Raw genomic sequence first — 54,960 nt, forward strand, 5'->3', positions numbered from 1 at the left:
TCCGAGATGCGGATGTCTTCGTCGATATAGGCCAGATCCTGCTGTCCGGCGCCGACAAAGGCCTCGCGCGGGACGCTCAGCATCGCTTCGATGAGGGGCGCGCTGGTTACATCCGTGGTGCGGACCTGGCCATCGACCATCTTCACGCGGCGTTCGGAGAAATCAGCGCTCATGTCCCAACAATCCGCTCCCCGCGCCAGACGCGCGGCTAAAACTTCAACCGGAACCCCGCTCCGGCGCGGTTGCGCTGGAGCCCGCAAGCATCTGGAGGCCTCGCCCGGAATCGAACCGGGGTGCAAGGATTTGCAGTCCTCTGCGTAACCACTCCGCCACGAGGCCTCGCAATGCTCCCGGCGTTCCGAGCGAACTCATTATGTTGGCGCTCAAAGGCCGTCAAGCGCTCGCGCGTCATTCCCGACGCTTTCGCCTATGGCGGCGAAAGTGGTGATTACCAATCGGTTGTCACGGGTCCAGGCATCTGTTGTGGCGGCGCCGCCGGTCCGCGCGGGCTCATCGGTCGGGACGCCGCCGGCGTTCCCACCAGACGACGAATCGCCGTCGGTGACGACGGATCATCGCGAATTCATAGGACAGCACCAGGAGCCCGAGCGGAATCATCCAGAAACCGAGTATCGGCAGAAAGCCCAGAATTCCGCCAAGGGTGAGCAGCATGCCAATCACGATTCGCAAGCCGCGTGACCGTGGCATGGCGAATTCGCGGCCGAAGATCGAAATCTTGCGCACCGGGGCGCTGTCGTCGTCAGCTGCTGTCATTCAAAACCAAATCCCATCTGCTGGCGAAGCCATACCGCGATAACCGACCGCTTTGTTCCGGCCGGTGTGAAGCCCTTCATATGTGGGCATGCCGAAACGATGCCACAAATAGCCGCATTAAAAACCGGAGAAAAATTGCGAATTGCTTCTTTGCAAAGACGAAAGGTGTTTGCTATAGGCTGCGCCAACTCACGTCAGAGCCTCCGTTCCCCGGTAGCTCAGTGGTAGAGCAACCGGCTGTTAACCGGTTGGTCGCTGGTTCGAATCCGGCCCGGGGAGCCACCGCCTCTTCTACGCCATGGCGCGATGCTGCGCGCCAGCGTGCAATTTCTCCCATACTCTTCGATCTCGATAGTCCTGCTTCCAGAGTGTCAGAACATCGAGGATCCTCGTCTAGGCTATCCACCCGCGTGGTCGTTGCCACCGTGCGCGGCGATGAACATGGCGACGGCCGACCGGCAATAGGATTCGATTTCGCTGTCGTCCACTGCTCTCGCTTCATCGAAGCGTGCGATAATCAGGAGATCGCATCCTTTGAAAAGCGCGGCAAACAAGCGGGCGGACTGAAGAGGATCGGGCACGTCCAGAACCGCCTTCGCGTGCAACTGGCGCAACAGGGCCTCGACTTGAGCGATGATGTGGGCGGGTCCGGCTTCGTAATGGAGCTTGCTCAACGCCTGTTGATTCGTCCTGTCGTTCACGACCATGGCTTCGACACTGCGGACACCCGGGCGCAACAGCGTGCGAAGCAGGGATGATCCCACCGCCATGAGCTGATCTTCGGCCGAACCGTCGACGTCTTCAAAAAGGGCCTGTGGTATTAGCTGATGGCAGCGGGCCGCAAAGGCCGCGCTGAACAGGGCCTCCTTGTTCTCGAAGTGCCGGTAGATGCTGAGCTTGGATATCTTCGCTCGCTGAGCGACCATGTCCAATGTCGTCCCATGAAAACCCAGTTCGTCAAAAAGCTCGCACGCGGCGTCGACGATCGTTTGGCCAAGCGCCTCGTTGGCGGGCCGGCCGCGCCGGCCCTGGCTGGTTTCAGTCACAACAATTCAAGTCCTTGACAGTATCGTAATTCAGCATTACGATACCATGTAGTATCTGAAATGCAAGTCGTTGTGCCGTGGGCCCAGCGCTTCATCCACAACACGGAGCCCATTTCCATGGATGACGTCATCATCATCGGCGGAAGCTTTGCCGGTCTCGCCGCGGCCCTGCAGCTCGGCCGTGCCCGCCGCGAGGTCACCGTTCTCGACACCGGCCAGCCGCGCAACCGCTTCGCCAGCCATTCGCATGGCCTGCTCGGCCACGATCACAAGCCACCGTTGGCAATCCTGGCCGAGGCGCGGCAGCAGCTGGAGCGTTATCCCACGATCAGGCTGATCAAGGCCCGGGCCGAAAGCGTCTCCGGCGCGATCGACGATTTCGCCGTCGCTACTGAGGATGGCGAAACCCTCCGGGCGCGCCGCCTGATCCTGAGCTATGGCGTCATCGACCAGATGCCTGATGTTGCGGGCTTTGCCGAAGGCTGGGGCAAGTCCATCGTGCCCTGCCCCTATTGCGACGGCTTTGAAGTCGCCGGCCAGCATTGGGGCCTCGTCTGGTCCGGCCGGCAGTCGCACAATCAGGTCAGGCTGTTCCACGATTGGACCGACAGGTTGACGGTCTTCGCCGATGGTCATGACATTCCGCCCGATATCCGGGCCGATCTGACGCGCCGCAACACACCTGTCGTCGATGGCCGGATCATCGAGATCGCTCATCACGGGGGCCATAACGCCACCGTCAAGCTCGATACCGGCCCAAATGTCGCGGTCGACATCCTGTTCGCGCATCCGCGCAACAAGCCGTCCGCAAACCTCCATGAATCGCTGGGCCTCGCCACGATCGATACGCCACTCGGCATCATCCTCAAGGTCGACGAGCGCCGCGAAACCAGCACGCCCGGCATCTACGCCGCCGGCGACCTCGCCAACCCCGTTACGCCGCCATCGGTCACCCTGGCATCATCGCACGGCGCGATGGCGGGTATCTTCGCCCAGCAGTCGATGCTGGTTTGAGAGCAGAGATTGGAGAGGAGCATGGCCGTCGAACCGGACAGCGCGGGTGTGCGCTTCCCTCCGCCCTTCGTCTATCTGGGAGCGCTGCTGTTAGGGCTGGCGGTGGAGCGGTTCGTCACCCTGCGCTCTTTCGGCATCGACTGGCGGTTGCTGGCGGCGACGGGCGCTCTGCTGTTCGCTGCCGGCGCGGCGATAATGCTTGCAGCGGCGGGGCTGTTCCGGCGGCTGGGCACCAACGTTCCCCCGTCGCAGCCAACGACCCTCATCGCGACGACCGGTCCCTTTCGGTGGACCCGAAATCCTATGTATCTAGGCATGGCGCTTGTCTATGCCGGCCTTGCGATCGGCTTCGACGGGCCGATCGCCTTCGCCTTGCTCCCGTTGGTGCTGATCGCGATCCAGACGCAGTTGATCGCCCGCGAGGAGCGCTATCTCGAAGCGAAGTTCGGCGACGACTACCGCCGCTACAAGGCCGAGGTTCGCCGCTGGCTCTGACCGTCGCGAGATCAGCGCACAAGACGGCGACGGGATACGCATCAAGCAGCATCACGTTTGCGCATCTTCGTCACCGGGGGCGCATTCTGGCGTAGGGGAGTCGCGAATTCGAATTTCTCAGCTTCGTCGATCCCGGGGAGCCAAACAATCTCAGGCACTTAAGCCAGACGATGCCGCTTGCGGTGGGCTAGCAGTTATCGTTCCGGGCTACACACCCCGGCATCACGTTGCGCTTGCGAGTCGCTCGACAGGCAGTCCGTTGGCTACGCGCTCTCTAGTCAACCGGTGAATTTCACGTGCGTTTGCCGTACATTATGGACATCTGTTCCGGCGATCATACGCGAATATGTCAACAATGCTTGCTGTGTAATCGAAAGCGGCGTCTCGCCTCGAGCGCCCTCTGGCGAGGCTTCCCCCTGGGCAGCGCCATGCATTCCAGCGTGTCAATGATACGCCTCCGGTGAGAACGCGCGAATCTTGCATAAGCCGTGGCTTATCGGCAAGCTCGAGCCAAGCTGCTGCTTGTCGGCTCGGCTTTCCTTTTAATGAATAAAATCCAGGAGCGTCCCTTTACCATATCTAAATTAGCAACCAGCAATACTTGCATGATCAGCAATCGGGGTTTGTGAAAAATGCGGTTGATAGCGAGTTTTCTGCGTGACGATTCCGGGGCAACGGCCATCGAGTATGGTTTGATTGCAGCGCTTATCGCCTTGGGAATCATGGTTGGAGCGACCTCACTGGGCGGCGCGCTAAATGCCCAGTTTGTGTCGATTGCCACCACTCTTAACGGCGCCATCGCACCGTAAGATACGCTGACGTGCGGAAAGAGGCGTCCAGCCCTTGCGCCGCTCTGGCGTCAAGGCGCGGTCGTGAATTGCGGGGGCCTAGCTTGCGCCCAATCACGACCAGGATGATAGTTTCTGCGATCATGGGTCGATCGAGATGGGGACTTACAAACCGGTCACGGTTGTTGCGATCCCGGTCTGCACGCCGAGGGACTACCACACATTCGGCAGCTACCTACCGCTGACGATATGCCCACAACCTGGGAAGAGTGGTCCAAGCATTTTGAGGCTTATCAAAAGGCGCTTCTGTTAGGGCAAGGGCGTGGATACGTTCGGGTGCGCATTCGACCCGATCCGCTCAAAGCGTGACTTGATGCCAACTCTCAGGTGGGAATAGCGGCCATAGCAAATTTGTGCACTGTCACAGTAATCCGCAGAAACACATTCGACGGGAGCAACCCAGTCGGATCAGATCACCACCTGGGTGCCGATCTCAACGACTCGCCCGGTCGGTATCTGGAAATACTCCGTCGCATCGGCCGCCGTCCGCGCCAGCCCGATGAACAGCTTGTCCTGCCACACCGGCATGCCAGAATTGGGCGAGGCCTTGAGCGAGCGCCGCGACAGGAAGAAGGATGTCGACATGATGTCGAACTTCCAGCCCTGCTTGCGGCAGATCGCGAGCGCACGCGGGATATTCGGTTGCTCCATATAGCCGAAGGTCAGCGTCACTCGCATGAACAGCTCGTTGACCGTTTCCATCTTCACCCGCTCGCTGTCGGGCACTACCGGCTGTGGCGCCGTCACCACCGAAAGGATGACGTTCTGCTCGTGCAACACCTTGTAGTGTTTGAGACTGTGCATGAGCGCGGTCGGCGCACTCAGCGGATCGCTGGTCAGGAACACTGCCGTGCCCGAAACCAGATAGGGCTTCTTCTTCAACAGATTGCCGGCAAGGAAATCGAGCGGGATCTCATTGCGGCGCGTCTTGTCGAACAGGTAGCGGCCGCCGCGCACCCAAGTCCAGATAATGAGGCACATCACCAACGCAATGGTCAGCGTAACCCAGCCTCCTTCGATCACCTTAATGATGTTCGAGCCGAGGAATACCAAGTCCACGATCAGAAAGAGTGCCGATGCTGCAAGGGCGCCAGTAACTGACCAGTTCCAGATTCGGCGCATGACGATGAAGAGAAGCAGGTCCGTGACCACCATCTGACCGGTGACGGAGATGCCGTAGGCCGATGCTAGGTTGCCCGACTTCTGGAACCCGAGCACCAGCATCATGACGCCGATGCCGAGCAACAAATTGACCCTCGGAAGATAGATTTGGCCAACTTGCGTCTCGGATGTGTGTAGGATGCTGAATCGCGGCAGAAGATTCAGCTGAACGGCTTGACGCAACAGCGAAAACGCCCCGGAAATCACAGCCTGACTGGCGATGATCGTCGCGGCGGTGGCCAAGACGACCATCGGCACCAGCGCCCAGCGAGGCTGCATGTCGAAGAAAACATTCTCCGGCAATTCGGTGCGGTTCAAAACAAAGGCGCCCTGCCCAATGTAGTTGAGCAGAAGGCACGGGAACACGATCCACAGCCAAGCCATCACAATCGGTCTGCGACCAAAGTGGCCAAGATCGACGTAAAGCGCCTCAGCGCCGGTCACAGCTAGAAAAACAGCGCCGACCGTCCCGAGCGCAAGTGCTGGATTGGCCACGAGATAGTGGACGGCGTAGTAGGGATTGACGGCCCACAACACTCCGGGATTGGTGACGATGTGGCTTACTCCGGAAACCCCTAGCGCGAGAAACCATGCGAATGTAATCGGCCCGAAAACGCCTCCAATGGCGCCGGTCCCGAATCGTTGGACCGCGAAGAGCCCAGCAAGAATGACAAGCGTGACTGGCAAGACGTATGGCTCAAGGGCTGGCGTGACGGTCTCAAGACCTTCCACTGCAGCGAGCACCGAGATCGCTGGCGTGATCATAGAGTCGCCGGTGAACAACGCCGCGCCAAGCACGCCCAGGACCAAAATGGCAGCTGAGCGAGCCGGAAGACTACTGCCGGCCAGGGACATCAGGGAGAGCGTGCCGCCTTCACCCTTGTTGTCCGCTCGGAGAACAAATGTGACGTATTTAACCGTTACGATGAGGGTCAGCGCCCAAATGATCAGCGAAAGAATGCCAAGCACATCCTCACGTGTCGCCGATCCGTCCGATGCCGCTACAAACAGGGCTTCCCGAAACGCGTAGAGAGGACTTGTTCCGATATCGCCATAAACGACGCCGAGAGCGCCCAGAACCAGTATTCGCACGCTCTGCTGGGAGTGGACATCATGCGCAGCGGACTGTGCTGCTGCAGCCCCGCCGTCGCCTGTATCGGCATTGCTCATGAACCTGCTCCTCCGGCTAGCGCAAACGTTTCGTTGTCGTTGTCGTCGCGCCGTTTGCTGACTTGCGCCTTCCCGGGTGTTTACGGTCGAGCATGCCGGAAATGTTGACGATCAAGCGCCAGGGCCAGGAAGCGACCCACGATATCGACCGACGTCGAAGGCGTCACAGGACGTTCATCGGGGTCGAATGCGAGCCCAATGGCCGCGCGCGGGCCCCCTGCCGTTGTTTTTACGGGCCAGAAGTCAAAGCGCGAGGTCAACGCCGGATAGACTCCGGCGCTCACGACAAGTCCTGTTGCCAATGACGATTGCGCCGCCTCAATCTCGGCTTCCTGGGGCTCTACATTGCCGACTTTCTCGACGGAAACCCTTTTGCCGTCCAAAACGAGAATGACGACAGGAACTTGGAAGAGCGCTGCAAGCATGTGGCAAGTGATCGAGACGATCGCCTTCGCATTGTCGATCCCCGCGACGTCGCGACTATAGTTTTGCAGCATCGTTGCCTGCCTCCTCAGGAGCGCGGCTTCAATTGCGCGGCGCCGGGAGGTAAAGGCCACGCCACTGACGATAAGTCCGACGACGAAAAGCAGTCCAATCGCCCAGACGTTTGCCGGGTCGTCGACGATCAGCGTGTAGCGAGGCTCGGTGAGGAAGAAATTGTAGGCGAGTGCACCAAGTATCGCCGAAAAGAGCGAGGGACCCAAACCTAGGCCGACGGCCCCTATGATCACCGGCACCACAAATATGAGCGAGATGTTCGGGATCGCCACCTGACTGTCGACCCCGGCAGCCACGACCGTCGCGAAGGCGGTCATTGCAAACGAAGCAAGATAGCGTACCGCGGCGGGAGCATCGGCCAAGCCGAAAAGCGTATCGGCACCCGGCGACGATGTAATGTCCTGGTGCAGCCTCGGATTGACACCGGCCATCGCTTCACTCCCCGCCCGGGTTGCCGCATGCCCAAACCTAGGCCGATACGCATAAAGATTCCATTCGTGCGGCACGCCAAAGATATAAAGATTCCATAGTCGAAAGGCGGCGGATCCGGGAACTCTGTGCACGCTTGCCGCCTTCGGCCCTGATCATGTCGGCTCCTGATCTGCAGCGCGATACGCGCCATAGCCCACCTTGATGAGCAGGCCCTCGTTGCACATCCGGGTCAGATAGCAACGCGGAACACCGATGTTCGTGAGGTCGCGCGTTCGCACTACCCCCTGTTGTTGGGCGAGCGCAACTGCCCGTTGCCTCAGAGATGGCTTTGGGCCGCCTGCCCAATGGATTCGCTCCGCGCGCTCGCGATCCCGCTTGCGAATCTTGAGGAAAGGCTCTGGCGTGGTTTTGAGGGAGATCGGCAGCTCATAGTTCGCAGTTTCGTGCGGCCCGAGGAGCCAAATTTTTCAAGCATGCAGAGTTTCGTGATTGGCCGAAAATCGGCTGATGCACGCTATATGTACACAAGGGATCTTTGCTTGGCCGTCAATTCGACATTCCGATCATCTCGGTCGGAGTTGCCCCCTCGCAGGAAGGCCAACAGTGAGTCATCATCGTTTCCCCCGAATCGAAAGGAACCGATCGATGCGTGCAGAGAAAGAGCCCCACTTCAGTTTCAACGGTACCTCGCTAAAACGCTGCGAAGCGCCTGATTGGTATACCGGCATCATGCGAATTACGCGAATTACGGTGACAGTGCACCTTTTCCTTTGCAGCCGGCTTTGGGGTTTCTGAATCCAGGAGCGATGGGCTTTGATCAATAGCCGTTATGGCAAATCTGTGCACTGTCACCGTAATTCCTGCGAGCACGAACGTTGCGCTAAGGACGCCGGCTGGGGCTTTGCCAAGCCGAAGCAGGCACCGCACTGGTTCTGCTTTTGAATATAGGTCCGACGGCGAGCGCTATTTATGATCCCGCCGCCGAGACGCGCCTACTCCGATCGCGAAATCGGCGGCGCTAGCTGCCAATTCTTGTGCGCGATCCCTCACTTCTTCTTCGGAGCATCAGCCGGGTTGACGAACGTGATGCCGCCGGGGGCACTGACCTGAACGTCAATGATCCCTCCTTCTTCTCCAGTCCATACGTAGTGCGTGCCGCCAGGCTGTAACGCGAAAAAGGCTCCCGGCTTGAGCCACGGGCCGGTCTTGTCGAGCTTATCCCCAAAGCCGAACCCGACCTGACCGCTGATCACCCACACGGCCTCGGCATTAGGATGGCTGTGCGGAGGAACGACGTAGTGAGGCGGGAATTTCACGCGGGCAACGCTCCAGTCACCGGATTGCGCCAGGACAGCGACTTTGGCGCCGGGCGGCAGGTCGCCAATGTCCTGCCACTTCAGGTCAGCACTGTCGGTCGTCAGGATGGGGGTCGTCTTTACGCCCTGCTGACCCTCGGCGGAGAATGCCAAGCCTCCAGACACAAAGGCTGCCGCACTGGTGAGGCCGAGCACAATGAGCATTAATCGGCCAGTAGATCGTGATGAAATCTTCATGATTGCATCCTCCCGGGTTGGTCACGCGAGTGAATGTACGAGACGCCTCATATTAGCAGAAATGCATTTGCCTGGCGCCGGACATTTGCACGCCTGCCAAGTCGTTAATGGCGGCAGCATCGTGGGTCATAGCGTCCGACAAATGACCCCATCGATTTGCCGAGGAAGTTGATGCCGCGTGTACTCATGAAATCCATAAGCCGGCTTCCTGGCGTTACGTTCCCTTGTCTCGGAAGTCTTTCAGCGAAGCATGACGCAGCTTCTCCTCGCCCTTCAAGAATTTGACTTGGCCGACCAGCCCCGGCTTCAGCCATTCGGCCTTCTCCATTGCCAAGCCCTTTGGTGGCGGAGCCCCGGCCTTGCCCTGAACGTGGTCCCATAGGGCCTGCCGCTTGTGCCGCGTTGCTGAAAGCGGCGAAAGGGTTGGGCCGCTGACAATCGAATAACGACCGTCTTGCCAAAGGCGGACCGCCTTATTCGGTGTCTGAGGGAGGGGTTCGCGGCCCGTTCGCCTTAAGGATTTCATTCAGCAGCATATCGAGCGCACCCGTTGCTGCCTCGTGGTCAAGGCCCGAAAGTAGCACGCCGCCGAGCTTCGCGATTTCTCCGCTGACAACGTCGACGACCTCCCACAGACCGTCCGCGTCCTGACGCTTTTGGTATCGGTCGGGCATAAGCAGCACCTCGCCGCTATGTGTATGCCAGCGCGGGTGGGGTGGTATGGTTGCACCTACCGGACGTCCGCCCAGCGGGCGTTCCGCCGAAGCCTCTCCCGCGTTCTGGCGCCTCTCTGACCTTACGAATCCGTAAGGTCGCGATCCTTCGTTCGCATGACGGAGCGCATTGGCGAGCATTGATATGATTCCGGCGTTGCCTGTGCGGGCTCAGCCCAGAGCCCCACCGGTCGGCCCGGCGGCCTTCCTGAGCTGGCCTGCCGGGCCGCTCGCTTCACGGGCACGGCCGCCATGTTTTGCGCTGCTCAGGCGTCATCGCATGGTTGGTGAATTGCAGCTTCCGATCGTCTCGGCCGGCGACGCGGCACTCATGGCAAAAGATCACCTTCACCAGATCCCAATGAAAGCAGCCATGATCCGGCCCGAGTCGCTTAACTAGCTCGCCAACGTCGAGCACCGCCGTTCTTTTGCAGGTGAGGCAATAGACCGACAGGCCGGTGCCGGCTTCCAATTTCTTGCCGAGGGTGTCTTCGACGAATGGGTATTTGTTCGACATTGGGCGATCCTTGTGGTGGGTCGCCGCACCGGCAAGGATATTCCTCATCGTAGATCGCCTCCAAGGGCTTAAAGCTTGTTTGTCGGCCTCCATAGGGACAAAGTGGGATTCCTTGCCGGAGAAGCCAACTATGCGAACCATGAAAGCATTCGGCTGCACCCTTCTCGCGGTTCTGTTGCTTATAGCCGGTTACACCTTCGCAGCGGATGCGCCTATCATCGCCCCTGGCGCAAAGCTGGAAAAATTGGCTGAAGGCTATTCATTCACCGAAGGCCCCGCCGCGGATGGTGATGGCAATGTGTTTTTTACCGACGACCCGAATAACCGGATCGTCGAATGGCATGCGGCAGACGGAAAATTTTCCGACTGGCTCAAGCCAGCGGGACGCGCGAACGGAACTTATTTCGACAAGGTCGGCAACCTGATCGTCGTCGCCCCCGAGAAGGGCGAGCTATGGTCCATCGCGCCCGACAGGACGGTGACAGTGCTCGTGACCAACTTCGAAGGCCAGTCGTTCAACGGCCCGAATGACTTGTGGGTTCGTCCAGACGGCGGCATCTATTTCACCGACCCTGATTTCTATTCACCTCGCGACCAAAGCACACGGGTGGATGGTCAGCACGTCTACTTCGTGACGCCCGACCGCAAGACTGTCTCGCGTGTCACGACCGACCTCAAGAAGCCTAACGGAATCATCGGTACACCCGACGGCAAGATGCTTTACGTGGCGGATTACGGCGCGAGCAAAACCTTCGTCTACGACATACGTCCCGACGGCGGGCTCACGAACAAGCGCCTTTTCTGCAATCTCGGTTCAGACGGAATGACCATCGACGCTGAAGGTAACGTCTATCTCACTATGATCGGTGTGACGGTATTCGACAGGACCGGCAAAAGGGTTGAACACATCGACGTGCCCATTGAGGACACGACGACGAATGTGACCTTTGGTGGCAAAGACAATGACCTGCTCTTCATCACCGCAACAGGGAGTGTCTACGGCCTCAAGATGAGAGTAAAGGGGGCGCGTTAGAGCCGCATCCGGTGCTCGCCCTGAAGCGCAGGCGACCTCATCCCTGCAAAGAGCGATTTGGGAACCTTCCTTAAACTCCGGCACATTGAAAGAGCCCGCCTCGATGGGGACGGGCGGGCTCTTTATCGGGCCTCCCTGCGGATGCGCATTTCCAGTGTGGGCCTGGGTTGCGCTACCCCTACCCGACGCGGCGCGCCTCGCAGCCCCCGACGCGCGCCGCCTGATTTAACCAACTTGGTTGTGTGGTCGATGTTCCATTAGCGATTGCTTGACGAAGCCGGCCTCCGCCCCAGACTCACCTTATGGCGAAGGGCAGCATCAACGTCGGCGACGAGGTCGCGATCACCGCCAAGGTGCGCAGGCGGGTGACAGAGCACCGGGTGAGCGTGTCGATCCCGTCCTATGACCAACCACACTCCATCGTCGATCGAACATTGAAGGTTACGCACGGCCAGGAGATCGAGCTTCGAGGGGACGTCACACGAGTTGATGAGGGCAAGGTCACCGTCAACTTGGGGATTCCTGTCACCGTGAATGCAGATAAGGTCAGGCCAGTGGCACGCTACGTTCCGCCGAAGCGGAAAGCGCCGCTGGTGGACAAGGCGACATGACGAAGCTTTCGGAGCTCGGCCCATTCGAACCTCACCTCAACGGAAAGATTTGCGAGCACGAAAGCGAGTATTTCTACCGCTGCCCCCGTTGCGGTCAGATGGTGGACGAGCGGGACGCGCGGCAGGTGGTCTGGCATTCTTTCTTGGAGCATAAGCGGCTGACGATCGATGGTGAGGCGCCTCACTTGCCATAAGTAGCGGCGGATCGTCGCCAGGCAGCCGAACGCGCGCGGGCGGTTGGCCTTGGCGCTTCCCGCGTGTCTCATATCAGGACCAAAATGCTGGCACCCGTCTTGCACCGAAGAGATCGCCGGTACCTTCGGGGCCGGCAGCTCGTCGGGCTGGAGGCAGTTGGGGGCCTCGCCCGGCGGGTTCTCCAATCCCTCAGCTTCTCGGGAAAGCCGATGTCGGCACGGCGATCGATCCATCGGTATCGTAGCGACAGACACCCATGGTGATGCGGATTTCGTCCAGCCAGCCGAATTACGGTGACAGTGCACCTTTTCCTTTTACAGCCAGCCTCGGGCTGCTGAATCCAGGAGCGCTGGCTTGATCATTAGCCACCATAATTCCACCAATCTGACGGCTGGCATTTCGATTGCTCATGAGTTGAAGGCAAACACGGGAGAGAACGACGTTAGTCCCGACCATCCGCATGGGCCAAATTCCCATAGCCATTGTGCCGGCGAATTTTGCTTTGCCGCTCGGCCACCCTGCCTTAGCCTCCCCTTCGGAAAACCTCGCCGACAAAGTTGATAGCCGGACCCTCATACCGTGCCCCTGAAAGCCACTGCCCATATCGAGGCCATGTCCGCTTTCGCGCTGGCGAATTTCGGTGGCTATGACCGGCCGACATTGGCCCGGAACGAGAGCGCTTTCCCGCCTAGCCGACGGGTTTCGACATACTCTTCAGCATCACCGCCTCGGCCTACTTCGCCCGGACCGTCGCAGCGATGGCCAGGCGCATAGACCAGCATCATACATAGAGGATTTTCATGACCCGCCCGCAAGGAACCGTCGCCCCGATCCTGACGCCGTTCGAAGACGACGGCCGCATCGCGCGCGATCTCTGGATATCTCACGCCAAATGGGTGCTCGGCCAGGGCGCGCATTTCCTCTCTCCCTTCGGCACGACGGGCGAAGCGCTGTCGGTGTCCTTGCGCGAACGCATGCAGGCGCTGGAATGGCTGGCCGAGGCCGGCATCGCGCCGAACCGGCTGATGCCCGGGACCGGCGTCACCGCGCTGCCCGAAACGGTGGAGCTGTCGGCGCATGCCGTCGGTCTCGGCTGCGCCGCGGTCATGGTGCTGCCGTCCTTCTTCTACACCGGCGCAGGCGATAACGGTCAGGCGCGCTATTACAGCGAGCTTATCGAGAAGGTGGCAAAGCCTTCGATGCGCGTGATCCTCTACCACATCCCGCAGAATTCGGGCGTGCCGGTCAGTCCTGCCCTGACGGCGAGGCTGAGCAAGGCATTTCCGGACACCGTCGTCGCCTACAAGGACAGCGCCGGCGACTGGAACAACACGGCCGCCGTCATCGCCGCCGCGCCCGATATTTCGGTCTTTCCGAGCTCCGAGGCACAGCTCACCAGAGGTCTTGCAAACGGCGCGGCCGGCTGCATTTCGGCGACGGTCAATTTGAATGCTGCCGCCATCCGCCGCCTCTATGACGCGGCGCGGAAGGGCGAGGACGTCGCTGAGGCGGATGCCGCCATCAAGGCGTTCAGGAAGGTGATCCAGGATGCCGGGCTGATCCCGGCGATGAAGGCGGTGCTTGCGGTCCGCTCCGGCGACCGGCGCTGGCTGAATCTGCGCGCTCCGCATGAGAACGTGACGCTGGAAGGCGGGCAGGCTCTGCTTGCCGCCCTCGGCAGCGCCGCCGATCATATCGGCCACGATTGAGGTCGCGATATCGGCGCGCCCTGCGGGCGGGCTGAACAGGCGACAAGGCGCCAGAAACGCCTCCTAGGACAACAGGGGCCACCGACTGACGCCGGGGCGGATGCACCGCTCTCGGCATGCCATGATCCGGAACCAGGACTGATACTGGCTTCAGGCAACAGGAACTTTTGCGGAAACCGCCCGTTGACCCTGTTGCGAGGGGGTCGACGATATCCGGGATCCGTTACCTTGGACGCAAAAACTGAAAGAAAAGAGCGCGAAACCGCTCCCGCCGGGGAAGCGCGGGCTCAGCCGCGGTCCGATCAGCAGCAACGCCCGCCAAAGGACGACAAACCCGTCGAAGACAAGCGCGGCGACGACACGCAGGCACCAGCCACACAGAATGACAGCACGTCCGACGGCAACAAGCCGGGCCTCGTCAGACGCCATCCTTATATAGCGGCGATCGTCGCGATCCTCATCCTGTTGGTGATCGCAGGGGTGGCGATCTGGTGGATCAACGCACGTCAATATGAGTGGACCGACGACGCCTTCATCGACGCGCGCACGGTGACGGTCGGCGCCGAGATTTCCGGACGCATCACCGATGTGGCCGTCACCGACAACCAGCCGGTCGAGGCTGGCGCCGTGCTGCTGCGTATCGATGACAGCGACTATCAGGCCTCGCTTAAGCAGGCGCAAGCCGGCGTCGTGGCGGCGCGGGCCGACATTGCCAATGTGCAGGCGCAGACCGAAGCGCAGAACGCCAAGATCGATGCCGCTCGCAAGCAGGTGGCGCAGGCGCAGGCCGCGCTCGAATTCGCCAGGTCCGAGGACCAGCGAAACCGCGAGCTCCTGGCCAAGGGCACGGCGACCCAACAACAGGCGCAGCAGGCCGCCTCGACCTTGCGCCAGGACCAGGCGACGCTGGACGCGGCCAACGCGAATGCCGAGGCCGCCAAAAGTCAGGTTGCGGTTCTGCAGGCTCAAGGCAAGAGCGCCGAGGCCAAGCTTCGGCAGGCGCAGGCGACCGAGGATCAGGCCAAGACCACCCTCACCCGTACAATGATCACGGCGCCCGTCGCCGGCCATGCCACCAACATCACGGCGGCGAAAGGCACCTATGCGCAGCCCGGCCAGGTGCTGATGATGTTCGTGCCGAAGGACGTTTGGGTGAATGCGAACTTCAAGGAGACGCAGCTCGACCTGATGCGGCCGGGCCAGCCCGTCGACATCGCCATCGACGCCTATCCGGAAAAGACCTTCCACGGCCATGTCGACAGCATCCAGGCCGGCAGCGGCACGGCATTCAGCCTGCTGCCTGCCGAAAACGCCACCGGCAATTTCGTCAAGGTGGTGCAGCGCGTGCCGGTCAAGATCGTCTTCGACCAGCCGCCGGGCGTCTATCTCGGCCCCGGTATGTCGGTGGTGCCGACGGTCAAGGTGCGATGACGGACGCCATGACAGTCCCGGGCGGCGAGAGCCGGTCGGCGGCCGGCGGCCGCAACCCGTGGCTCATCGCGATCGTCGTCTCGATCGCGACTTTCATGCTGGTGCTCGACACCTCGATCGCCAATGTAGCGCTGAGAAACATCGCGGGCAGCCTCGCCGCCGGTATGGACGAGAGCACATGGGTGATCACCACCTATCTCGTCGCCAACTCCGTCATCATTCCGGTCAGCGGGTGGCTGACCAGCATCATCGGCCGCAAGCGCTATTACATGATTTGCGTGGCGACCTTCACGCTCTCCTCTCTGCTCTGCGGACTGGCCCCCAATCTCCCGACGCTGATTGCCTTCCGCATTCTGCAGGGACTAGGCGGAGGCGGCATGGCGCCGAGCGAGCAATCGATCCTCGCCGACACTTTTCCGCCGGAGAAGCGTTCGCAGGCCTTTGCGCTCTATGGCATCGCGGTGATCGTCGCGCCGACGGTCGGGCCAACCATCGGCGGCTGGCTCACGGACAATTTCTCGTGGCATTGGATCTTCTTCATCAATGTCCCGTTCGGCATAATGTCGCTGGCGCTCGTGCAATGGCTTGTGATTGAACCCGACATCCTCGAGCGCGAGCGCCGAGAACGATTGAGCAAAGGGCTGAAGGTCGACTGGATCGGCTTCATCCTGGTGGCGATGGCGCTCGGCTGCCTCGAAGTCTTTCTCGACGAAGGCCAGCGCAACGATTGGTTCGCATCGACCTTCATCACCACCTTCGCGGCGATCTCGGCGGTGTCCTTCCTGCTGCTTGTCCCCTGGGAATGGACCCGGCGCGATCCCATCGTCGACATCCGCCTGCTTTTCAGCCGGCAGTTCGGCATGTCGTTCCTGGTCATGATGGCTGTGGGCGCGGTGCTCTTCAGCACCACGCAGCTGATGCCGCAGCTGCAGCAGACGACCTTCGACTACACCGCCACCCTTTCCGGCCTGTCGATGATGCCGGGCGGTATCGCCATGCTCATGCTGATGCCGATCTCGGGCTTTGCGGCTGGTTTCGTTCAGCCGCGCTATCTCATCATGATGGGCATGTCGGTCGTCGCGGTTGCGCTCTGGCACATGACCTCGCTGACGCCCGATGCCAGCTTTAGCTACTTCGCCTATGCGCGCGTCTTCATGATGATAGGACTGCCGTTCCTGTTCATCCCGATCTCTACCGCCGCCTATGTCGGCCTGCCGCCGCAGAAGACCGACCAGGCATCCTCGCTGATCAACGTCGCCCGCAACATCGGAGGCAGCATCGGCGTATCGCTCACCAACACAGTCATTGCCCAGAACGCCCAGTTCCATCAGTCGGTACTGGTCGGCCACACCGCGCAATCGAGCGAGGCCTATCAGCAGACGCTTCGCCAGGTGACGGACCATTTCGTCGCCGAGGGCTCGCCGCTGGTCGAAGCCAGGCAGCAGGCCGTCGGCTGGATCGGACAGGAGATCGGCCGCCAGGCTTCGCTGCTCGCCTATGTCGACGTCTTTTTCTATTGCGCGGTTGCAACGGCAGTGCTTGTGCCGTTCGCCTTGCTGCTCCGGCCACCCAAGCAGGCGCCTGCGAAACGCTGAGCAATTCCAGGAAAAGTGTGAAACGGTTAGGCTTGGCGTCTTCGCCGTAGCCTTCCGTCCGGAATTTGCGTCAAAACAGAAGCTGTTCCAGCATCCGAAGCTTGCACCTCGGCGCCCGCCGCGCCAAGCTGCCGGCTTCAGGAGGACTCAATGCGCAACATGCCGGCTTCGGCGCTGCTTCTGGCGGCCGCATTTTTCACGACCAACGCAAATGCCCTGGACAGCTCGAGCACGCCTGTTGTCGTGATACCGCTGGCGTCGAAGACGACGACCGCGTCCGGCCAGCCGATCACGCTGCCGCGGAAGAACGTCGAGGTTCAGGTCTCATCCTACCAGATCGTGCCGGGGGCGACGTTGCCCGTCCACAAGCACCCCTTCCCGCGCTACGCTTATGTCGAGCAGGGAACGCTCAAGGTCACCAATGTCGAGACCGGCGCCAGCAACACCTACAAAACCGGCGACTTCATCGTCGAGATGATCGGCCAGTGGCACCAGGCCACCAACATCGGCACCGATCCGGTGAAGCTTTTGGTGATCGACCAGGTCGAACAAGGCGCCAAGAACACGATCCTGAAGCAGTAGAGGACAAGGCGTCCGCGTGGAAGCGGACGCCCGACTGTTGCTCTATCCCCAGGCGCCCACGGGTTGCCGTGTGGTGGCGTTCAGGCGGTTGAACGCATTGATCAGCGCGATCTGGATCACCAGTGTCGCAAGCGCCTTGTCTTCATAGTGGCGGGCGGCCTCGTCCCAGACGTCGTCGGGCACCGCGTCGGAACGGTCGGCCAATCGCGTCGCGGCCTCAGTGAGCGCAAGAGCCGCGCGTTCGGCGTCGGTGAAGTAAGGCGTTTCGCGCCATGCCGACACGGCAAAGATCCGCTCGTCCTTTTCGCCGGCTTTCTTCAACTCACGCGCGTGCATGTCGACGCAGACGGCACAGGCATTGATCTGGCTGGCGCGAAGATGAATGAGCTTGCGCGTGACATAAGGCACATCGCCGGCGTCGGTCGACTTGTCCAGCGCCATCAGCGCCTGCAACGCGCCGGGAATGAGCATCACCGGGTTCTTCAATCTGGCTTCCATTATCTGTCTCCTTTGGACGTGTTTTCACGAACCCTGAATGCACCGCGTCAGGATCAGGTCTGGTTTGCTGTTGTCGGGTTGCGCGCTTCGGCTAGAAGTGCGCCATGCCCGGGAATGTCAGCCTTGCCCAGCCGCGACTTGTTCGAGCCGCTCCAGGATGCGTGGCCAGCCGCTTCCCATGCCTTTGTAGCCAGGCTCGTCTTGCGGCCTGAAACCGGATTGCTCCATGCGCACCCGCGTGGACGGCCCCTCAGGCGTCAGTGACCAGGTCACAATTGTCTTCAAGCCGCTCTCGGACTCGCTTCCGTCACCCCAGCTGTAGGTGAGCAGACGCGGCGGATCGACCTTCAGCACCTCGCAGTTGACCACGCCTGACCAGCCGGGCATTGGCTTCGCGCGGAAAGTGAAGCGGTGGCCTTCAACAGGTTCAAAATCGTTCTCCATCAGCCACTCGGCGACCAGATGCGGAGAGGTCAGTGCGCGCCACACCTTGTCGGCCGCGTGCGGAAGGATCCGCTCGACAAGGATCGATTTGGTCGCGGTGGTCATCGGTCTTTCTGTGATGATATTTGTGACGTTATTCATGTCATCCTCGTTGTCCGGTTTCCCCAACAATGTCTCCAGAGCTGAGACATGGCGCTGCCAGGCTGCTGCAGGAGTCTCTGACCGGGCTCGACGACCAGGAAGCTTGCCATCATTTGCCGGGACACTCCCATCCAGATCAATAACCTTTCAGCTATGGGTTTATCTATAACCATAGAGTTATTGATGTCAACGAGCTTTTTGCACTGCCTGGACGTGGCAATGCTCGGTGGCTGGATCGATCGTTGCGGCTTTCGCCAGGACCCGCCCGATGCTAGGGCTGGCCGTCTTCTCGAAAGCATGGATGGAAACCGGTGGCGGACACGCAAAAACCCCTGATCGAAATCTGCGTCGAAGGCATTGACGGGTTGCTCGCCGCGCAAGCCGCCGGCGCCGACCGGGTCGAGCTTTGCGCTGGCCTCGTCGAAGGCGGCATCACGCCGAGCCTCGGCACGGTGCGCGCCGCGCTTCAACGCGCGACCATCCCCTTCCATGTCATCGTGCGTCCGCGCGGCGGCGATTTTCTTTACAGCGAGGCCGAATACCGCTCGATGCTGGCCGATGTCGAAGCGCTTCGCGAGCTCGGCGTGGCGGGCGTCGTCGTCGGTTGCCTGACCGCCGACGGCGCCATCGACGAGACGCGCATGGGCGCGCTGGTTGAGGCCGCCGGCCCGCTCAACGTCACCTGCCACCGTGCCTTCGACATGACGCGCGATCCGGCTGAGGCGCTCGAAGCCCTGATCCGCTGCAAGGTCGGCCGCGTGCTGACCAGCGGCCAGCGCGATACGGCGGTCGAAGGTGTCGAGCTTCTGGCTGAGCTTGTTCGCCAGGCGGGCGAGCGTATCGTCATTCTCGGCTGCGGCGCCTTGGCGCCCGACACGATCGGCGACGTCCGCAGGCGGACCGGATTGACCGAGATGCATTTTGCAGCGCTTGCGGATGTGCCGAGCGCCATGCGCTACCGCAACCCGAATGTCGGCATGGGCGGCACCGACCTCGACCGCGAATACCGCAACACGGTGACCGACGAAGCAAAGGTGGCGGCAACGATCGCGGCCGTGCGAGTTTGATGGAATTGCTGCCGATCGAACACGTCTCGCGTGCCGACGAGGCCGTCATCCTTGCGCTCAACAACGAGCATGCGGCGGAGCTGTCCTGGCTCGAGCCGGAGCGGCTTTCATTCCTGCTCGGCGAAGCGTTCTACACCCGCCGCCTCGGCGCACTCGAAGCCTTCATCATGTGCTTCGACCAGGACGCTCGCTACGACAGCCCCAACTTCCTATGGTTTCGCGAACGCTACCCGCGCTTCGTCTATGTCGACCGAGTCGTCGTCGCCGCCGAGGCGCGTGGCCGCGGCCATGCCCGCCGGCTTTATGAAGATCTGTTCGAGCATGCCCAACGCGCCGGGCACACGATCGTCACTTGCGAGGTGAATGCCGATCCGCCCAACCCGGCCTCCGATGCCTTCCATGCAGCGCTCGGCTTCTCCGAGGTCGGAGACGCGGTGATCCACGGCGGCAAGAAAACGGTGCGCTATTGGGCAAAATCGATCGCCGCCTGAACACGCTCCGAACGCTGCTGGCCAGAAAAACAAGCCGCGGCTAAGATAGCCGCTCCACCGGCTGGGGGCGCGACATCATGGCGAGCAATGTCTTCCGCTTCGACGAAAGCTGGGACATCCCCGAAGGCACACCCCAGGAGGTATGGGACGTGTTGTCGGACGCCGAGTTGCTGCCGCTCTGGTGGGGCGATGCTTACAAGGAGGTCGAGCCGCTCGACGAAAAAGGCAAGGGCGTCGTCGGCGCGCGCGCCAGGGCCCGGGCGCGCGGCGCCCTGCCCTACGAGCTGAACTTCATCATCGAGGCAGCCGAACTCGAGCCCGGCCGGCTGGTGGTGGTCAAGACCTTCGGCGATTTCGACGGGCTGTGGCGGGCCGAATTGTCCCCGTCGGAAACCGGCACGCATGTCGATCTGATCTGGCAGGTCACGGTCGAGAGGCCGATCCTCAAACTGCTGGCGCCGCTGCTCAGACCAGCCTTCGCATGGAACCATCGCTGGACGACACCGCGCGGCGAAGCAGGGCTTCGCCGTTACCTGGCCGCGCGGAAAAACGGCAAGGCCTGACTCGTGCTCACCAGTTGCGGTTGAGCCAGCCGCGAGCGGGTTTTTCGACGATGTAGTAGCTCCCAAGCGCGCAGGCGAACACAGCCGCCAGCATCGGGATCGTCGCGCTGCCGCGCTCATCGACGAATTTGTAGAAAGGCTGCTGCCAGAGATAGAGCGAATAGGACCATAGCCCGAGCATCACCATCGGCCGCGATGACAACAGTCCCGTCAGGTAGCCGCCAGCGAAGTCGAGCGTGTTGACGGCCAGCGCTAGCAGCGGCACGCCGAGAAGATAGTGGATCGGGGTCGGCACCGGATCGAGGAATAGCAACACGCCGCCAATAGCGGCCGCAAGCGCCACATGCCGGCTTTTCAGGAAAGCAGGCAGGCGGCCGTCGGCCTTGAGCAGGCAGATCGCGGCGGACAGCAGGATCGACGCGATATGCACGTCGGTGCGCCAGTAGGTGGTTTCGTAGCCCACGCCGAGAACCCAGTAAGAAGTGGCGCCGTTGGCCATTGCCAGCAGCGCCAGCACCACGAGCAGCCGCACGACATTCGCCCTTCCGGTAACCACCACGCTGATCAGCGCCAGGAGGATGTAGGAATGCTCCTCGACGCAGAGCGACCAGATGTGGTCGAGCGCGCCGGCCCGGTTGATGAAGATGCCGGCGTAATTGTAGGTGAAGGTCAGCGCCGTCAGAGCCGCCTTCCATTTGAAGGCGATGTAGCTGCCGGTGAGCCCGATCATGGCGGCGATCACGAACACAAGCAGCGCGGGATAGATGCGCGAGAAGCGGCGCTTGAAGAATTTCTTCAGCGGAAAGCGCTCGATGAACAGGATTTCGCCCATCAGCCGGCCGCTGAGCACGAAGAAGAATTCGACGCCGAGAACGCCGAAATTGATGCCTGGAACGGGGAAAAAATGGCCGATCAGCACCAACGCGATCGACAGGCCGCGCCAGCCGTCGAGATAGGCCAGCCTCGTGCGTGCCGCTTTGTCGGCTGTAGCCCGTGGCAGGACAACGGACGCTGCGGAGATGTCGGTCATGCCGCGCTTTCGCAACTTGAGGTCCGCATGCAGCACATTGGCCGCCTCGGACCGCCTCGTATTCCCGCCGGATTTATTTTGCAGTGCGGGATAACTTTGTGCAAGTGCGAAGCCGCAATTTGGCGGGCGTTTCGGTCAAGCCATTGCTACGGCGAAAGAAAAAGGGGCCGAGGCGGCCCCTTCTTTCGCCCGCATCGTCGCCGTTCAGGCGTTGGCCGCGGCCACCGCACGCTTTGCCATCACCACGACCAGGTTGGCGCGGTAGTCGGCGGAGGCGTGGATATCGCTCATCAACCCCTTTGCCGGAACTTTGAGGCCGTCGAGCGCCGAGGCGTCGAAAGTCTTTGCCAGTGCCGCCTCGATTTCCTTGGAGCGGAAGACGCCGTCCTCGCCGGCCCCTGTCACCGCCGCCCTCACCCCGTCCTTGCCCTTGGTGACGAACACGCCGACGATGGCGTAACGCGAAGCCGGGTTGCGGAACTTCTGGTAGGCCGCCTTGGCGGGCACGGCGAAGGTCACCGCCGTGATGATCTCGCCCTCCTTCAACGCCGTCTCGAACAGCCCTTTGAAGTATTTGTCGGCGGCGATCTCGCGCTTGTTGGTGACGATGGTCGCTCCCAGCGCCAGCAGCGCCGCCGGATAGTCGGCCGCCGGATCGTTGTTGGCGATCGAGCCGCCGATCGTGCCCTTGTAGCGCACCGCCGGATCGCCGATCAGTGACGCCATATGCGCAAGCGCCGGGCAGGCCTTCCTCAGCTTCTCGTCGCTTGAGACGTCGTAATGCGTCGTCGCGGCTCCTATGGTGACTGTCTTGCCGGACACCTTGATGCCCTGAAGGTCCTTCAGCCGCGAGACATCGACCAGATCCGACGGCGCCGCGAGCCGCGTCTTCATGGCCGGGATCAGTGTCATGCCGCCGGAGAGCAGCTTGGCGTCGCCGTTCTTCAACAGCTTGGCAGCCTCATTGATCGAGGTGGCGCGGTGATAGTTGACTGAGTACATGGGATCCTCCCTAGATGAAGAGCCAGCAGTCAGTAGTCAGTAGTGAATGGTCATCTGCCATGTGAAGCGCTTCCCTATTCACTACTCACTACTCCCTACTCACTCCTTTCAGTGCTTCTTGGCGCGGATGGTTGCCCACACCGTCGCGGGCGACGCCGGCATGGCGATATCGACGACGCCAAGCGCGTCGGTGATGGCGTTGATGACCGCTGGCGGCGAACCGATGGCTCCGGCCTCGCCGCAGCCTTTGACGCCGAGCGGATTGCCCGGGCATGGCGTGTTCGAGGTCGAGACCTTGAAGGACGGCAGGTCGCCCGCGCGCGGCATCGTGTAGTCCATGTAACTTGCGGTCAAAAGCTGGCCGTTGGCGTCATAATGCGCGCCTTCGAGCAACGCCTGGCCGACGCCTTGGGCGATGCCGCCATGCACCTGCCCCTCGACGATCATCGGATTGATGATGTTGCCGAAATCATCCGCCGCGACGAACTGGACGATCTCCGTCAGTCCGGTCTCAGGATCGATCTCGACCTCACAGATGTAGCAGCCGGCCGGGAAGGTGAAGTTGGACGGATCGTAGAAGGCGGTTTCCTTCAGACCGGGCTCCATGCCGGCTGGCAGGTTGTGGGCGGTGTAGGAGGCTAGCGCCACCTGGAACCAGGGCAGGCTCTTGTCGGTGCCGGCCACCTTGACCTCGCCGTTCTCGATGACGATGTCGCCCTCGTCGGCTTCCAGCAGATGCGCGGCGATCTTCTTGGCCTTGGCCTCGACCTTGTCGAGCGCCTTGGCGATAGCGGACATGCCGACGGCGCCGGAACGTGAGCCGTAAGTGCCCATGCCCATCTGCACCTTGTCGGTATCGCCATGTACGATCGAGACTGAGTCGATCGGCACGCCGAAGCGCTGGGTGACCAGTTGCGCGAAGGTGGTCTCATGGCCCTGGCCGTGACTATGCGAGCCGGTCAGCACCTCGATGGTGCCCGCGGCATTGACGCGCACTTCCGCCGATTCCCACAGGCCGACGCCGGCGCCGAGCGAGCCGACCGCCGACGACGGCGCGAGGCCGCAGGCCTCGATGTAGCAGCTCATGCCGATGCCGCGCAGCTTACCCTGCTTGGCCGCGTCGGCGCGGCGCTTGGCAAAGCCGGCGTAGTCGGCGGCTTTCATCGCCGCATCGAGCGAGGCATTATAGTCGCCTGCATCATAGTTCATGATCACCGGCGTCTGATGCGGGAAGGATGTGATGAAGTTCCGGCGTCTGAGTTCCGCCGGCGACACGCCGAGCTCGCGCGCGGCGGTCTCCATGATGCGCTCGAGGACGTAGGTGGCTTCCGGCCGCCCTGCCCCGCGATAGGCATCGACGGGCGCAGTGTTGGTGTAGACGGTGCGCACATTGGCGTGGATCGCCGGGATGTCGTACTGGCCCGACAACAGCGTGGCGTAGAGAATCGTCGGCACGCAGGACGAGAACAGCGACATATAGGCGCCGAGATTGGCTATGGTGTCGACCTTGAGGCCGGTGATGCGGTTGTCCTTGTCGAAGGCCATCTCCACCGTCGAGACGTGGTCGCGGCCATGCGCGTCCGAAAGGAAGCTCTCGGTGCGGTCGGCGACCCATTTGACGGGAACACCGGTCTTCTTCGACGCCCACAGACAGACGATCTCTTCCGGATAGATGTAGATCTTGGAGCCGAAGCCGCCGCCGACATCCGGCGCGATCACGCGCAGCTTGTTTTCCGGCGCGACGTTGTAGAACGCGCTCATCACCAACCGTGCGACATGCGGGTTCTGCGACGTCGTCCAGCAGGTGTAATGGTCCTCGGCCCTGTCGTAGTGGCCGAGCGCCGCGCGCGGTTCCATGGCATTCGGCACCAGACGGTTGTTGACGATCTTCATGCGCGTGACATGGGCCGCCGACTTGATCGCCGCGTCGGTCGCGTTGCCGTCGCCGAGCTCCCAGTCGAAGATCAGATTGTTCTCGGCCTCGGCGTGGATTTGCGGCGCGCCGGGTTGGATCGCCTTCGTGGCATCGACCACGGCCTTCAGTTCCTTGTAGGTGATCTCGACCGCTTCGGCCGCATCGCGCGCTTGCCCCTTGGTGTCGGCGACGACGATGACCACGGCGTCGCCGACATAGCGCACCTTGTCGACTGCAAGCGGCGACCAGGCGCCCATCTTCATCGGCGTGCCGTCCTTGGAGTGGATCATCCAGCCGCAGATCAAATTGCCGATGCCGTCGGCCTTGAGCTCCTTGCCGGTCAGGACGCCGACGACGCCGGGCATCGCTTGCGCCTTTTTCACGTCGATCTTCTTGATCTGGGCATGCGCGTATGGGCTGCGCAAGAACACGGCATGCTTCATGCCGGGAACCACCATGTCGTCGACATAGCGGCCGGCGCCGGTGATGAACCTTTTGTCTTCCTTGCGCGCCACGCGGGCGCCGACGCCTTCGATACCCATAGGAAATTCCTCCGGAATTTAAGGGAGTAGTGAGTAGTGAGTAGCGAATAGTGAGTAGGGAAAGATTGGAGTAGAGGTCGGTCACAGAGACGCCGGCTAATCGCTACTCTCTATTCGCTACTCACTACTCACTCATCTCACGCTGCCTGTTTCGCCTTGCCCCTGGACCCTTTCGACATCGTTTGCGATGCGGCGAGGATCGCCTTCACGATGTTGTGGTAGCCCGTGCAGCGGCAGATATTGCCATCGAGCTCGGCGCGCACCGTCGCCTCGTCGAGGCCCCCGGGATGACGCGCGATCATGTCGGTCGCCGTCATGATCATGCCGGGCGTGCAGAAGCCGCATTGCAGCCCGTGGTGCTCCTTGAACGCGGCCTGTACCGGATGCAGTTCGGCGCCGTCGGCCAGCCCTTCGATGGTGACAATGGTCGAGCCCGAAGCCTGGACGGCCAGCATCGAGCAGGATTTGACGGCCCTGCCGTCGATATGCACGATGCAGGCGCCGCATTGCGAGGTATCGCAACCGACATGCGTTCCGGTGAGACCGAGGTTTTCTCGCAGGAAATGCACCAGCAGCGTTCGGTCTTCGACGCTCCCGCTGACCCGTTTCCCATTCACAGTCAACGACACGTCCGACATGCAACCTCCCTGGGTATTAACCTTGGTCATCGCGTTGCCGATGCCGCGCTTGTGCTTCGGCAGTGCATTATTCGGGTACCGTACAACGGGCAAAACAGCGCTGCCAGCGCTGCGCCCCTTGTACTTTCGGTCATGGCCGGCATGCTGTTGAGCGCGTGCCCGACCCATACCAAATCAGGGATTGAGGGCAAAGATGCCCTCGACGCGAGGCGTGCCTGACGTGCATAAGAAAAGACACGCATAAAATAAGAAAAAGACGCATAAAAAGCGTTGGAGGAATCGCGGAGAAGGCAGTTGGCCAGTTCGAGCACACGCTATGCATCGGGCCTTTCGGCGCTCACCACCGATGAGCCCGACCCAAATGCCTTTGCGCGGGCCATCGCGGCCGAAGCGGCAATCGTCGACGCCGGCTTCGCGCTTCTGTTCTTCTCCCAAAGCCTGGTCGACGCGGCAGCGCTCGCGCAAGCGCTGAAGCTGCACGCGCCGTCGCTCGCCTATGCCGGCTGCTCGACCGCCGGCGAAATCACGCCGCAGGGACTGGAGGAAGGGCATATCCTTGCCCTGCTCTTGCCGTCGGCATCGTTTTCGACCGTCTCCACCATGGTCGAGAACCTCTCCTCGTCGGGCATGGACAGGATCACCGGCGAAGTCGCGGCGCTGCGGCGCCTGCTGCGCGGACGCGTCGGCCACGATCGCTCCAACGGCGTATTCGCGCTCTGCTTCATCGACGGCCTGTCCTATGCCGAGGAAGCGGTGACCTCGGCCATCCACTGGGGGCTGGACGACATTCCGCTGATTGGCGGCTCGGCCGGCGACGACCTGAAATTCGAGACGACCAGGCTGATCGCGAACGGCAGGGTCGCCTCCGACAGCGCCATCATCGTGCTGGTCGCGACCGAGATCCCCTTCCACGTCTTCAAGACCGACAATTTCATTCCGACCGACGAGAAGCTGGTGGTGACGGCGTCCGACCCCGACCATCGCATCGTGCGCGAATTCAACGCCACCAACGCGTCGGAAGAATACGCAGCCTCCGTCGGCATCGTGCCGCAAACGCTGACGCCGCTGAGCTTTGCCTCGCATCCCGTCGTGGTGAAGGTCGGCGGCGAATATTACTGCCGCTCGATCCAGCGCATGCATCCTGACGGCTCGCTGTCCTTCTTCTGCGCCATCGACGACGGCGTGGTGCTTTCCATCGCCCAGCCGAAGAACATGGTGGAAGCGACGCGGACCGCTCTCCAGGATGTCGAGCACAGGCTCGGCGGCATCGACATGATCCTCGGCTTCGACTGCGTGCTGCGCCGGCTCGACGCGCGCAACCGCCAGGTCTTCCGCGACATTTCCGAGCTCTATCGGACCAACAAGGTCATCGGCTTCGGCACCTATGGCGAGCAGTACCGCTCGATGCACCTCAACCAGACCTTTACCGGCATCGCCTTCGGCGAACGCCAGGCGGCCGAGTGAGCGAGATGCCGCTTCGCGACATCAACGATCTCGAAAAGCTGAAGAAGATCAACGCAGCACTTGTCAGTCGCGTCGAGCGCTCGATGGACCAGCAGGGCAACGCCTTCTCGCTGTTCCAGACCGCTATTGCGCTGGAAAACCGGGTGCGCAACCGCACCGAGGAATTGCACGCCACGCTGCGCCGGCTCGAACAGTCGAACATCGACCTCAGCGCGGCGAAGGAGAACGCGGAACTGGCGAACCTCTCCAAGACCAGGTTCCTCGCCGCCGCCAGCCACGACGTGCTGCAACCGCTCAACGCCGCGCATCTGTCGGTCTCGGCGCTGGCCGAGGTCCAGACCAGCGACGAGGGCAAAAAGCTGGTGCGCCAGGTCGAGCGCTCGCTGGAGACGATGGAAGACCTGCTGCGCACGCTGCTCGACATCTCCAAGCTCGACGCCGGCGTGGTGCTGCCTGAAACCGGCGACGTCAGCCTGGAGACGCTGTTTTCCTCGCTGCGTTCGGACTTCCTCCCCGAGGCGGAAAAGAAGGGCCTGTCGCTGAAATTCCGGCCGGTCAATGTCGTCGTGCGCTCCGACCGCACGCTACTCAGGCGCATCCTGCAGAACATCCTCTCCAACGCGCTGCGCTACACCCGCTCCGGCGGCGTGCTGGTCGGCACAAGACACCGCGGCGACACCATCCGCATCGACGTCGCCGACACCGGCTGCGGCATTGCCGAGGATCAGCGCGAGGCGGTGTTCGAGGAGTTCCACCGCGGCACCTCGACGCTTGCCGATGCCGGGCTTGCAGGCGCCGGGCTGGGCCTCGGCCTCGCCATCGTGCGCCGCATGGCGGCGGCGCTTGGCCACCCGGTGACCTTTTCCTCGAAGGTCGGACGCGGCACCATCTTCCACATCGACGTGCCGGTCGGCATGGCCGCGGCCGAACCGGCGGCGGCCGCAGCCGACATGGATCGCCCGCGCGGCTACGGCCTGTTCGGCACCAAGGTGCTGCTGGTCGAGAACGACGCCGACGTGCTGGGCGCCATGACCTCGCTGCTCGAGCGCTGGCAATGCCTGGTGCGGGCCGCGACCTCGACCGACGATGCGCTCGACCTCATCGGCGACACCGCCTGGGTGCCCGACATCATCATCGCCGACCAGCATCTCGACGGCGGCGACCTCGGCACCGCGACCATCGCCGAGGTGCGCGACTATCTCGGCCGCCCGGTGCCGGCCCTGATCGTCACCGCCGACGGCTCCGAACCCGTCGCCAAGGCCGCCCGCGCCGCCGGCATAGAGCTGATGCGCAAGCCGCTGAAGCCTGCGCAATTGCGCGCGCTGCTGGCGCATCTGTTGGCTTAGGGTGCGGTCACTTCTGCTGGGAACAGAAGTAGAGCTGTTCCCGCCGCAAATGCAGGATGCAGGCAGGCTATTCCATAGATCTCAGGTTAGAGGATAGCGGCATGATTATTAACTCGAAGAATATCAAAGCGGCCGCATTGGAATGTATCCATAAACGTCTAGGGTCGCAGCGATCTCAGTTAAAAGGGAGGAGGCTATTCCTTACCCTAGTGGAAAATGGAACAGATTTTATGATTGAGATCGATATTTTCGCGGAACGCAGATACAACGACTACGACTGCTCCGGGGCAGTAGCGCTTCGATGGAAAGGATTCTCCCAAGCTTTTCGGCGTTTCATTGACTGGTACAACCACTCTTTTAATGAAACCGCTCAATCTCACGAATACTTCGTCCTACGGACTTTCGATAATATCGGCGGAGTTTCGCCATCACCCGGAAATCGACATGCATTCGTAGTTGAGAGCGAGCAGAGCTTGAACGAATTCATCAATCGATGCGTCAATGATCTCAATGGCGCGGTTGGTGAATGGATAAAGAACTGGTTCACTTGGCCGTCAGCCCTGTTGGCCATGGACAAAGATAGGCAACTGTGTGGGGCTTGGCGAGATATGGCCTATTTCTGCTTGGTGGAAAAGGTCCATGGACACAAAGCGGCTTGCGCGTGGGTTAATGGCATTGATTCAACCGGTTGGCCGGAGTTTTTGGGCGCTCAAATTGAATATCTGAAATCGCAAGCCTGTAAGGAAATGCAGACCTAGTTGTTTAGTCCCGGCATTTGCTGGAGCGGATTGACTGTGAAACGGTCGGAATTACGGTGACAGGAATTACGGTGACAGTGCACTAATTTTTCGTCAAACCTCAAAACCCCGCCTGATCCCGAAACAGCTCCGCGTTGTCCAGCTTCGACACCTCGATCACCGCCTGCGTGCGAATTACGGTGACAGTGCACTAATTGCCGATCATAGTCACCATCGAAGTCCTTGGCCTCTGGAATGATCGCATGGCTCGCCTTGCCCGCATTGTCGTTCCCGGTCTGCCGCATCACGTCACGCAGCGTGGCAATGGACGCGCCAGGGTGTTTTTCGCGCCTGAAGACTACACGCTCTACAAAGACCTGCTGGTCGAGCATTGCCGGCTTGCCGATGTCGGCATCTGGGGATGGTGCCTGATGCCGAACCACGTGCATCTGATCCTGACGCCGGCCGATGCCGACGGCCTGCGGCGCGCACTCGCCAAGGTGCATCGCATCTATGCGGGCATCATCCATGCCCGGCAAAGGAAGACCGGGCATTTCTGGCAAGGCCGGTTCGGCGCCGTCGCGATGGACGAGGATCACCTGTTGTCGGCGGTACGCTATGTCGGGCTCAATCCCGTACGCGCGCGGCTGGTGGAACGGGCGGTTGACTGGCCATGGTCGAGTGCTCGGGCGCATCTGACGGGCGAACCCGATGGTGTTACGGATCTGGAGCCGATGAAGGACCGGCTGCCATCAACGACCGGCCTGTTCGATCTGGTCGAGATGGATGCCGCGGCTTTCGAAGCGTTGCGCAAGGCCGAGAGTATCGGCAGGCCCGTGGGCAGCGAGGCGTTTCTGGGCCGAATCGCCGAGAAAATCGGGAAAGCCGTGAAACCACGCAAGCGCGGCAGGCGGCAGGCGGTAATTAGTGCACTGTCACCGTAATTCCTAAGGGGTTTCCGAGACGTGACTCCCAAATCGAGTCCACTGGCAACTACAGGCTTTCAAGCCAACTTCGAAGTTTTTGACCGAGCAACAAGCAAGAGGATATCGAACGTTCACGTTCAGGTGGATCCATGATAATAATAAAGCATATATATAGCCGGGACCTATGGGTTGACGGTAGAATTATTCCTTTGTGGTCTCTTCCAAAGCAAGCGAACATTTACTTAAATATTAGAGTTACAATAGGATTCGATGAAAATTCCTTTGAAGAAGTTTTTGACTCTGCGATTATAACTGGGAGTCTCGTGGAAAAATGCGCAGGAGCCGAGACTGATCCGTATAACGGAAAAGTATTTACATACCCAGAATTTGACCAGAATTTTATAAAAGAAGATATCTATAGCAAGATAAATGCTTGCAATATGTTGGATTTTAGAGACAGTATTTCAGAGCTAGCGAAGATAATGCAATGGGATTTTGAGGGAATGCAGTAAAAATTGGAAACTAACCTCACGTCAAACCATTTGACTCTCACCTCAAGCCAACCTGATCCCGAACAGATCCGCATTGTCCAGCCCCGAAGCCTCGATCACCGCTGCGTCCTGCTGTACACATTGAGCCTGCGCAAAATCTCCCAGACATGCGCCTTCACGGTGGAATTACGGTGAGAGTGCACCCTTAACGCTAAATCAAAACCCCGCCTGATCCCGAAACAACTCCGCGTTGTCCAGCTTCGAAACCTCGATCACCGCCTGCGTGCGGCTATACACATTGAGCTTGCGCAATATCTCCGAGACATGTGCCTTCACCGTGGTCTCGCCCACCTGCAACTCGTAGGCGATCTGCTTGTTCAGCATACCCTGGCGCAGCATCTGCAGGACCCTCAGCTGCTGCGGCGTGAGCCTCGCCAGGCGCTGCACCATATCGGCGCGGTCGGTGCTGTCGGGGTCCGGCGGCTGGCCCTCGTAATTTTCCGGCACATAGACCGCCCCCTCCATCACCGAGCGGATGGCGGCGGCGAGATCGCTCTTCCTCGCCGATTTCGGGATGAAGCCGGCAGCGCCATAGGACAGCGCCTCGGAGATGATCTTCGGCTCCTCGTAGCCGGACACGATCACCACCGGCAGCCGCGGATAGCGGGTCCTGAGCTGCAGCAGCCCTTCGAAGCCGTGCACGCCGGGCATGCTCAGATCGAGCAGCGCGAGGTCGAACGCCTTCGCGCCGGCGAGAAGATCGATCGCCTCGGCGATCGAGCGCGCCTCGACCGTGTCGACATCCGGATAGGCCATCTGCACGGCGCTGTGCAGCGCCTCGCGAAACAGCGGGTGGTCGTCGATGATCAGGAAGCGGGCGCGATCGTTGACGGAGCTCATTGCACAGGTTCGGGCATCGGTTCGGTTTCGGTTGGGCACAGGATAGTCCGGTGACCATGGCCAGATTATTGGCAAATAGTATATCGGCCAATGGTACGGCGCCCAATGGTACGGCGCATTGTCGTTGAAACGACAGTCCGATATGCGCGCGATGGCCCTCAGTCTTGCCCGCCCGTCAAAATCGGCCGAAGGTGCGCACGATTCATGCCAACACTAGAGACAGCCATGCCAGACTACGTCCTTCCGCCGCCGGCGATTGCTTCGGTTGCCGTTGCCGGCTCGGGGGATCGGTTTGCCGTACGCCGCATCTTCTGCGTCGGCCGCAATTACGCCGCGCATGCCCGCGAGCTCGGCAATGACGAGCGCGACCCGCCCTTCTTCTTCACGAAGCCGGCAGACGCTGTCGTCGACAGCGGCGCCGAGATCCCCTACCCGCCGCTGACCTCGAATCTGCACCACGAGATCGAGCTGGTCGTCGCGATCGGCAAGGCCGGCTTCCGCATTCCGCCAGCCGATGCGCTCGCCCATGTCTGGGGCTATGGCGTCGGCGTCGACCTCACCCGCCGCGACCTGCAGGATCAGGCCAAGAAGGCGGCTCGTCCCTGGGACTGGTCGAAGGCATTCGACCAATCCGGGCCTTGCGGCCCGCTGGTTTCGGCCGCGAAAACGGGGCATCCGGAGAAAGGCCGCATCTGGCTCGCCGTCAACGGTGCGGTGAAGCAGGACGGCGACCTTGCCGAACTGATCTGGCCGATCGCCGACATCGTCTCGATCTGCAGCGAGGCGGTGGAGCTTCAGCCCGGCGACCTGATCTTCACCGGCACGCCGGCCGGCGTCGGCGTGGTTCAGGCGGGCGACAGGATCACAGGCGGCGTCGACGGCATCGGCGCCGTCGAGGTGACCATCGGGCAGCCGAGGCGATGAGCGACCTCGTCCTTCACAACTACTACCGCTCCTCCACCTCGTATCGGGTGCGGATTGCGCTGGAGATGAAGGGTCTGAGCTACACCTATGTGCCGCATCATCTGCGCCATGGCGAGCATCTCGAAGCCGCCTATCTCGCGGTCAACCCGCAAGGGCTGGTGCCGGCGCTGGTTCTCGACGACGGCACACTTTTGACCCAATCGCTGGCGATCATCGAATATCTCGACGAGATCGCGCCCGAGCCGCCGCTGCTGCCCAAGGATGCGCTGGGCCGGGCCCGCGTCAGGATGCTGGCGCAGATGATCGCCTGCGACATCCACCCGGTGAACAATCTGCGCGTGCTGACTTCGCTGCGCACCCTGTTCGGCGCCGGCGACGAGGATGTCGTCAACTGGTTCCGCCACTGGGTGAACGAAGGTTTCCAGCCGCTTGAAAAGATTCTGGCCTCCTCGCCCGAGACCGGCCTCTTCTGTCACGGCGATACGCCGGGCCTGGCCGATATCTGCCTCGCCGCGCAGGTCATCAACAATGCCCGCTTCGGCGTCGACATGACGCCCTACCCGGTAATTGCGCGCATCAACGCCGCCTGCATGGCGCTGCCGGCGTTCCAGAAGGCTGCGCCGCAGAACCAGATCGATGCCGAATAACACGCTGAAGGACCTCCTATGAAAGCTGTCGTCTTCGAGAAATTCGGCGAGGCGCCGACGATCCAGACCGTGCCCGACCCGAAACCGGCCGCCGACGGCGTGGTCATCAAGGTCGAGGCGACCGGCCTTTGCCGCAGCGACTGGCACGGCTGGATGGGCCATGACGACGGCATCACCCTGCCGCATGTTCCCGGACATGAGCTGGCGGGCGTCGTCGTCGCCGCCGGCAAGCAGGTCAGCCGCTGGAAGGCCGGCGATCGCGTGACGGTCCCCTTCGCCGTCGGCTGCGGGCGCTGCTTCGAATGCACGTCGGGCAATCACCAGGTCTGCGAGCACCAGTCCCAGCCGGGCTTCACCGGCTGGGGCTCGTTTGCCGAATATGTCGGCATCGAGCACGCCGACACCAATCTCGTGCGCCTGCCCGAGGAGATGGAATTCGCCACCGCCGCCAGTCTCGGCTGCCGCTTCGTCACCTCCTTCCGCGCTATCGTCGACCAGGGCCGGGTGACGCCCGGCGAATGGGTGGCCGTGCATGGCTGCGGCGGCGTCGGCCTGTCGGCGATCATGATCGCCAGCGCCATGGGCGCGAACGTCATCGCCATCGACCTCACCGACGAGAAGCTGGACTTCGCCAAAAAGATCGGCGCGGTGGCGACGATCAACGCGTCGACGACGCCGAGCGTGGTCAAGGCCGTCAAGCAGATCACCAATGGCGGCGCGCATATGTCGATGGACGCGCTCGGCCATCCGACCACTTCGTTCAACTCGATCGCCAATCTGCGCCGGCGCGGCCGCCACGTTCAGGTCGGGCTGATGCTGGGCGAGCATGCCCGCCCGCAAGTACCCATGGACAAGGTGATCGCCTTCGAGCTCGAAATCCTCGGCAGCCACGGCATGCAGGCCTACCGCTATGCCGCGATGATGGACATGATCCGCACCGGCAAGCTCAAGCCTGAATTGCTGGTCGGCAAGAAGATCAGCCTCGAGGAAGCACCCGCGGCGCTGATGGCGATGGGCGGCTTCGAGGGCATCGGCATCGGGGTGGTGACGAAGTTTCGGTAGGAAACGGCGCAGTCATTGCTCGGCCGTGCGCAGCGGCGGACCTGGTTTTGAAAACTTCTTCGCCCCGAACACGCAGGCCACCACGCCGAGCGTGACGACGACCATCAGCGGGCTGACCTGCTCGTGCAGCAGTATTGCCGCCAGCGCCAGGCCGAAGAAGGGCTGCAGCAGTTGCAACTGCCCGACGGCGGCGATGCCGCCTTGGGCGAGGCCGCGATACCAGAAGATGAAGCCGATCAGCATGCTGAACAGCGAAACATAGGCAAGGCCGATCCACGCGCCGGAGCCAACGCCGGCGAAGGATGGCGGCAGCGTCGCAAAGGTCAGCGCCAGCATGACCGGCAGTGACAGCGCCAGTGCCCAGCAGATCACCTGCCAGCCGCCGAGCTTGCGCGACAGCTTGGCTCCTTCGGCGTAGCCCAGTCCGCAGGCGATGATGGCAGCCAGCATCAAGCCGTCGCCGACCGGCGACGCGGTCACGCCCTGCGTCAGGGCAAAGCCAGCGACCAAAGCGCTGCCCAGGCACGAGAACAGCCAGAAGGCCGGGCGCGGACGGTCGCCGCCGCGCACGACGCCGAAGATCGCGGTCGCCAGCGGCAACAAGCCGACGAATATGATGGAATGCGCCGAGGTGACATGCTTCAGCGCCAGCGCCGTCAGCAAAGGAAAGCCGACCACAACGCCCAGCGCAACGATGACCAGCGAAACGAGGTCGCTCTGTTCCGGACGCTTCTCGCGAAACAGCAGCAGCAGCGCGATCCCCAGAAGGCCGGCGATAGCCGCCCGGGCCGACGTCAGGAAGGTCGGGTCGAAATCCATCACCGCCACCCGGGTCGCCGGCAGCGACCCGCTGAAGATCAGCACCCCGATGAAGCCGCTGAGCCAGCCGTCAAAACTCTTTTCCATCATCTGCTCCGTTTGCACTTTCCGTACCGGGGCAGGCCATGGCGTTACCAGAGACAATAGGGTACAATTCCAAAAAACTGTAATGGTCTTCGGGAAAGTACAGATGGATGCAAAAGGCCCAAATGCCAGCGGCGCAACCCTCGTCGAAACCGTCATGGCGACGATCCGCCAGCGGATCGCGGCGCGCACGCTGACGCCCGGAGCCCGCCTGCCGTCGATACGGGCCATGGCCAAATCCATGCAGGTTTCGAAATCGACCGTGGTCGAAGCCTATGAGCGGCTTGCGGCGGAAGGCACCATCCGCTCGCGCCCGGGCTCGGGTTTCTACGCCGCCGGCCAGCTTGCGCCGTTGTCGCTGGCCGAGATCGGCCCGCGGCTCGACCGGGCCGTCGATCCGCTCTGGGTCTCGCGGCAATCGCTCGAGGCGGGCGAAGAGATGCTGAAGCCCGGCTGCGGCTGGCTGCCGGCCTCCTGGATGCCGCAGGCCGGCTTGCGCCGCGCGCTCAGAACCGCTGCCCGCGCGGACGATGCAGCGCTTGCCGACTACGGCACGCCGCTCGGGCTGCCGCCGCTGCGCCAATTGCTGGCGCGGCGCATGGCCGAGCATGGCGTCGAAGCCTCGCCGGACCAGATCATGCTGACGGATTGCGGCACCCAAGCCATCGACCTTCTGTGCCGCTTCCTGCTCGAGCCAGGCGATGCGGTTCTGGTCGACGATCCCTGCTATTTCAACTTTCACGCGCTGCTTCGCGCCCATCAGGCCAAGGTGGTCGGCGTTACTGTCACGCCTTCGGGACCGGATATCGAGCTCTTCGCCGAGGCCCTCGCCGAGCACCGGCCGCGCCTCTACATCACCAATTCAGGCATCCACAATCCGACGGGCGCGATCCTGTCGCCGGTCACCGCACACCGACTGCTCAAGCTCGCCGACCAGGCGGACCTCACCATCGTAGAGGACGATATCTTCGCAGACTTCGAACATACCCCTGCCCCAAGGCTCGCGGCCTTCGACGGGCTGCAGCGCGTCATCCAGATCGGCTCCTTCTCCAAGACCTTGTCGGCCTCGGTGCGATGCGGCTTCATCGCAGCACCAGTCGACTGGATGGAAGGCCTCACCGATCTCAAGATCGCCACGACATTCGGCGGCGGGCGGCTGTCCTCTGAACTGGTGCTGACCTTGTTGAAGGACGGCAGCTACCGCAAGCATGTCGAGCAGTTGCGCACCCGCCTGTCGCGCGCCATGGCCGAGACCGCCGGCGGGCTGAAAACGATGGGCATCGTGCCATGGATCGATCAGCCTGCCGGCATGTTCCTGTGGTGCCGGCTGCCTGACGGCATCGACGCCGCCGATGTCGCCCGCCATGCGCTCTCGGACAATGTCGTGCTGGCGCCCGGCAACGCCTTCAGCCTGTCGCACACCGCCGGCCGCTTCATGCGCTTCAACGTCGCGCAATGCGGAGATCAGCGCATCTTCAAGGTCTTGGAAAAAGCGATCGCGGCGTCGCGCCGCAAAGCCGTCACCCTCGCTCGGCTTGACCCGAATCTCGGTAGATCCTAGGCCCGCTTGCGGCGCTCATACATCATCACCAGCGTTTCGGCTGTCAGCGCCGGTTTCTGCTCGCCTTCGATCTCGACGGTATTCTCGGCTTTCATCAGATACTGGCCGGGACCGCGATCCTCCATGGAGAGCAGCGTCGTGCGCAGCCTGATGCGCGCACCGGCTTTTACCGGCGCCAGGAAGCGCACCTTGTCGAAGCCGTAGTTGAAGGCGGCCTGCGTGTTTTCCGGTACGATGCCCATCTCCAGCGCCAGCGCGCCGATGATCGACAGCGTCAGATAGCCATGCGCGATCGTGGTGCGGAACGGGCTATGCCGTTTTGCCCGCTCGGGATCGACATGGATCCACTGATGGTCGCCCGTGCATTCGGCGAACTGGTCGATTCGCAGCTGGTCGACCGTCGTCCAGTCCGACACGCCGAGCTCCTGTCCGGACATCGCGCGCAACTGTTCGAAGGTCGGCGGCGTTTTCCGCCGTGTTTCCGTCATTCCGGCTTTCCCATCACTCTTGCCTGTCTCCCGACCATGAAGCGGCAGCCTCTGTCAATTCGCTGCTTCGCGATTCTCGCCGGTAGAGTTGATGCTTTACGGCAAGCCGAGAACGCGCCGCGCTTGGGCCGGTTGCATCGCATGTCAGTCGATGGTGGGTCCGAAATCGCCGAATGACCTATTTCTTTTCATAGCCGGCACGGATTTCCGCCATTGCACCCCTGATCCGGTCGCGCAGGATTTCGACCGATTCGGTGTTGGATTTCCGCACGAGGTCAGCCACTTCGCTGGCATTCTTCAGCGTCGTCTCGAACGACCTGCGGGCAAATTCGGCCTGCTTGCTCATCAGGTCCTGCGGATTGCCGGGCGTCTGGTAGTTCTGCGCCATCCGGGTGATCTCGTGCATGGCGTTCTGCACCATCTCATGCTGCCTCGCCAGCACGGAGGATGCGCCGGCGGCACTTGCTCTTGCCGATCTTTCCAGCGCTTCGAGGTTCTTGCGGTGGTGATCGAGAATCGACTGGACATCGACATTCGGCAGCTTGAGGTCGCGGCCGAACCTGCTGAACATGTCGAGGAACGAGTCGGAATCCGGTTGTCTTGCCATGCTCTGCCTCCCGTTTTGCCGCTTTGCGGCGCCCTCAAGAGCAATTCCAGGAAAAGTGTGTCACGGTTTTCCGTCCGGAATTGCGTAAAACAAAGAGATAGAGCAGTTCGCCGTCTCCGTGGGACGGTGAACCGCTCCAGGGGAGAATAGTACGCGTTGAGCCCGCGTCAATTGACCAGAAATAGCCGCTCCGCCGTATAGAGCGCCAGGCCGGCAAGTCCACCGATGACCATGCCATTGAAACGGATATATTGCAGGTCCTTCCCGATGTTCGTCTCGATCAGCCGCGTCAGTTGCGCCAGGTCCCAGCGCTTGACCTGGTCGGCGACGAATTTCGACACTCCGCTCTTCTGGCTCTCGACGAACGAGGCCAGCGCCACGACAAAGCCCTGATTCATGTCGGCCCTGATCTGAGCGTCGTCGGCCAGATGCCGGCCGACCTCGACGAACATGTTGGCGAGGTGCTCGCGGATCGTCGAATTCGGCGCATTGACGTCCTGCTCGATGAACAGGCGCAGGCTCGTCCATGCATCGCCGGCCAGTGCCCTCACCTCCGGGCGACCGAGAAAATCGCGCTTCAGCTTCTCGGCGCTCCTTGCATATTGCTTCGAGGTCCTGAGCCGCTCGATGAAGCCCAGTGCGAAGCGATCGAATTCCGCGCGCATCGGGTGATCGGGATCGGCCCGCACCTCATCGAGCAACGAACCCGCCGAGGCGACGATCTTCTTCAAGAGATAGGCATCGGCGCGGAACAGGTTGAACAGCGACGGCAATTCCTCGCGGATCTTTTCGCGCATTGTCGCCAGCGCCTGCTCGTCGTTGAGAAAACGCCCGACGACCCGAGTGAATTCGTCGAACAGCTTCTGGTGACGGCGGTCGTCGGTCAGCGCCGACAGCAGATCCGCCGCAAGCGGCGCCAGCGGCACCTTTTCGATCTGCTCCAGCATGCGGCTGGTGACGAAGTCGCGCAGGCCCGATTGCTCCACCGCCGTCAGCGTCTGCGGCACCAGCCGCGCGACGAATCGCGACAGGTCGGCGGCGCGCTCGGCATCGGCCAGCCAGTCGGCGACCAAAGCGGCGAAGTCGACCTCGGCGAGCTTTTCGCGCACCGGCTCCGGCGCCAGGAAATTGGCCTCGATGAAGCGGCCGAGATTGTCGGCGATGCGGTGCTGGTTCTCCGGAATGATGGCGGTGTGCGGGATCGGCAGCCCGAGCGGCCGCCTGAACAGCGCCACCACGGCATACCAGTCGGCGATGCCGCCAATGGTTGCCGCCTCGGCGAAGGCCGCTACGAAGCCGAGCCACGGATAGGCGGCCTGGAACGACTTGGCGAGCGCGAAGACGAGCACGCAGAGCGCGAGCGCTGCGGCGGCGATGAATTTGGTCCGCCGCAATGCCGAAAGCTTTGCCTGTGCGTCGGCGTCGAATCGAACCGGCGCGAGAGCCGGAGCTGATTGTGACATGGAAAGGCCGTTCCCTGTTTGCACCTGCACTTATCTAGTGCCTGGGTCCGTGAAACGCCCGCTCGAAGCTTGGGACGGCATATCGGGCTAACATACGCACCGGCTGCACAAAAAGTTGACACGATTATTCAGCTATGTGGCGGTCCAGTCTGGAATTGTTCCAAACTATGGGCCATATTCGGCTCAAGCTAATATTTCGCGAGGATACCATGCGGCTCACGCGCCAGACCAATTATGCGATGCGCATCCTGATGTATTGCGCCGCAAATAGCGACAGGCTGAGCCGCATCCCCGAGATCGCCGCCGCCTATTCGGTGTCGGAACTGTTCCTGTTCAAGATCCTGCAGCCGCTGGTCGAGGCCGGCCTGGTCGAGACCGTTCGCGGCCGCAATGGCGGCGTGAGGCTCGGCCGCCCGGCCGAGCAGATCAACCTGTTCGATGTCGTGCGCGTCACCGAAGAGAGTTTTGCCATGGCCGAATGCTTCGAAAACGATGCCGCCGAATGCCCGCTGGTCGACAGCTGCGCCCTGAATTCGGCGTTGCGCGAGGCGCTCAATGCCTTCTTCGCCGTGCTCTCCCGCTACACGATCGCCGACCTCGTCGCTGCGCGTCCGAACGTGCGCCATCTGCTCGGCATCGACCTTCTGGAGCAGCGCGCGCCCGCTGCTTAGGCAGCCGATTGCGGCAACACGAACGGCACGCTTCCGGCAGGCAGCGCGCCGACCTTCAGGTGGCAGTCGAACACCTTTTCGATCAACTCGTCATTCAGCACGTCTCGCGGCGAGCCGGCGGCAGCCAGCTCACCACGATGCAGCACGAAAATGCGGTCGGCATACATCGCCGTCAGGTTGAGGTCGTGCAGGATCGCCACGACGCCGCCACCGCGCCGGGCGAAATCGCGCGCGATATTCATGATGATGAGCTGGTGCTTGATGTCGAGGCTGGAAACCGGCTCGTCGAGGAAAAGATAGCGCGGCCTGCCCTCCAGCACCGGCGCCCAGACCTGGCACAGCACACGGGCAAGCTGCACGCGCTGCTGCTCGCCGCCGGAAAGCTCCTGGTAGAAACGGCCGGCAAACCCGTCGAGGTCGACACGCGCCAGCGCCCGCTCCGCCAGGTGCGCATCCTCGCCGGGCAGCACCCCGGAGCGCCCGCCGATCAGGCCAAGGCGCACGATCTCTCGCACGGTGAAGGGAAAGGACAGCGCTGTGGCTTGCGGCAGCACGGCACGCAGAGTTGCCGCCTCCACCGGCTTCATGGCGGACAGGTCGCGGCCATTGAGCGCCACGGTGCCGCTATAGGCAAGCTCGCCGGTCAGCGCCTTTAGCAGAGTCGTCTTGCCGGAGCCGTTCGGCCCGACGATGGCCGCGACCGCGCCGGGCCGCGCCGCGAAGTCGACATGCGACACGATGCGCTTGCCGCCGATCGCCACCGAGATGTCGCGCGCTTCGATCATCGGGACCTCACAAATCGACGATGCCGCGCTTGCGCAGCAGGATCCACAGGAAGAAAGGCGCGCCGGCGACCGCGGTGACGATGCCGATCGGTAGCTCGGCCGGAGCGACGATGGTGCGGGCGACCGCGTCGGCGAGCAGAAGCAGCGAAGCGCCGAGCAGGGCCGACGCCGGCAGCAGATAGCGATTGTCCGGGCCGATCGCCAGGCGCAAGACATGCGGCACGACGATGCCGATGAAGCCGATGCCGCCGCTGACCGCGACCGAAGCGCCGACCGCCGCCGATACGCCGACGATGGCCGTGTATTTCAACCGCTGCACCGGAATGCCGAGATGGCCCGCCGTCGCCTCGCCCAGCGCCAGCGCGTTGAGGCCGCGCGCCAGGAACGGCATCGCGGCCAGCGCCAGCACGATCACGGGCCCGACGGTGCCGATCTTCGGCCATGTCGCGCCGGCAAGCGAGCCGAGCTGCCAGAAGGTCAGGTCGCGCAGCTGCCGGTCGTCGGCCATGAAGATCAGGACGCCGGTCAGCGCCATGGAAAGCGCGCTGATGGCGATGCCGGCAAGCAGCATCGTGGCGACCGACGTCCTGCCCTGGCGCGTGGCGATGGCATAAAGCAGGAATGTCACTGCGAGACCGCCGAGGAATGCCGCCAGCGGCAGCGCGAGTGTGCCAAGCGCCAGCGTAACCGGCGCAAGCCAGGTGGCGCCGAGCACAATGATCGCCACCGCGCCGAGGCTGGAGCCGGCGGACACGCCGATCAGGCCGGGATCGGCGAGCGGATTGCGGAACAGCCCCTGCATCACCGCACCGCAGACGGCGAGCGCGGCGCCGATCAGCACGCCGAGTAGAACGCGCGGCATGCGGATGTCATAGACGATCAGCCGGTCGCGGGCCGCAAGCGCCGCATCGGCAGGCATGGCGCCCGTAAACCAGTCGCGGATGACGCGAATGGCGGACGCGTCGGAAGCGCCCGACGTCAGCGACAGGACCACGGAAAGCGCGAGCGCCAGGCACAAAAGCAGGATGACAAGCCTTGCCTGTGCCGAGCGATCGCCATCGGCTATCATCACCCTGCCCGCGGCGCCGGCAATGGACTGTTCCGTCATCGCCGCTCAGTCCGTGACCTGATTGCCATAGAGCGAGACGGCGAGATCGTGGATCGCATCGGCCGTGCGCGGCCCGAAGCCGAGCAGGTAGCCGCCATCCATGCTGATCACCTTGCGGGTCGCACCCGCCGGCGTCGAGGCGATTGACGGGTTGGCGAACAGCTCGTCCCCCAAGATCGGCGGCCCGGCATTCTTCATGCTCAGGATCACGTCCGGCCTGGCGGTGACGATCGCCTCGTCCGACATCTGCTTGTAGCCGGAAAAACCTTCGACCGCGTTGACCGCACCGGCAAGCTTGACGATGCCGTCACCGGCCGTGTCGCTGCCCGCGGCAAGGATCTTGCCGCCCTGTGCCGACAGCACGAACAGGATGCGTTTGCGCTTCTTGATCGAGGCCGTCTGTTTTTCCGCCGCCGTCAGCTTCTTATCTGTCTCCACGGCGAGCTTCTCGGCCTTGGCGTCGACGCCGAGCGCCTTGCCGACAATGCGGATCTTTTCGACGATGCCTTCATGGCTGTAGTGCTCGGGCACCTCGATGAAAGGCACGCTCGACTTCTTCAGCACGTCGACCGCCTCCTTCGGGCCGCTGGCATGCAACGCCAGGATTCCGGTCGGATTGACCGACAGGACACCCTCCGGGGACAGCGCCCGCATATAGCCGACATCGGGCAGCTTGAGCGCTGCCTGTGGGAAATAGCTCGTCGAATCGCGAGCCACGAGACGGCCTTCCTCGCCGAGCGCATAGACGATCTCGGTGATCGAGCCGCCTATGGAGGCGATGCGCGAGGTGTCGGAGAAGACGGCCACCCGTTCGTTGGCCCCGGCCGGCGGCGCGGTGAACGCAAGCAAGACGCCGAGCATCGGCGCAAGCGCCGGACGAAAACGGACAACAACACGCATTGAGTCTTGCCTTATGCAGCGGTCGGATTGGCAATGCGGGGCAGGTTCTCGGCCAGCAAGCGCCAGTCTTCGCGCTCGCTTTCGCCCTCATGGCGCTTGCCGAAGAGCTGGATGATCATGCCGCCATTGGCGTCATAAGCCTCGAGCGAGGTGACATGGCCGTCCTTGATCGGCTTTCGCACCGCCCAGACTTCGTGGATGTGATCGGTCCTCAGATGCAGGTGGAAGGTCTCGTCGAGCACATTGATCCACGGCCCCATCGGCTTGACGGACTTGATCGGGCCGGAATGGATCTGGATGCAGCCGCGATTGCCCACGAAGCACATGATCGGCGTCTCGCCTTCCGCCGCGTGGTGGAATATGGCGCTCACGGCGTCATTGTCGAGCAGCCAGGCATAGTCCTGGCCGACCATGCGCACCGCCTCGCGGCGGCTGAGCTTCAGCGTCTTCAGCATGCCGAAGAACTGGTGCACGTCGGTCATCCTGCTCCAGCGGTCGCGCAAATCATCGATCGAGGCATCCGACCCTTGCGCTTCCCCCTCTCCTTCCGCGGCGCTTAGGAGGATCGCGGCGGTCGGCTCCTGGTTCGACGATTCGAGGCTCGCCACCAGCTTTTGGTACGCATGGAGGTTCGACGCCGGCCGCAGGTGCACCTTGTGCACGGCCTCGCCCGCGGCATCGAAGAACTGCAGGCTGCGGCGGATTTCGCCGCCGTCGCGCTTTTCGACGGCAAAGCCATGCGCCCAGACCTTCGGGAAGATGCGCAGGTCGATGTTTTCGCCCAGCACCATGGCGTTGTGATTGCCGGTGACGACCTTGTCGTAAACGCCGATCTTCTCGTGCACGGCGCTTTCATTGCGGGTCAGCGCCATCACCTCGCCGACCGCCTCGAGGCCGGTCAGCAGATCGTTGACGCGCGGCTCGACGCGGACAGTGCCGACGCCGCAATGCGCCACGACCAGTTCCGCTTCCGACATGCCCAGTTGAGCGGCAAGATCGCGCTCCCGCATTTTCGGATTGTCTTGGCCTGCCCGCCGGATCTCTTCCGGCGAAGGCTTAACGCGCTGGTCCATGTCGTCCACCTGTAATGCCTGATCTCTGCTCGTCTAACGCCTGCCGATTCCGATCACTTGTTGAGGATCAGCTTGCCCTGGCGCGTAATCTTCAGGCGGTAAAGCGCGCCATGATGCTCGATGCCGATCTCGTGCTCGCCCTGGAACAGCGTGTTGCTGGACAGCGTCCTCACCGCCATCGGCACTCTTTCGTAGCGCATCTGCGCGTCGTCTGGACGGCGGACGCGATAGCGGAAATCGTTGGGATTGTGCGTGTTCATCGGGTCGGTCCCTTTGCTCTGCCGGCCACTTGCCGGCTGCCTCGTGAAATGCCGATTAAATTCTTGACTAGAATAGTCATGTTTACTAGTCAGTGCATTACCGGACTAAATGAGTCAACATTTAAGACGCCGGACATGATCAAAATTTCGAGCGAGCCCCTGGCCAGCCAGCTACGAGCCTGAAATTTGGAGTTGGGGCATGGGGTTGGTGACTTGGGGACGGACGGGCCTGGCGGGCGATAGTGCGGGACCGGGCTTCCGATCGATTGCAAAGGCAATCGCCGCATCGATGGCCGGAGCGGCGGCGATCGCGCTCGGCGCGCCGGCCGCGCAAGCTCAGCAGGCCCCGCAACCGGCGCCCAACCAGCAGCAGTCCGATCAAACGATGAAAGCGGACGAGAAGGCTTCCGGCGATGTCACCCTTCTCGACAAGATCCTCATCATCAGCCGTACCGGCGAAACGGCGATCCAGTCGCTGGCTTCGGCCAGCCATGTCGATCAGGAACAGCTCGACCGCCGCATGGCGACCACGCCGAACGAAATGCTGCTCGGCGTGCCGGGCGTCACCGTCCAGGCCGACGCGCGCCGCGTCTCTTCGAGCATCAACATCCGCGGCTTGCAGGATTTCGGCCGCGTCGCGGTGATCGTCGACGGCGCCCGGCAGGATTTCCAGCGCTCGGACCACGGCACGCAGTCGACCTTCTATGTCGACCCCGAGCTCATCAAGTCGGTCGATGTCATCCGCGGCCCGGTCGCCAACACCTACGGCTCCGGCGCCATCGGCGGCGTCGTCTTCTTCGACACCAAGGACGCGGCGGATTTCTTGAAGCCGCAGGAGACCTGGGCCGCCTCGCTGACCGGGCGCTACGAAAGCAACGGCAAGGGCTGGACCACCAGCGCCACCGGCGCCTACCGGATCAACGAGAACTGGGACGCGCTCGGCAACATCGTCTACCGCGACTACGACAACTACAAGAACGGCGGCGGCGACACCGTTGCCGACACCGGTTTCGATGTGCTGAGCGGCCTGCTCAAGACCTCGATCCGCCCGACGGAAAACAGCGAGTTGAAGCTCGGCTGGATCGGCTCCAGCGACGGCTGGACGGAGACCAGCGGCGGCGTGCCGGCCAATGACGTCGACCTCAAGTCGAACACCTTCACCGCCCGCTACAACATCACCGACGAGGCCAAGAGCTGGCTCGACCTCCACATCAACGCCTCCTACAACAAGACGGTTCTCGACCTGACGACGCTTGTCCCGCAGAACCGCTTCGATCCGGTCACCGGCCTGCCCGTGGTGCTGCCGGTCGGCTCGCTGTCCACCTTCGATGTCGGCACGACCGGCATCGACATCTGGAACACGTCGCGTTTCGAGACGGCGAGCGTCGCGCATGAACTGACCTATGGCGGCGACTGGGTCGGCGACGATGCGGAGACCGGCGGCACAGCCGGCGGCGACAGCTTCTATACGCCATCAGGCAAGCGCAACGTCTCCGGCGCCTATGTCCAGGACAAGCTGACCTGGGAATGGCTCGAAGTCATTGGCGGCCTGCGCTACGACAATTACAGCCTGAAGGATTCCGAGCACCAGACATCCGGCGACCGGGTCTCGCCACGCATCACCGTCGGTGTCACGCCTTTCGAAAGTGCCGGCCTGACCGGCCTGCAATTCTATGGCACCTATGCGGAAGGCTATCGCTCGCCCTCGCTGACGGAGACGCTCATCAGCGGCAACCATCCGGCCGGCGTCAGCTTCCCGTTCCTGCCCAACCCGAACCTGAAGCCCGAGACCGGCAAGACCGTCGAGTTCGGCGTCAACTACAAGCAGAACGACATCATCGAGGGCGGCGATGCGCTGCGGCTCAAGGCCGCCTACTTCAACAACAATGTCGACGACTATATCGACGGCGTGACGCTCTCGCCTTTCGACCCGACCAGCGGCTGCCCATTCGGCCCCGGCATTCCGATCTGCTTCCAATACCAGAACTTCGCCAAGGCCAAGATCGACGGCTTCGAGCTCGAAAGCGTCTACGACGCGGGCTGGGGTTATGCGGGGCTGTCGGCCTCCATCATCAACGGCCACACCATCTCCTACGAAGGCGAGCGGGCCGATCTGGCCACCATCCCCTCCTCGCAGGTGACGGCGCAGCTTGGCTTGCGCTTTCTCGAGGACAAGCTGACCGTCGGCGGCGAAGTGCAGTACAACGGCAAGCCCAAGGGCAATCCGGTGGCCAAGGACTATACGCTGGTCAATGCCTTCGCCAGCTACCAGGCGACCGGCAATCTCAAGCTCGACTTCCGCGCCGACAATCTGTTCGACGTCAAATACACCAACCCGCTCAACGGAAGCACGACCGCCGTCCTCTACGAACCGGGCGTCACGCTGAAGCTTGCGGCAACCATGCGCCTTGGGGGCTGAGGAATGACCGACTTGACGATATCGCTTCGCCTCCTGACCTCGGCGCTGGCGATGTCGCTTGGCCCGGTGCCGGCGTGGGCGCAGTCCGCGCCGGCCCCAGCTCCAGGTCCGGCTGGCAACCGATCTTGATTTGACAATTCCTTGTCACGTACGGCAGGTCTCGGCGCGAGATATGCAGGACATCGATCACCCCTCCGACGCAGGCAGCGAATTGGCGGTCACGCCGGCCGAGCAGCTCGTGCAGCCGCGGCCATTGGCCGGGCATCGCAGATGGCCGGTGGCGATCATCGTCTCCGGCCTGCTCCATGGCGCCGCGGCGGCGGCGTTTCTGATCGCACCTGCCGGGACATTCGACTCCACAGACGCCATTCAGGCCGAGGGCACCGACCAGTCCGGCGCCAACGCCACGGGCAGCGCCTTGGAGGATCAGGCGTCCGGCGCGGTGGATGTAACCCTGGTGGCGGATCCGCAGCCGGCGAAACCTCAGGCCGTCCAGCCAACTCCGCCGGCTGAGACGCCGCACCCCGCCTCCGCGCCGGATATCCTGCCTGCCGCCACACCGCGCCAAGATGGTCAGAGTGTTCCCACGGCCAGCGAACCGACGCCCGCGATCAAGCCACAAAGCGCCGAAGCGCGCCCTGCCGAGCCCGAGCAGCCACCGGTGCCAAGCGCGAGATCGAGCGCACCAGCCGGATCGGCAGGGCCAAGCCAAACCGTTGAACCGCGTGGCACGGCGGATGGCGATACACGCGATGCGCCGGTCATCGCCAGCAAGGGCAAGATAAAAGCCGCTGCCGGCAATGCCCTGGAATCGCGCTATAGCGGTGAAATTCAGAAAAAGCTTGCCCGTGCCAACCGTCGCGTTTCGAAATCGGTCCAGGCGCAAGCTCGCAACAATGCCAGGGTGGTTTTCATTGTCGCGGCCGACGGCAGCATCAGCGACTTGCAGCTCGCCGAAAGTTCAGGATCCGCCGAGCTCGATGAATTCGCTTTGACGCTGGTGCGCAAGCAAGCCCCGTTCCCTCCCATTCCACCCGAGACGGGAAGGTCGAGTTGGCTGTTCAAAGCGCGGATCGGCCCCTTTTAGAGCCTGCCGTTGAGGCCGCCTCGAATGTCGGAATCGTCCATTTCGAAAGGAAACCAATGTACATCGCCATGAACCGCTTCAAGGTCCAGAACGGCTCCGAAGAGGCCTTTGAGGACGTCTGGAAGAACCGCGATTCCAGCCTTTCCGAAATGCAGGGCTTTAGGGAATTTCATCTGCTGCGCGGTCCCGTCAACGAGACCGACGGCTACACGCTCTTCGCCTCGCACACCGTCTGGGCAAGCCAGGAGGATTTCGTCACCTGGACGAAGTCCGAGAATTTCCGCGCCGCCCACCGCAATGCCGGCGGCTCGAAGGTGCACTATCTCGGCCATCCGCAGTTCGAAGGGTTTTCAGTCGTCGAAGGCGCCTGAGACGCCGCTATAGCTCGGCGGCGGCTCTTGGTCTTTCTGCCTATTACGCGGCTGCAAGCAGGCTGGCATTGCCGCCTGCCGCTGTCGTATCGACGCAGACCGCGCGCTCATGGGCGTAGGCCGCCGGGTTGAGCACTTCGCTGACCAGCGGCACGATCGGCCCGGAGCGCTCGGCAATCACCTTGCGCACGATTCGCGCCGCTTCCGGCGTGCCGGAGAAGGCGACGACATCGACGCGCAGCGAGCGCGCCTCGACCGGATCGGGCCGGCCGTCGATGGCCGCGAGCGGCAGGCCCTTGCCGGTGAGCGCCGACAGCGCCGCAGGCGCACCCGGCGCCACCGCCAGCACGGCATTGCCGGCCGCGAGTGCCTGGATCGTCTGGGAAAGCAGCGTCTCTGCGTCGGGGCCAAGGCAAAGCACGCGGCCGCGCGGCGACAGCGACAGCGTGTTGGCCTCGCCGGTCGGTCCGGGCAGGTCGACCTGGCCGAAATCGAGACTTGCCGCGGCAGCGATTGCCGCCGCGCCCTTGCCGCGCAGATGCTTCCTCAAGATCGCCACGCGATCCGGCCGCGTCGACCAGCCGCCGAGCGACGGATCCGGCAGATTGTCGGCAAGTTCGGTCGCGGTCACCTTATGGCCTTCGCCAACCTCGGTGCCGGCTTCCGGCCCCTTGCGGAAGCGGCGCAGGTAATGCGGCCCGCCGGCCTTTGGCCCGGTGCCCGAAAGCCCCTCGCCGCCGAAAGGCTGCGAGCCGACGACGGCGCCGATCTGGTTGCGGTTGACATAGATGTTGCCAGCATGGATGCCGTCGACGAAATGCTGGACACGGCCTTCGATGCGGGTGTGCAGGCCGAAGGTCAGGCCGTAGCCCTTACGGTTGATGGCGGCGATCACCGCGTCGATCTCATCGGCATCGAAGGTCGCGACATGCAGCACCGGGCCGAACACCTCGCGCTCCATCTCCTCGATGCCTTTGACGCGGAAGACATGCGGCGCGACGAAGCGGCCATTCTTCGGCGCTTCCAACCTGGCAATCAGCCGGCCCTCCAGTCCCTTCTTCGCGCAATAGTCGCTGATCGAGGCTTGCGCCTCGTCATCGATGACCGGACCGACATCAGTCGAGATAGCCCAAGGATTGCCGATATTGAGCGCTTCCATCGCGCCCTTCAGCATCTCCAGCATCTTCTTCTCGACGTCCTTCTGGACGTAGAGCACGCGCAGCGCCGAGCAGCGCTGGCCGGCGCTCTGGAAGGCGGAGGCGAGGATATCGCGCACCGCCTGCTCCGGCAGCGCGGTGGAATCGACGATCATCGCATTCAGGCCGCCCGTCTCGGCGATCAGCATGGCGTCGGGCGCCGCGGTTTCCGCCAACTGCTTTTCGATCAGCTTGGCGACCTCGGTCGAGCCGGTGAAGCAGATGCCGGCAATGCGCGGGTCGGCGGTGAGCGGCGCGCCGACCGACGGGCCGTCGCCCGGCAGAAGCTGGATGACATCCTCCGGCACGCCGGCCTCGCGCAGCATTTCGACGGCGCGGAAGGCGATCAGCGGCGTCTGCTCGGCGGGCTTGGCAATGACCGAATTGCCGGTGACCAGCGCCGCGGCGATCTGGCCGGTGAAGATCGCCAGCGGGAAATTCCAGGGCGAGATGCAAACGATCGCGCCGCGCGCTTGGGTGCCCGCCTCGGCATTCGCCGCCTCGGCGGCGTAATAGCGCAGGAAGTCGACCGCCTCGCGCACTTCGGCGACGCCGTCGGCCAGCGACTTGCCGGCCTCGCGGGTGGCAAGGGCGAAGAACTCCGCCGCATTGGCCTCATAGAGGTCGGCGGCGCGGTTGAGGATCGCGGCGCGCTCGGCAACCGGGCGCTTTGCCCAGGCGGGCTGGGCATCGACCGCAAAGCGCACGGCGGTCGCCACCTGCTTGGCCGCCGCCTCATGCACCGTGCCGACGACCTCGTCGGGCTTGGCCGGATTGACGATCTGGCGCGGCTTGCCGTAGCCGGCGGCGCGTGTGACCGGCTTGGCGTGCCAGCGGTCCGCTGCTGCGAACTCCGCCCTTGCCTTGTCGACGGCCGCAAGCGTCACCGGATCGGTGATGTCGAAGCCCTTGGAATTGCGGCGTCCGGCGCCAAAGATCACGGCGGGACGCGCGATAGCGGGATTGGCGGCGGGACCCTGTGTCTCGATAGTCGCGAGCGGATCGCGCGCGATCTCCTCGGGCTCGACCTCCTCGTCGGTCAACTGGTGCACGAAGGAGGAGTTGGCGCCGTTTTCCAGGAGCCGCCGCACCAGATAGGCGAGCAGGTCCGAATGGGCTCCGACCGGCGCGTAGATGCGGCAGCGCGTGCCTTCGGCCTTGCGCACCGTCTCATGCAGCGCTTCGCCCATGCCGTGCAGGCGCTGGAACTCGAAGCTGTCGCGATCCTTCGCCATCGACAGGATGGCAGCCACGGTGTGGGCATTATGCGTGGCGAACTGCGGATAGACGCGGTCCGTCATCGACAGCAGCTTTTTCGCGCAGGCGAGATAGGAAACGTCGGTGTTCACCTTGCGGGTGAAGACAGGATAGCCGGTCAGCCCGAGCGTCTGCGCACGCTTGATCTCCGTGTCCCAATAAGCGCCCTTCACCAGCCGCACCATGATCCGGCGGTCATATTTTCTGGCCAGCGCGTAGAGCCAGTCGATGGCGAATGCCGCGCGCGGCCCATAGGCCTGAACGACGACGCCGAAACCGTCCCAGCCGGCGAGTTCCGGCTCGGCCAACACCTTCTCGATGACGTCGAGCGACAGGTCCAGCCGGTCGGCCTCCTCGGCGTCGATGTTGAGGCCCATGCGCGAATGCCGGGCGGCAAGCGCCAGCGACAAAAGCCGCTCGGCCATCACCGGCAGCATTTTCTCCAGCTGCGCCACCTCGTAACGCGGATGCAGCGCCGAGAGCTTGACCGAAATACCGTGATTGTAACGGATGTCGGGGCCGTTCGAGCCGGAATCGAGCGACGAGATAGCATCCGCATAGGCCTTGTGATAGCGCAGCGCATCGGCCTCGGTACGGGCTGCCTCGCCCAGCATGTCGAACGAGTAAAGATAGCCCTTCTGCGTCATCGGCCGGCCGCGCTTGACCGCCTCGGCGATGCTGCGGCCGAGCACGAACTGCTCGCCCATCTCGCGCATCGCCGCTGCAACTGCTTTGCGGATCACCGGCTCGCCGAGCCTTCTCACCATGGCGCGCAGCGTGCCTTCGATGCCGCCCTCGCCTTCGTCGAGCACGCGGCCCGTCAGCATCAGCGCCCAGGTCGAGGCGTTGACGAAGATCGAGCTCGAACCACCCGAATGCGCGGACCAGTCGTGCGGCGCGATCTTGTCGGCGATGAGATCGTCCATCGTCTCGGTGTCGGGCACGCGCAACAGCGCTTCGGCCAGGCACATCAGCGCCACGCCTTCCTTGGTCGACAGGCCATAGGCCGAGAGAAAAACCTCCATCAGCCTGGGGTCGGTCGAGCCGCGTACCGCGCGCACCAGATCGGCGGCGCGGGCCGAGATCGCCTTGCGCTCCTCCGCCGAAAGCCCCGCCGTGGCAGACAGGCGCTTCACCGCCTCGTCTTCGTCGGGCAGGTAGTTGGCGCGGATCTGCTGGCGGATAGCATCGAGCGGCATGTCGGATCCATGAAAGCGAGCGTTAGGGAGCGGTCTGGCGGCCACCGGACCGAATGGCGCAAGCTAGCACAGCTGCGAATTTCGGTCGGTCCAAAGAAATCGACGGAATGGTCCGTTTGAGCTATCATATAGCTCAATTCTCAATCAATTGAACCGCTATATCGATGACCGAAGACCAATTGGACCGCATCGACCGCAACATCCTGGCCGCCCTTGGGCGCGACGGCCGGCTTTCCATGTCGGAGCTGGCAACCAAGGTCGGCCTGTCGAAGACGCCGGTGCAGGCGCGCGTGAGGCGGCTGGAGAAGGACGGCTACATAAGAGGCTACCGCGCCGTCATCGATCGCGAACGCATGGGCGAAGGCCATGTCGCCTTTGTCCAGGTGAAGCTGTCGGACACGCGCTCGGCGGCGCTCGATGCTTTCAACCGCGCCGTTCAGGGCGTGCCGGAGATCGAGCAATGCCACATGATGGCGTCGAGCTTCGACTATCTGTTGAAGGTCCGCACCACCGACATCGCCGCCTATCGCCGCGTGCTCGGCGAGCGCATCTCGGCCCTGCCCCATGTCGCCCAGACCTCGACCTTCGTGGCGATGGAGACGGTCAAGGACAAGTAGTTCCCCGACACAAGGATTTTGAAAGGTTGCCGTTTATCTTGGTGCAAGATTTTCCGTTCATGTCCGTGAAGTCGGCGCAAACGCCGGGGATTGGTTGAAGCCGCCCCAGCCTCGTCATTCTATGGCGGAGCAAGGAGCGAAGCGACGCGCGCCACGAGTGCGGGGCTCCCTCATCTGATCGATCTCCTCGCTGGTTCTGATCAACGCCTCGGCAATCGCGAATTCCGTCTTCAAGGCCTCGAATTCAGCAACAAATTCCGGGTCGTTAAACCAGTCCTCGGCAGCATCTTCGACGGGAACTGTTTTTCGGTTCATGGGATCACCTCCTACCCCTTTATTCTGACAGCGTCTTCAGGAACGCCACCAGCGCTGCCCGCTCGCGATCGGACAGATCGAGCGGGTGGACCTCCGACACGCCTTCCACGCTGAGCGGCGCCTTCGAATAATGCGCCACTACCTCGTCGAGCGTGGAAAACTGTCCGGCATGCATGTAAGGCGGCCGCGTGGCGGCTCCCCGCAGCGACGGCGTCTTGTAGGCGCGCACGATCTGCGGCCCGTCCTTCACCATGAAGCGCAGCTCGCGGCAGGCGCTTTCGTCGCCGTCACGGAATTTGCCGAGACAGTTGAACGGGTCGGCCTGAACCTGCGCCACCGCATCGACCCGGCCACGGTCCAGCGGCAGACCGTCGACCGGCGGCACACCGGTGTTGTGGAAGGAGTTGTCGGTGAAGCGCGGGCCATTGTGGCAGGTCACGCAATTGGCCTTGCCGATGAACAGTTTCAATCCGAGAATTTGCTCGGGCGAGAACGCGGCGTCGCCTTGCGGCGCTGCGCCGGTGGCCAGATCGATGGCAAAGCGGTCGAAGCGCGTCTGCGTAGGCTCGATCGAGCGCTCGAAGGCGGAGATCGCCTTGCCGATATTGGCGAAGACGCGATTGACGTCGTCGGCCTGGCTGGCGGACATGGCGTTCCACGCTGCCTTCTCGGCGTCGCTGCCGAGCGGGCTGGCATTGGCCGGGACGGTCGAAAGGTCGGGCAGCGGTCCGAAGATGCGCTCATAGCGCTCGCCGAACCGCTTCTTGACGTAATGCGCGAAGGCGGCCCGGTTGCCTGCCTGCTCGAGCGGATTTTCAAGCGGCGTCAGCGCCTGCGCCCACAGGCTGTCGCGCCGTCCGTCCCAGAAGAACCAAGGATTGCGCGCCACGCCGGCCAGCGGCATGCTGCGCCGGTCGGTGCGGCTGACGCCGACCGCCTGCGGCAGGTCGTCCTGGAACTGGCGGTCGATCTTGTGGCAGGTCGAGCAGGAGACCGTGCCGTCGCGGCTCATGCCGGCATCGAAGAACAGCGTCGAGCCAAGCGCCGCAGCCGCCGGCACGTCCGCATATTGGTTGGTGGTGTCCGGTTTGAGCGAAGGCAGCGTGTTCAGCGCCAGCGACGCAATGTTCTTCTTCTCGGCGTCGCTGAACTGCGGCTCGCCGCAGCCGCCCGGCAAGGCGAGAGCGGCCAAGGCCAGCAGGCTTACGACGCTCGCCAGACGCCTCATCGCCCGCTCACAGCACGATGTTGAAAAGAACGGAATCGGAACCGGCCGCCGCCGAGATGGCGAAGCGCAGTTGCCACCAGCCGCTCATCGTGAACTTCACGCCGTCGATGCGGTAGCGCCCATCGCCCAGATAATCGGTCGCCTGCGGACTGGTCGGCAGGCCGTGATCGTGCTGCGGCATCCCGCCGGAAACGGTAATGGCCGCCCCCTCCACCGGCACGCCGGCGGCGGTCTTCAGCGTCAGCAGCCAGGACTGCAGTTCGCCCTGCCGGATGACGCCGCGCTCCGGCTCGAAGCTCGCCACGAACAAGCCGTTCGCCGTCTTTTTCGAGCGCGAAATGTCCGGACCGGGCGCCGATTGCGGCAGCGTCAGATACACGGCGGCCACGATACCGACCAGCAGGGCAGCCAGACCGAGACCCGCAAGAATGTAACGCCATATCGATGCCAAACCCGTTCCTCTTCGGCTGCTAACGTCACGGGCCGCGTATCGCGTCCCGCCCTGCCTGTGGGAAATCGCTTCTGGCGCAAAATTCGGCCTTCGCCAAGCATGGCGCTGCCGGCCGCAAAAAGCTACAGCAACAAAGTCTTAGGAAGGGATAAGCCCGCATGGCCAATGGTGTCGCGTCGATCGGCGAATGCATGCTGGAACTGTCGGGCCAGACCGGTTCGAACTGGCGCATGGGTTTTGCCGGCGACACCTTCAACACGCTCTGGGCATTGCACGCGTTGAGCCCGGACCGGCCCGCGACCTACGTATCGGCGTTCGGCGACGACCCCTTCTCGCGCGACCAGATCGCGTTCTTCGCCGAGAACGGCATAGGGATTGGCAACAGTCCGGTCATTGCCGGCGCACGCCCCGGCCTTTACGCCATCACGCTCACCGGAGCCGAGCGAGCCTTCACCTACTGGCGAAGCGACGCGGCAGCGCGCCAGCTTGCCGCCGACCCATTTGCGCTGACAAAAAACCTTGGAAACCAAGCGCTTGTCTACTTTTCCGGAATCACTCTCGCAATTCTGGATGCGGCCGCGCGCAAAACCCTCCTGTCGGCCGTGGCGACCGCCCACAAGGCCGGCTCGCTCGTCGCCTTCGACCCGAATTACCGGCCGCGTCTGTGGCCAAGCCGCGAGGCGGCGCAAGCCGCGGTCCTGGAGGCGCTCGCCGTCGCCGACATCGCGCTGCCGACCTTTCCGGACGAGCAGATGCTGTTCGGGGATCCGACGCCGCAGGCAACGGCCGAGCGACT

General features: G+C 62.7%; 56 protein-coding genes, 2 tRNA genes and 2 pseudogenes (2 of these 60 only partly in view). 28 read left to right on the forward strand and 32 right to left on the reverse strand.

Translation table 11 applies throughout. The features are described from left to right. From RFM68_RS04935 to RFM68_RS04945, 3 genes are all read right to left on the reverse strand, one after another. Positions 1-173, reverse strand: the beginning of a protein-coding gene (locus RFM68_RS04935; protein ID WP_320231581.1) for a protein-L-isoaspartate O-methyltransferase family protein. Its footprint begins 502 nt before the window's first position; only the first 173 of its 675 coding nucleotides appear in the window; its start codon is at positions 171-173; its stop codon lies beyond the left edge, outside the window. Between the two features lie 92 nt (positions 174-265). Continuing rightward, positions 266-339, reverse strand: a tRNA-Cys gene (locus tag RFM68_RS04940). 171 nt (positions 340-510) lie between these two features. Beyond that, entirely contained in the window at positions 511-774 is a 264-nt protein-coding gene (locus tag RFM68_RS04945) for a hypothetical protein (protein WP_320231582.1), read from the reverse strand. A gap of 207 nt (positions 775-981) precedes the next feature. Here RFM68_RS04945 and RFM68_RS04950 point away from each other — a divergent pair. Continuing rightward, positions 982-1,056: transfer RNA gene (locus RFM68_RS04950), tRNA-Asn, on the forward strand. Positions 1,057-1,172: 116 nt separating this feature from the next. Here RFM68_RS04950 and RFM68_RS04955 read toward each other — a convergent pair. After that, positions 1,173-1,820 (reverse strand): TetR/AcrR family transcriptional regulator, encoded by a 648-nt coding sequence (locus RFM68_RS04955; RefSeq protein WP_320231583.1) that lies wholly within the window; start codon positions 1,818-1,820, stop codon positions 1,173-1,175. A 117-nt stretch (positions 1,821-1,937) separates the two neighbouring features. Between RFM68_RS04955 and RFM68_RS04960 the strand changes: the two genes are divergently transcribed. The 3 genes from RFM68_RS04960 to RFM68_RS04970 all read left to right on the forward strand — a co-directional run bounded on the left by RFM68_RS04960 (position 1,938) and on the right by RFM68_RS04970 (position 4,138). Continuing rightward, a complete protein-coding gene (locus tag RFM68_RS04960; RefSeq protein ID WP_320231584.1) occupies positions 1,938-2,834 on the forward strand; it encodes an NAD(P)/FAD-dependent oxidoreductase in 897 nt (298 codons plus the stop codon). Between the two features lie 21 nt (positions 2,835-2,855). Further along, on the forward strand, positions 2,856-3,329 hold the full coding sequence (locus RFM68_RS04965; RefSeq protein WP_320231585.1) for a methyltransferase family protein: 474 nt from the start codon (positions 2,856-2,858) through the stop codon (positions 3,327-3,329). A 632-nt stretch (positions 3,330-3,961) separates the two neighbouring features. After that, complete coding sequence (locus tag RFM68_RS04970; protein ID WP_320231586.1) at positions 3,962-4,138, forward strand: Flp family type IVb pilin; 177 nt, start codon at positions 3,962-3,964, stop codon at positions 4,136-4,138. A 447-nt stretch (positions 4,139-4,585) separates the two neighbouring features. On the opposite strand, the gene RFM68_RS04975 is transcribed toward RFM68_RS04970, so the two are convergent. From RFM68_RS04975 to RFM68_RS05000, 6 genes are all read right to left on the reverse strand, one after another. Then, the gene (locus tag RFM68_RS04975) at positions 4,586-6,508 is read right to left on the reverse strand and encodes a potassium transporter Kup (protein ID WP_320231587.1); all 1,923 of its coding nucleotides are present in this window, start codon (positions 6,506-6,508) and stop codon (positions 4,586-4,588) included. A gap of 80 nt (positions 6,509-6,588) precedes the next feature. Continuing rightward, positions 6,589-7,437 (reverse strand): DUF4118 domain-containing protein, encoded by an 849-nt coding sequence (locus tag RFM68_RS04980; protein WP_320231588.1) that lies wholly within the window; start codon positions 7,435-7,437, stop codon positions 6,589-6,591. Between the two features lie 153 nt (positions 7,438-7,590). Then, complete coding sequence (locus RFM68_RS04985; RefSeq protein ID WP_320231838.1) at positions 7,591-7,902, reverse strand: type IV toxin-antitoxin system AbiEi family antitoxin domain-containing protein; 312 nt, start codon at positions 7,900-7,902, stop codon at positions 7,591-7,593. Between the two features lie 582 nt (positions 7,903-8,484). Beyond that, complete coding sequence (locus RFM68_RS04990) at positions 8,485-8,991, reverse strand: cupin domain-containing protein (protein WP_320231589.1); 507 nt, start codon at positions 8,989-8,991, stop codon at positions 8,485-8,487. A 473-nt stretch (positions 8,992-9,464) separates the two neighbouring features. After that, a complete protein-coding gene (locus RFM68_RS04995) occupies positions 9,465-9,665 on the reverse strand; it encodes a hypothetical protein (RefSeq protein ID WP_320231590.1) in 201 nt (66 codons plus the stop codon). A 274-nt stretch (positions 9,666-9,939) separates the two neighbouring features. Then, positions 9,940-10,221: a hypothetical protein gene (locus RFM68_RS05000; RefSeq protein WP_320231591.1), complete on the reverse strand. Its 282-nt coding sequence runs from the start codon at positions 10,219-10,221 to the stop codon at positions 9,940-9,942. A 130-nt stretch (positions 10,222-10,351) separates the two neighbouring features. Between RFM68_RS05000 and RFM68_RS05005 the strand changes: the two genes are divergently transcribed. From RFM68_RS05005 to RFM68_RS05030, 6 genes are all read left to right on the forward strand, one after another. Then, the gene (locus RFM68_RS05005) at positions 10,352-11,254 is read left to right on the forward strand and encodes an SMP-30/gluconolactonase/LRE family protein (protein ID WP_320231592.1); all 903 of its coding nucleotides are present in this window, start codon (positions 10,352-10,354) and stop codon (positions 11,252-11,254) included. 302 nt (positions 11,255-11,556) lie between these two features. Continuing rightward, the gene (locus RFM68_RS05010; RefSeq protein ID WP_320231593.1) at positions 11,557-11,865 is read left to right on the forward strand and encodes a transcription elongation factor Spt5; all 309 of its coding nucleotides are present in this window, start codon (positions 11,557-11,559) and stop codon (positions 11,863-11,865) included. Positions 11,866-12,860: 995 nt separating this feature from the next. Further along, positions 12,861-13,769 (forward strand): dihydrodipicolinate synthase family protein, encoded by a 909-nt coding sequence (locus RFM68_RS05015; RefSeq protein ID WP_320231594.1) that lies wholly within the window; start codon positions 12,861-12,863, stop codon positions 13,767-13,769. 228 nt (positions 13,770-13,997) lie between these two features. After that, complete coding sequence (locus tag RFM68_RS05020) at positions 13,998-15,200, forward strand: HlyD family secretion protein (protein WP_320231595.1); 1,203 nt, start codon at positions 13,998-14,000, stop codon at positions 15,198-15,200. Further along, positions 15,197-16,795, forward strand: a complete 1,599-nt coding sequence (locus tag RFM68_RS05025; protein ID WP_430694818.1) for a DHA2 family efflux MFS transporter permease subunit — start codon at positions 15,197-15,199, stop codon at positions 16,793-16,795. Before RFM68_RS05020 ends, RFM68_RS05025 begins: the two co-directional genes overlap by 4 nt. 150 nt (positions 16,796-16,945) lie before the next feature. Then, entirely contained in the window at positions 16,946-17,377 is a 432-nt protein-coding gene (locus RFM68_RS05030) for a cupin domain-containing protein (protein WP_320231597.1), read from the forward strand. 42 nt (positions 17,378-17,419) lie between these two features. Here RFM68_RS05030 and RFM68_RS05035 read toward each other — a convergent pair whose 3' ends face one another. Together RFM68_RS05035 and RFM68_RS05040 are read right to left on the reverse strand one after the other, a co-directional pair. After that, positions 17,420-17,875, reverse strand: coding sequence for a carboxymuconolactone decarboxylase family protein (locus RFM68_RS05035; protein WP_320231598.1), 456 nt, complete (start codon positions 17,873-17,875; stop codon positions 17,420-17,422). Between the two features lie 117 nt (positions 17,876-17,992). After that, positions 17,993-18,424, reverse strand: a complete 432-nt coding sequence (locus RFM68_RS05040) for an SRPBCC family protein (RefSeq protein WP_320231839.1) — start codon at positions 18,422-18,424, stop codon at positions 17,993-17,995. 347 nt (positions 18,425-18,771) lie between these two features. Between RFM68_RS05040 and RFM68_RS05045 the strand changes: the two genes are divergently transcribed. From RFM68_RS05045 to RFM68_RS05055, 3 genes are all read left to right on the forward strand, one after another. Continuing rightward, positions 18,772-19,527 (forward strand): copper homeostasis protein CutC, encoded by a 756-nt coding sequence (locus tag RFM68_RS05045; RefSeq protein WP_320231599.1) that lies wholly within the window; start codon positions 18,772-18,774, stop codon positions 19,525-19,527. Beyond that, entirely contained in the window at positions 19,527-20,018 is a 492-nt protein-coding gene (locus RFM68_RS05050) for a GNAT family N-acetyltransferase (protein WP_320231600.1), read from the forward strand. Before RFM68_RS05045 ends, RFM68_RS05050 begins: the two co-directional genes overlap by 1 nt. A gap of 77 nt (positions 20,019-20,095) precedes the next feature. Beyond that, positions 20,096-20,581 (forward strand): SRPBCC family protein, encoded by a 486-nt coding sequence (locus RFM68_RS05055; protein ID WP_320231601.1) that lies wholly within the window; start codon positions 20,096-20,098, stop codon positions 20,579-20,581. A gap of 7 nt (positions 20,582-20,588) precedes the next feature. Here the strand turns inward: RFM68_RS05055 and RFM68_RS05060 are convergent, their stop codons facing one another. The 4 genes from RFM68_RS05060 to RFM68_RS05075 all read right to left on the reverse strand — a co-directional run bounded on the left by RFM68_RS05060 (position 20,589) and on the right by RFM68_RS05075 (position 25,708). Further along, positions 20,589-21,611: an acyltransferase family protein gene (locus RFM68_RS05060; RefSeq protein WP_320231602.1), complete on the reverse strand. Its 1,023-nt coding sequence runs from the start codon at positions 21,609-21,611 to the stop codon at positions 20,589-20,591. 204 nt (positions 21,612-21,815) lie between these two features. After that, complete coding sequence (locus RFM68_RS05065; RefSeq protein WP_320231603.1) at positions 21,816-22,613, reverse strand: FAD binding domain-containing protein; 798 nt, start codon at positions 22,611-22,613, stop codon at positions 21,816-21,818. Between the two features lie 108 nt (positions 22,614-22,721). Continuing rightward, a complete protein-coding gene (locus tag RFM68_RS05070) occupies positions 22,722-25,070 on the reverse strand; it encodes a xanthine dehydrogenase family protein molybdopterin-binding subunit (RefSeq protein ID WP_320231604.1) in 2,349 nt (782 codons plus the stop codon). 137 nt (positions 25,071-25,207) lie between these two features. Further along, on the reverse strand, positions 25,208-25,708 hold the full coding sequence (locus RFM68_RS05075) for a (2Fe-2S)-binding protein (protein ID WP_320231605.1): 501 nt from the start codon (positions 25,706-25,708) through the stop codon (positions 25,208-25,210). A 294-nt stretch (positions 25,709-26,002) separates the two neighbouring features. On the opposite strand from RFM68_RS05075, the gene RFM68_RS05080 reads away from it, so the two are divergent. The 3 genes from RFM68_RS05080 to RFM68_RS05090 all read left to right on the forward strand — a co-directional run bounded on the left by RFM68_RS05080 (position 26,003) and on the right by RFM68_RS05090 (position 29,276). Then, the gene (locus RFM68_RS05080) at positions 26,003-27,172 is read left to right on the forward strand and encodes an FIST N-terminal domain-containing protein (protein ID WP_320231606.1); all 1,170 of its coding nucleotides are present in this window, start codon (positions 26,003-26,005) and stop codon (positions 27,170-27,172) included. Positions 27,173-27,177: 5 nt separating this feature from the next. Continuing rightward, positions 27,178-28,518, forward strand: a complete 1,341-nt coding sequence (locus RFM68_RS05085) for a hybrid sensor histidine kinase/response regulator (protein WP_320231840.1) — start codon at positions 27,178-27,180, stop codon at positions 28,516-28,518. 230 nt (positions 28,519-28,748) lie between these two features. Further along, positions 28,749-29,276, forward strand: coding sequence for a hypothetical protein (locus tag RFM68_RS05090; protein ID WP_320231607.1), 528 nt, complete (start codon positions 28,749-28,751; stop codon positions 29,274-29,276). A 100-nt stretch (positions 29,277-29,376) separates the two neighbouring features. On the opposite strand, the pseudogene RFM68_RS05095 reads toward RFM68_RS05090, so the two are convergent. Next, a pseudogene (locus RFM68_RS05095) lies at positions 29,377-29,448 on the reverse strand (DNA-binding response regulator); the annotation flags it as partial. 70 nt (positions 29,449-29,518) lie between these two features. Between RFM68_RS05095 and RFM68_RS05100 the strand changes: the two are divergent. Then, the gene (locus RFM68_RS05100) at positions 29,519-30,199 is read left to right on the forward strand and encodes a transposase (protein WP_320231608.1); all 681 of its coding nucleotides are present in this window, start codon (positions 29,519-29,521) and stop codon (positions 30,197-30,199) included. A gap of 131 nt (positions 30,200-30,330) precedes the next feature. Next, on the forward strand, positions 30,331-30,693 hold the full coding sequence (locus RFM68_RS05105; protein WP_320231609.1) for an Imm8 family immunity protein: 363 nt from the start codon (positions 30,331-30,333) through the stop codon (positions 30,691-30,693). Positions 30,694-30,735: 42 nt separating this feature from the next. Here RFM68_RS05105 and RFM68_RS33595 read toward each other — a convergent pair. Further along, positions 30,736-30,857 (reverse strand): annotated as a pseudogene (locus RFM68_RS33595) (DNA-binding response regulator); the annotation flags it as partial. 31 nt (positions 30,858-30,888) lie between these two features. Continuing rightward, a complete protein-coding gene (locus tag RFM68_RS05110; RefSeq protein ID WP_320231610.1) occupies positions 30,889-31,572 on the reverse strand; it encodes a response regulator in 684 nt (227 codons plus the stop codon). A gap of 225 nt (positions 31,573-31,797) precedes the next feature. Here RFM68_RS05110 and RFM68_RS05115 point away from each other — a divergent pair, with 225 nt between their 5' ends. From RFM68_RS05115 to RFM68_RS05125, 3 genes are read left to right on the forward strand one after another with little or no spacing between them, the layout of a single operon-like run. Then, the gene (locus tag RFM68_RS05115) at positions 31,798-32,496 is read left to right on the forward strand and encodes a fumarylacetoacetate hydrolase family protein (protein WP_320231611.1); all 699 of its coding nucleotides are present in this window, start codon (positions 31,798-31,800) and stop codon (positions 32,494-32,496) included. Further along, positions 32,493-33,143: a maleylacetoacetate isomerase gene (gene maiA, locus RFM68_RS05120; RefSeq protein WP_320231612.1), complete on the forward strand. Its 651-nt coding sequence runs from the start codon at positions 32,493-32,495 to the stop codon at positions 33,141-33,143. The genes RFM68_RS05115 and maiA overlap by 4 nt, the downstream gene beginning before the upstream one ends. Before the next feature lie 18 nt (positions 33,144-33,161). Next, on the forward strand, positions 33,162-34,205 hold the full coding sequence (locus RFM68_RS05125; RefSeq protein ID WP_320231613.1) for a zinc-dependent alcohol dehydrogenase family protein: 1,044 nt from the start codon (positions 33,162-33,164) through the stop codon (positions 34,203-34,205). Positions 34,206-34,217: 12 nt separating this feature from the next. On the opposite strand, the gene RFM68_RS05130 is transcribed toward RFM68_RS05125, so the two are convergent. Next, the gene (locus RFM68_RS05130; protein WP_320231614.1) at positions 34,218-35,111 is read right to left on the reverse strand and encodes a DMT family transporter; all 894 of its coding nucleotides are present in this window, start codon (positions 35,109-35,111) and stop codon (positions 34,218-34,220) included. A 103-nt stretch (positions 35,112-35,214) separates the two neighbouring features. Here RFM68_RS05130 and RFM68_RS05135 point away from each other — a divergent pair, with 103 nt between their 5' ends. Beyond that, positions 35,215-36,669 carry an aminotransferase-like domain-containing protein gene (locus RFM68_RS05135; protein WP_320231615.1) on the forward strand — a complete coding sequence of 485 codons (1,455 nt, stop codon included), beginning with the start codon at positions 35,215-35,217 and terminating at the stop codon, positions 36,667-36,669. On the opposite strand, the gene RFM68_RS05140 is transcribed toward RFM68_RS05135, so the two are convergent. From RFM68_RS05140 to RFM68_RS05150, 3 genes are all read right to left on the reverse strand, one after another. Continuing rightward, a complete protein-coding gene (locus RFM68_RS05140; RefSeq protein ID WP_320231616.1) occupies positions 36,666-37,157 on the reverse strand; it encodes a MaoC family dehydratase in 492 nt (163 codons plus the stop codon). The genes RFM68_RS05135 and RFM68_RS05140 overlap by 4 nt on opposite strands. Before the next feature lie 178 nt (positions 37,158-37,335). Next, positions 37,336-37,764 (reverse strand): phasin family protein, encoded by a 429-nt coding sequence (locus tag RFM68_RS05145; RefSeq protein WP_320231617.1) that lies wholly within the window; start codon positions 37,762-37,764, stop codon positions 37,336-37,338. A 167-nt stretch (positions 37,765-37,931) separates the two neighbouring features. Further along, positions 37,932-39,227, reverse strand: a complete 1,296-nt coding sequence (locus RFM68_RS05150; RefSeq protein ID WP_320231618.1) for a DUF445 domain-containing protein — start codon at positions 39,225-39,227, stop codon at positions 37,932-37,934. Between the two features lie 209 nt (positions 39,228-39,436). On the opposite strand from RFM68_RS05150, the gene rirA reads away from it, so the two are divergent. Next, positions 39,437-39,898 (forward strand): iron-responsive transcriptional regulator RirA, encoded by a 462-nt coding sequence (rirA, locus tag RFM68_RS05155; RefSeq protein ID WP_292301051.1) that lies wholly within the window; start codon positions 39,437-39,439, stop codon positions 39,896-39,898. Here rirA and RFM68_RS05160 read toward each other — a convergent pair. From RFM68_RS05160 to hemP, 5 genes are read right to left on the reverse strand one after another with little or no spacing between them, the layout of a single operon-like run. Beyond that, positions 39,895-40,683 (reverse strand): heme ABC transporter ATP-binding protein, encoded by a 789-nt coding sequence (locus RFM68_RS05160; protein ID WP_320231619.1) that lies wholly within the window; start codon positions 40,681-40,683, stop codon positions 39,895-39,897. The two genes, rirA and RFM68_RS05160, sit on opposite strands and share 4 nt — an antisense overlap. 7 nt (positions 40,684-40,690) lie before the next feature. Continuing rightward, positions 40,691-41,791, reverse strand: a complete 1,101-nt coding sequence (locus tag RFM68_RS05165; protein ID WP_320231620.1) for a FecCD family ABC transporter permease — start codon at positions 41,789-41,791, stop codon at positions 40,691-40,693. 6 nt (positions 41,792-41,797) lie between these two features. Continuing rightward, on the reverse strand, positions 41,798-42,691 hold the full coding sequence (locus tag RFM68_RS05170) for a heme/hemin ABC transporter substrate-binding protein (RefSeq protein WP_320231621.1): 894 nt from the start codon (positions 42,689-42,691) through the stop codon (positions 41,798-41,800). A gap of 11 nt (positions 42,692-42,702) precedes the next feature. Beyond that, complete coding sequence (locus tag RFM68_RS05175) at positions 42,703-43,764, reverse strand: hemin-degrading factor (RefSeq protein ID WP_320231622.1); 1,062 nt, start codon at positions 43,762-43,764, stop codon at positions 42,703-42,705. A gap of 53 nt (positions 43,765-43,817) precedes the next feature. Beyond that, entirely contained in the window at positions 43,818-44,024 is a 207-nt protein-coding gene (gene hemP, locus RFM68_RS05180) for a hemin uptake protein HemP (RefSeq protein ID WP_320231623.1), read from the reverse strand. Positions 44,025-44,223: 199 nt separating this feature from the next. On the opposite strand from hemP, the gene RFM68_RS05185 reads away from it, so the two are divergent. The 3 genes from RFM68_RS05185 (at position 44,224) to hmuQ (ending at position 47,901) form a co-directional block, all read left to right on the forward strand. Further along, on the forward strand, positions 44,224-46,443 hold the full coding sequence (locus RFM68_RS05185) for a TonB-dependent hemoglobin/transferrin/lactoferrin family receptor (RefSeq protein ID WP_320231624.1): 2,220 nt from the start codon (positions 44,224-44,226) through the stop codon (positions 46,441-46,443). Positions 46,444-46,615: 172 nt separating this feature from the next. Further along, complete coding sequence (locus tag RFM68_RS05190) at positions 46,616-47,530, forward strand: TonB family protein (RefSeq protein WP_320231625.1); 915 nt, start codon at positions 46,616-46,618, stop codon at positions 47,528-47,530. A 56-nt stretch (positions 47,531-47,586) separates the two neighbouring features. Beyond that, entirely contained in the window at positions 47,587-47,901 is a 315-nt protein-coding gene (hmuQ, locus tag RFM68_RS05195) for a heme-degrading protein HmuQ (RefSeq protein WP_320231626.1), read from the forward strand. A 43-nt stretch (positions 47,902-47,944) separates the two neighbouring features. Here hmuQ and putA read toward each other — a convergent pair whose 3' ends face one another. Continuing rightward, complete coding sequence (gene putA / locus RFM68_RS05200; protein WP_320231627.1) at positions 47,945-51,553, reverse strand: bifunctional proline dehydrogenase/L-glutamate gamma-semialdehyde dehydrogenase PutA; 3,609 nt, start codon at positions 51,551-51,553, stop codon at positions 47,945-47,947. 164 nt (positions 51,554-51,717) lie between these two features. Between putA and RFM68_RS05205 the strand changes: the two genes are divergently transcribed. Further along, positions 51,718-52,170, forward strand: coding sequence for an Lrp/AsnC family transcriptional regulator (locus RFM68_RS05205; protein ID WP_320231628.1), 453 nt, complete (start codon positions 51,718-51,720; stop codon positions 52,168-52,170). A 114-nt stretch (positions 52,171-52,284) separates the two neighbouring features. On the opposite strand, the gene RFM68_RS05210 is transcribed toward RFM68_RS05205, so the two are convergent. Genes RFM68_RS05210 through RFM68_RS05220 form a run of 3 tightly spaced genes read right to left on the reverse strand, consistent with a single transcriptional unit; the run spans position 52,285 to position 54,164 of the window. Continuing rightward, positions 52,285-52,485, reverse strand: coding sequence for a hypothetical protein (locus tag RFM68_RS05210; RefSeq protein WP_320231629.1), 201 nt, complete (start codon positions 52,483-52,485; stop codon positions 52,285-52,287). Positions 52,486-52,504: 19 nt separating this feature from the next. Beyond that, positions 52,505-53,713 (reverse strand): cytochrome-c peroxidase, encoded by a 1,209-nt coding sequence (locus RFM68_RS05215; RefSeq protein WP_320231630.1) that lies wholly within the window; start codon positions 53,711-53,713, stop codon positions 52,505-52,507. Positions 53,714-53,720: 7 nt separating this feature from the next. Beyond that, on the reverse strand, positions 53,721-54,164 hold the full coding sequence (locus tag RFM68_RS05220) for a FixH family protein (RefSeq protein WP_320231631.1): 444 nt from the start codon (positions 54,162-54,164) through the stop codon (positions 53,721-53,723). 158 nt (positions 54,165-54,322) lie between these two features. Here RFM68_RS05220 and RFM68_RS05225 point away from each other — a divergent pair, with 158 nt between their 5' ends. Continuing rightward, on the forward strand, positions 54,323-54,960 hold the 5' portion of the coding sequence (locus RFM68_RS05225; RefSeq protein WP_320231632.1) for a sugar kinase. The gene runs 280 nt beyond the window's last position; the window shows 638 of its 918 coding nt (coding positions 1-638); its start codon is at positions 54,323-54,325; its stop codon lies beyond the right edge, outside the window.

Source organism: Mesorhizobium montanum (assembly GCF_033977145.1).
Lineage (GTDB): Bacteria > Pseudomonadota > Alphaproteobacteria > Rhizobiales > Rhizobiaceae > Mesorhizobium > Mesorhizobium montanum.

Bases quoted from the DNA above. Each gene is read 5' to 3' on its own strand.
- RFM68_RS04980 (WP_320231588.1), bottom strand. From the start codon at position 7,437: ATGGCCGGTGTCAATCCGAGGCTGCACCAGGACATTACATCGTCGCCG.
- RFM68_RS05040 (WP_320231839.1), bottom strand. From the start codon at position 18,424: ATGACCACCGCGACCAAATCGATCCTTGTCGAGCGGATCCTTCCGCAC.
- RFM68_RS05085 (WP_320231840.1), top strand. From the start codon at position 27,178: ATGCCGCTTCGCGACATCAACGATCTCGAAAAGCTGAAGAAGATCAAC.
- RFM68_RS05030 (WP_320231597.1), top strand. From the start codon at position 16,946: ATGCGCAACATGCCGGCTTCGGCGCTGCTTCTGGCGGCCGCATTTTTC.
- RFM68_RS04990 (WP_320231589.1), bottom strand. From the start codon at position 8,991: ATGAAGATTTCATCACGATCTACTGGCCGATTAATGCTCATTGTGCTC.
- maiA (WP_320231612.1), top strand. From the start codon at position 32,493: ATGAGCGACCTCGTCCTTCACAACTACTACCGCTCCTCCACCTCGTAT.
- RFM68_RS05000 (WP_320231591.1), bottom strand. From the start codon at position 10,221: ATGTCGAACAAATACCCATTCGTCGAAGACACCCTCGGCAAGAAATTG.
- RFM68_RS05165 (WP_320231620.1), bottom strand. From the start codon at position 41,791: ATGACGGAACAGTCCATTGCCGGCGCCGCGGGCAGGGTGATGATAGCC.
- RFM68_RS04995 (WP_320231590.1), bottom strand. From the start codon at position 9,665: ATGCCCGACCGATACCAAAAGCGTCAGGACGCGGACGGTCTGTGGGAG.
- RFM68_RS05135 (WP_320231615.1), top strand. From the start codon at position 35,215: ATGGATGCAAAAGGCCCAAATGCCAGCGGCGCAACCCTCGTCGAAACC.
- RFM68_RS05065 (WP_320231603.1), bottom strand. From the start codon at position 22,613: ATGTACTCAGTCAACTATCACCGCGCCACCTCGATCAATGAGGCTGCC.
- hemP (WP_320231623.1), bottom strand. From the start codon at position 44,024: ATGAACACGCACAATCCCAACGATTTCCGCTATCGCGTCCGCCGTCCA.
- RFM68_RS05025 (WP_430694818.1), top strand. From the start codon at position 15,197: ATGACGGACGCCATGACAGTCCCGGGCGGCGAGAGCCGGTCGGCGGCC.
- RFM68_RS05110 (WP_320231610.1), bottom strand. From the start codon at position 31,572: ATGAGCTCCGTCAACGATCGCGCCCGCTTCCTGATCATCGACGACCAC.
- RFM68_RS04945 (WP_320231582.1), bottom strand. From the start codon at position 774: ATGACAGCAGCTGACGACGACAGCGCCCCGGTGCGCAAGATTTCGATC.
- RFM68_RS04960 (WP_320231584.1), top strand. From the start codon at position 1,938: ATGGATGACGTCATCATCATCGGCGGAAGCTTTGCCGGTCTCGCCGCG.
- RFM68_RS05150 (WP_320231618.1), bottom strand. From the start codon at position 39,227: ATGTCACAATCAGCTCCGGCTCTCGCGCCGGTTCGATTCGACGCCGAC.
- RFM68_RS05160 (WP_320231619.1), bottom strand. From the start codon at position 40,683: ATGATCGAAGCGCGCGACATCTCGGTGGCGATCGGCGGCAAGCGCATC.
- RFM68_RS05090 (WP_320231607.1), top strand. From the start codon at position 28,749: ATGATTGAGATCGATATTTTCGCGGAACGCAGATACAACGACTACGAC.
- RFM68_RS05015 (WP_320231594.1), top strand. From the start codon at position 12,861: ATGACCCGCCCGCAAGGAACCGTCGCCCCGATCCTGACGCCGTTCGAA.
- RFM68_RS05060 (WP_320231602.1), bottom strand. From the start codon at position 21,611: ATGACCGACATCTCCGCAGCGTCCGTTGTCCTGCCACGGGCTACAGCC.
- RFM68_RS05050 (WP_320231600.1), top strand. From the start codon at position 19,527: ATGGAATTGCTGCCGATCGAACACGTCTCGCGTGCCGACGAGGCCGTC.
- RFM68_RS05075 (WP_320231605.1), bottom strand. From the start codon at position 25,708: ATGTCGGACGTGTCGTTGACTGTGAATGGGAAACGGGTCAGCGGGAGC.
- RFM68_RS05175 (WP_320231622.1), bottom strand. From the start codon at position 43,764: ATGGACCAGCGCGTTAAGCCTTCGCCGGAAGAGATCCGGCGGGCAGGC.
- RFM68_RS05125 (WP_320231613.1), top strand. From the start codon at position 33,162: ATGAAAGCTGTCGTCTTCGAGAAATTCGGCGAGGCGCCGACGATCCAG.
- RFM68_RS05170 (WP_320231621.1), bottom strand. From the start codon at position 42,691: ATGCGTGTTGTTGTCCGTTTTCGTCCGGCGCTTGCGCCGATGCTCGGC.
- RFM68_RS05055 (WP_320231601.1), top strand. From the start codon at position 20,096: ATGGCGAGCAATGTCTTCCGCTTCGACGAAAGCTGGGACATCCCCGAA.
- RFM68_RS04965 (WP_320231585.1), top strand. From the start codon at position 2,856: ATGGCCGTCGAACCGGACAGCGCGGGTGTGCGCTTCCCTCCGCCCTTC.
- RFM68_RS05185 (WP_320231624.1), top strand. From the start codon at position 44,224: ATGGGGTTGGTGACTTGGGGACGGACGGGCCTGGCGGGCGATAGTGCG.
- RFM68_RS05210 (WP_320231629.1), bottom strand. From the start codon at position 52,485: ATGAACCGAAAAACAGTTCCCGTCGAAGATGCTGCCGAGGACTGGTTT.
- RFM68_RS05010 (WP_320231593.1), top strand. From the start codon at position 11,557: ATGGCGAAGGGCAGCATCAACGTCGGCGACGAGGTCGCGATCACCGCC.
- RFM68_RS05130 (WP_320231614.1), bottom strand. From the start codon at position 35,111: ATGGAAAAGAGTTTTGACGGCTGGCTCAGCGGCTTCATCGGGGTGCTG.
- RFM68_RS05035 (WP_320231598.1), bottom strand. From the start codon at position 17,875: ATGGAAGCCAGATTGAAGAACCCGGTGATGCTCATTCCCGGCGCGTTG.
- RFM68_RS05070 (WP_320231604.1), bottom strand. From the start codon at position 25,070: ATGGGTATCGAAGGCGTCGGCGCCCGCGTGGCGCGCAAGGAAGACAAA.
- rirA (WP_292301051.1), top strand. From the start codon at position 39,437: ATGCGGCTCACGCGCCAGACCAATTATGCGATGCGCATCCTGATGTAT.
- RFM68_RS05005 (WP_320231592.1), top strand. From the start codon at position 10,352: ATGCGAACCATGAAAGCATTCGGCTGCACCCTTCTCGCGGTTCTGTTG.
- RFM68_RS05100 (WP_320231608.1), top strand. From the start codon at position 29,519: ATGGCTCGCCTTGCCCGCATTGTCGTTCCCGGTCTGCCGCATCACGTC.
- RFM68_RS05215 (WP_320231630.1), bottom strand. From the start codon at position 53,713: ATGAGGCGTCTGGCGAGCGTCGTAAGCCTGCTGGCCTTGGCCGCTCTC.
- putA (WP_320231627.1), bottom strand. From the start codon at position 51,553: ATGCCGCTCGATGCTATCCGCCAGCAGATCCGCGCCAACTACCTGCCC.
- RFM68_RS04975 (WP_320231587.1), bottom strand. From the start codon at position 6,508: ATGAGCAATGCCGATACAGGCGACGGCGGGGCTGCAGCAGCACAGTCC.
- RFM68_RS05105 (WP_320231609.1), top strand. From the start codon at position 30,331: ATGATAATAATAAAGCATATATATAGCCGGGACCTATGGGTTGACGGT.
- RFM68_RS05205 (WP_320231628.1), top strand. From the start codon at position 51,718: ATGACCGAAGACCAATTGGACCGCATCGACCGCAACATCCTGGCCGCC.
- RFM68_RS05145 (WP_320231617.1), bottom strand. From the start codon at position 37,764: ATGGCAAGACAACCGGATTCCGACTCGTTCCTCGACATGTTCAGCAGG.
- hmuQ (WP_320231626.1), top strand. From the start codon at position 47,587: ATGTACATCGCCATGAACCGCTTCAAGGTCCAGAACGGCTCCGAAGAG.
- RFM68_RS05190 (WP_320231625.1), top strand. From the start codon at position 46,616: ATGCAGGACATCGATCACCCCTCCGACGCAGGCAGCGAATTGGCGGTC.
- RFM68_RS05140 (WP_320231616.1), bottom strand. From the start codon at position 37,157: ATGACGGAAACACGGCGGAAAACGCCGCCGACCTTCGAACAGTTGCGC.
- RFM68_RS04970 (WP_320231586.1), top strand. From the start codon at position 3,962: ATGCGGTTGATAGCGAGTTTTCTGCGTGACGATTCCGGGGCAACGGCC.
- RFM68_RS05115 (WP_320231611.1), top strand. From the start codon at position 31,798: ATGCCAGACTACGTCCTTCCGCCGCCGGCGATTGCTTCGGTTGCCGTT.